The sequence below is a fragment of the Aliiroseovarius sp. F20344 genome, from assembly GCF_023016155.1.
Taxonomy (GTDB): domain Bacteria; phylum Pseudomonadota; class Alphaproteobacteria; order Rhodobacterales; family Rhodobacteraceae; genus Aliiroseovarius.
The window spans coordinates 912980-970650 of record NZ_JALKBG010000008.1 but is presented as its reverse complement, the minus strand read 5'-3'; the positions used below and the strand labels follow the sequence as shown (position 1 = coordinate 970650).

46 protein-coding genes (2 of these 46 running past the window's edge) are annotated in these 57671 nt (G+C 56.5%); 16 read left to right on the top strand and 30 right to left on the bottom strand.

All coding sequences use genetic code 11. The annotated features are described in order from the left end of the window. The 5 genes from lptG to rsmA all read left to right on the top strand — a co-directional run. Positions 1–638: the 3' portion of an LPS export ABC transporter permease LptG gene (gene lptG, locus MWU55_RS13715; protein WP_246936921.1), read on the top strand. The gene continues 460 nt to the left of window position 1, outside the view; only the last 638 of its 1098 coding nucleotides appear in the window; its start codon lies off the left edge, out of view; it ends in the stop codon at positions 636–638. Then, a complete protein-coding gene (gene lptD / locus MWU55_RS13710) occupies positions 635–2788 on the top strand; it encodes an LPS assembly protein LptD (protein ID WP_246936919.1) in 2154 nt (717 codons plus the stop codon). The genes lptG and lptD overlap by 4 nt, the downstream gene beginning before the upstream one ends. A gap of 71 nt (positions 2789–2859) precedes the next feature. Further along, positions 2860–4152 (top strand): peptidylprolyl isomerase, encoded by a 1293-nt coding sequence (locus MWU55_RS13705; protein ID WP_246936916.1) that lies wholly within the window; start codon positions 2860–2862, stop codon positions 4150–4152. Beyond that, a complete protein-coding gene (gene pdxA / locus MWU55_RS13700) occupies positions 4149–5153 on the top strand; it encodes a 4-hydroxythreonine-4-phosphate dehydrogenase PdxA (protein WP_246936915.1) in 1005 nt (334 codons plus the stop codon). The genes MWU55_RS13705 and pdxA overlap by 4 nt, the downstream gene beginning before the upstream one ends. Beyond that, the gene (gene rsmA / locus MWU55_RS13695) at positions 5150–5983 is read left to right on the top strand and encodes a 16S rRNA (adenine(1518)-N(6)/adenine(1519)-N(6))-dimethyltransferase RsmA (protein WP_246936913.1); all 834 of its coding nucleotides are present in this window, start codon (positions 5150–5152) and stop codon (positions 5981–5983) included. The genes pdxA and rsmA overlap by 4 nt, the downstream gene beginning before the upstream one ends. Before the next feature lie 20 nt (positions 5984–6003). Here rsmA and MWU55_RS13690 read toward each other — a convergent pair whose 3' ends face one another. Then, complete coding sequence (locus tag MWU55_RS13690) at positions 6004–7692, bottom strand: chloride channel protein (protein ID WP_246936910.1); 1689 nt, start codon at positions 7690–7692, stop codon at positions 6004–6006. Positions 7693–7768: 76 nt separating this feature from the next. Between MWU55_RS13690 and MWU55_RS13685 the strand changes: the two genes are divergently transcribed. Further along, positions 7769–9142 (top strand): FAD-linked oxidase C-terminal domain-containing protein, encoded by a 1374-nt coding sequence (locus tag MWU55_RS13685; protein ID WP_246936908.1) that lies wholly within the window; start codon positions 7769–7771, stop codon positions 9140–9142. Here MWU55_RS13685 and recN read toward each other — a convergent pair. The 15 genes from recN to MWU55_RS13610 form a co-directional block, all read right to left on the bottom strand. Continuing rightward, a complete protein-coding gene (gene recN, locus MWU55_RS13680; protein WP_246936906.1) occupies positions 9139–10791 on the bottom strand; it encodes a DNA repair protein RecN in 1653 nt (550 codons plus the stop codon). The genes MWU55_RS13685 and recN overlap by 4 nt on opposite strands. 60 nt (positions 10792–10851) lie before the next feature. Then, entirely contained in the window at positions 10852–11772 is a 921-nt protein-coding gene (locus MWU55_RS13675) for an outer membrane protein assembly factor BamD (protein WP_246936903.1), read from the bottom strand. A gap of 209 nt (positions 11773–11981) precedes the next feature. After that, entirely contained in the window at positions 11982–12902 is a 921-nt protein-coding gene (gene lpxC / locus MWU55_RS13670; RefSeq protein WP_246936901.1) for a UDP-3-O-acyl-N-acetylglucosamine deacetylase, read from the bottom strand. Positions 12903–13496: 594 nt separating this feature from the next. After that, positions 13497–15155: a cell division protein FtsZ gene (gene ftsZ, locus MWU55_RS13665; protein ID WP_246936898.1), complete on the bottom strand. Its 1659-nt coding sequence runs from the start codon at positions 15153–15155 to the stop codon at positions 13497–13499. Positions 15156–15386: 231 nt separating this feature from the next. After that, positions 15387–16721: a cell division protein FtsA gene (ftsA, locus tag MWU55_RS13660; protein WP_246936895.1), complete on the bottom strand. Its 1335-nt coding sequence runs from the start codon at positions 16719–16721 to the stop codon at positions 15387–15389. Further along, a complete protein-coding gene (locus MWU55_RS13655) occupies positions 16718–17611 on the bottom strand; it encodes a cell division protein FtsQ/DivIB (protein ID WP_246936892.1) in 894 nt (297 codons plus the stop codon). Before MWU55_RS13655 ends, ftsA begins: the two co-directional genes overlap by 4 nt. Further along, positions 17608–18522 (bottom strand): D-alanine--D-alanine ligase, encoded by a 915-nt coding sequence (locus MWU55_RS13650; RefSeq protein WP_246936889.1) that lies wholly within the window; start codon positions 18520–18522, stop codon positions 17608–17610. The genes MWU55_RS13655 and MWU55_RS13650 overlap by 4 nt, the downstream gene beginning before the upstream one ends. 214 nt (positions 18523–18736) lie before the next feature. Beyond that, positions 18737–19669, bottom strand: a complete 933-nt coding sequence (murB, locus tag MWU55_RS13645; RefSeq protein WP_246936888.1) for a UDP-N-acetylmuramate dehydrogenase — start codon at positions 19667–19669, stop codon at positions 18737–18739. A 4-nt stretch (positions 19670–19673) separates the two neighbouring features. Continuing rightward, entirely contained in the window at positions 19674–19913 is a 240-nt protein-coding gene (locus MWU55_RS13640) for a DUF2484 family protein (RefSeq protein ID WP_246936886.1), read from the bottom strand. Further along, positions 19910–20149 carry a DUF2484 family protein gene (locus MWU55_RS13635; RefSeq protein WP_246936883.1) on the bottom strand — a complete coding sequence of 80 codons (240 nt, stop codon included), beginning with the start codon at positions 20147–20149 and terminating at the stop codon, positions 19910–19912. Before MWU55_RS13635 ends, MWU55_RS13640 begins: the two co-directional genes overlap by 4 nt. Next, positions 20146–21342, bottom strand: coding sequence for an APC family permease (locus tag MWU55_RS13630; RefSeq protein ID WP_246936882.1), 1197 nt, complete (start codon positions 21340–21342; stop codon positions 20146–20148). Before MWU55_RS13630 ends, MWU55_RS13635 begins: the two co-directional genes overlap by 4 nt. Before the next feature lie 89 nt (positions 21343–21431). Then, a complete protein-coding gene (gene murC, locus MWU55_RS13625) occupies positions 21432–22829 on the bottom strand; it encodes a UDP-N-acetylmuramate--L-alanine ligase (RefSeq protein ID WP_246936879.1) in 1398 nt (465 codons plus the stop codon). Positions 22830–22873: 44 nt separating this feature from the next. Then, positions 22874–23971, bottom strand: a complete 1098-nt coding sequence (gene murG, locus MWU55_RS13620) for an undecaprenyldiphospho-muramoylpentapeptide beta-N-acetylglucosaminyltransferase (RefSeq protein WP_246936876.1) — start codon at positions 23969–23971, stop codon at positions 22874–22876. Next, a complete protein-coding gene (gene ftsW / locus MWU55_RS13615; RefSeq protein WP_246936873.1) occupies positions 23968–25137 on the bottom strand; it encodes a putative lipid II flippase FtsW in 1170 nt (389 codons plus the stop codon). Before ftsW ends, murG begins: the two co-directional genes overlap by 4 nt. Before the next feature lie 170 nt (positions 25138–25307). Next, entirely contained in the window at positions 25308–26225 is a 918-nt protein-coding gene (locus tag MWU55_RS13610) for a DMT family transporter (protein WP_246936870.1), read from the bottom strand. Positions 26226–26352: 127 nt separating this feature from the next. Between MWU55_RS13610 and MWU55_RS13605 the strand changes: the two genes are divergently transcribed. From MWU55_RS13605 to MWU55_RS13595, 3 genes are all read left to right on the top strand, one after another. Continuing rightward, positions 26353–26610, top strand: coding sequence for a metal-sensing transcriptional repressor (locus tag MWU55_RS13605; RefSeq protein ID WP_246936868.1), 258 nt, complete (start codon positions 26353–26355; stop codon positions 26608–26610). Between the two features lie 7 nt (positions 26611–26617). Next, the gene (locus tag MWU55_RS13600) at positions 26618–27937 is read left to right on the top strand and encodes an MFS transporter (protein WP_246937921.1); all 1320 of its coding nucleotides are present in this window, start codon (positions 26618–26620) and stop codon (positions 27935–27937) included. Positions 27938–28121: 184 nt separating this feature from the next. Continuing rightward, positions 28122–30125, top strand: coding sequence for a hypothetical protein (locus MWU55_RS13595; protein WP_246936865.1), 2004 nt, complete (start codon positions 28122–28124; stop codon positions 30123–30125). Positions 30126–30198: 73 nt separating this feature from the next. On the opposite strand, the gene MWU55_RS13590 is transcribed toward MWU55_RS13595, so the two are convergent. From MWU55_RS13590 to MWU55_RS13560, 7 genes are all read right to left on the bottom strand, one after another. Continuing rightward, positions 30199–31644 carry an NAD(P)(+) transhydrogenase (Re/Si-specific) subunit beta gene (locus tag MWU55_RS13590; protein WP_246936863.1) on the bottom strand — a complete coding sequence of 482 codons (1446 nt, stop codon included), beginning with the start codon at positions 31642–31644 and terminating at the stop codon, positions 30199–30201. A gap of 13 nt (positions 31645–31657) precedes the next feature. Continuing rightward, positions 31658–33229, bottom strand: coding sequence for a Re/Si-specific NAD(P)(+) transhydrogenase subunit alpha (locus MWU55_RS13585; protein WP_246936861.1), 1572 nt, complete (start codon positions 33227–33229; stop codon positions 31658–31660). A 177-nt stretch (positions 33230–33406) separates the two neighbouring features. After that, positions 33407–33865, bottom strand: a complete 459-nt coding sequence (locus tag MWU55_RS13580) for an isoprenylcysteine carboxylmethyltransferase family protein (RefSeq protein WP_246936860.1) — start codon at positions 33863–33865, stop codon at positions 33407–33409. 96 nt (positions 33866–33961) lie between these two features. Further along, on the bottom strand, positions 33962–34873 hold the full coding sequence (locus MWU55_RS13575) for a pirin family protein (protein ID WP_246936857.1): 912 nt from the start codon (positions 34871–34873) through the stop codon (positions 33962–33964). Positions 34874–35003: 130 nt separating this feature from the next. After that, positions 35004–35693 carry a hypothetical protein gene (locus tag MWU55_RS13570; RefSeq protein ID WP_246936854.1) on the bottom strand — a complete coding sequence of 230 codons (690 nt, stop codon included), beginning with the start codon at positions 35691–35693 and terminating at the stop codon, positions 35004–35006. A 12-nt stretch (positions 35694–35705) separates the two neighbouring features. Further along, positions 35706–36242, bottom strand: coding sequence for a TadE family protein (locus MWU55_RS13565; protein WP_246936852.1), 537 nt, complete (start codon positions 36240–36242; stop codon positions 35706–35708). A 40-nt stretch (positions 36243–36282) separates the two neighbouring features. Beyond that, entirely contained in the window at positions 36283–38304 is a 2022-nt protein-coding gene (locus tag MWU55_RS13560; RefSeq protein WP_246936849.1) for a Tad domain-containing protein, read from the bottom strand. Positions 38305–38666: 362 nt separating this feature from the next. Here MWU55_RS13560 and MWU55_RS13555 point away from each other — a divergent pair, with 362 nt between their 5' ends. After that, entirely contained in the window at positions 38667–40097 is a 1431-nt protein-coding gene (locus MWU55_RS13555) for a Glu/Leu/Phe/Val dehydrogenase (protein ID WP_246936846.1), read from the top strand. 69 nt (positions 40098–40166) lie between these two features. On the opposite strand, the gene MWU55_RS13550 is transcribed toward MWU55_RS13555, so the two are convergent. Together MWU55_RS13550 and MWU55_RS13545 are read right to left on the bottom strand one after the other, a co-directional pair. Beyond that, positions 40167–41576 carry an N-acetylmuramoyl-L-alanine amidase gene (locus tag MWU55_RS13550; protein WP_246936844.1) on the bottom strand — a complete coding sequence of 470 codons (1410 nt, stop codon included), beginning with the start codon at positions 41574–41576 and terminating at the stop codon, positions 40167–40169. A 41-nt stretch (positions 41577–41617) separates the two neighbouring features. Next, positions 41618–42391 carry a DsbA family protein gene (locus MWU55_RS13545; RefSeq protein ID WP_246936841.1) on the bottom strand — a complete coding sequence of 258 codons (774 nt, stop codon included), beginning with the start codon at positions 42389–42391 and terminating at the stop codon, positions 41618–41620. A 275-nt stretch (positions 42392–42666) separates the two neighbouring features. On the opposite strand from MWU55_RS13545, the gene MWU55_RS13540 reads away from it, so the two are divergent. Next, a complete protein-coding gene (locus MWU55_RS13540; protein ID WP_246936839.1) occupies positions 42667–43806 on the top strand; it encodes an aminotransferase class I/II-fold pyridoxal phosphate-dependent enzyme in 1140 nt (379 codons plus the stop codon). 311 nt (positions 43807–44117) lie between these two features. After that, a complete protein-coding gene (locus tag MWU55_RS13535) occupies positions 44118–47333 on the top strand; it encodes a Hint domain-containing protein (protein ID WP_246936836.1) in 3216 nt (1071 codons plus the stop codon). A gap of 54 nt (positions 47334–47387) precedes the next feature. Here the strand turns inward: MWU55_RS13535 and MWU55_RS13530 are convergent, their stop codons facing one another. From MWU55_RS13530 to MWU55_RS13515, 4 genes are all read right to left on the bottom strand, one after another. Next, complete coding sequence (locus MWU55_RS13530; RefSeq protein ID WP_246936833.1) at positions 47388–47828, bottom strand: cytochrome c; 441 nt, start codon at positions 47826–47828, stop codon at positions 47388–47390. A gap of 117 nt (positions 47829–47945) precedes the next feature. Then, complete coding sequence (locus MWU55_RS13525; protein WP_246936831.1) at positions 47946–48692, bottom strand: gamma-glutamyl-gamma-aminobutyrate hydrolase family protein; 747 nt, start codon at positions 48690–48692, stop codon at positions 47946–47948. A 130-nt stretch (positions 48693–48822) separates the two neighbouring features. Next, positions 48823–49251: a heme-binding protein gene (locus tag MWU55_RS13520; protein ID WP_246936828.1), complete on the bottom strand. Its 429-nt coding sequence runs from the start codon at positions 49249–49251 to the stop codon at positions 48823–48825. A gap of 10 nt (positions 49252–49261) precedes the next feature. Continuing rightward, a complete protein-coding gene (locus MWU55_RS13515; RefSeq protein ID WP_246936826.1) occupies positions 49262–51364 on the bottom strand; it encodes a malate synthase G in 2103 nt (700 codons plus the stop codon). Between the two features lie 189 nt (positions 51365–51553). Here MWU55_RS13515 and pepN point away from each other — a divergent pair, with 189 nt between their 5' ends. Both pepN and MWU55_RS13505 read left to right on the top strand, forming a co-directional pair. After that, positions 51554–54106 carry an aminopeptidase N gene (pepN, locus tag MWU55_RS13510; RefSeq protein ID WP_246936822.1) on the top strand — a complete coding sequence of 851 codons (2553 nt, stop codon included), beginning with the start codon at positions 51554–51556 and terminating at the stop codon, positions 54104–54106. A 64-nt stretch (positions 54107–54170) separates the two neighbouring features. Further along, on the top strand, positions 54171–54698 hold the full coding sequence (locus MWU55_RS13505) for a hypothetical protein (protein ID WP_246936820.1): 528 nt from the start codon (positions 54171–54173) through the stop codon (positions 54696–54698). A gap of 60 nt (positions 54699–54758) precedes the next feature. Here the strand turns inward: MWU55_RS13505 and MWU55_RS13500 are convergent, their stop codons facing one another. Continuing rightward, entirely contained in the window at positions 54759–55355 is a 597-nt protein-coding gene (locus MWU55_RS13500) for a transglycosylase SLT domain-containing protein (protein WP_246936817.1), read from the bottom strand. A 313-nt stretch (positions 55356–55668) separates the two neighbouring features. Between MWU55_RS13500 and gatB the strand changes: the two genes are divergently transcribed. Next, on the top strand, positions 55669–57183 hold the full coding sequence (gene gatB, locus MWU55_RS13495; protein WP_246936814.1) for an Asp-tRNA(Asn)/Glu-tRNA(Gln) amidotransferase subunit GatB: 1515 nt from the start codon (positions 55669–55671) through the stop codon (positions 57181–57183). Between the two features lie 89 nt (positions 57184–57272). Continuing rightward, positions 57273–57671: the start of a U32 family peptidase C-terminal domain-containing protein gene (locus MWU55_RS13490; protein WP_246936811.1), read on the top strand. Its footprint extends 1269 nt past the window's final position; the window shows 399 of its 1668 coding nt (coding positions 1–399); its start codon is at positions 57273–57275; its stop codon lies off the right edge, out of view.

Genomic DNA, 57671 nt, shown 5'->3' with positions numbered 1-57671 from the left:
AAGGCAATGAAACGGGCCAAACCGTTATCCGTGCAGATCGGTCCAACCTTGAAGGAACCGAGCTGTTTGACGTCACTTTCTTTTCGTTCGCACCAGAAGGCCCACCCACCTTGCGTATCGAGGCTGCCAGTGCGCGGCTGGAACCGGGTTACTGGGCCATTCGGGGGGCCAAGGTCTGGGATTTGGTCAGTGACGCCAATCCCGAAACCACGGCCATCGAATACCCAATGTTCACGTTGGCATCGAACCTGACACTGGAACAAATCCGCGACAGTTTCGGCAAGCCAAGCGCCATTCCAATTTGGGACCTGCCCAAGTTCATTCGGCAGCTTGAAGCCGCAGGGTTTTCGGCCCGCGCGCATCGCGTCTGGTTGCATATGGAACTGGCGATGCCGTTCTTCTTGGTCGCCATGGTCCTGATCGGGGCTGGATTCACCATGCGTCATACGCGTTTTGGGCGGACCGGTGTAATGGTGCTGTTTGCGTTGATGATGGGCTTCGGCGCGTATTTCATCCGCAACTTCGCGCAAATCCTGGGTGAAAACGGCCAGATCCCGATATTGCTGGCAGCATGGGCCCCCCCGATTGCGGCGATCCTGATGCCCATGGGTATCCTTTTGCATCTGGAGGACGGATGACACGTTTGTCAAAGCACCTGCGCGCAGGACGTTTGGCCCTGGCCTTATTGGCTTGCACGGGTGCGACCCTTGCGTTGCCAGTCAGCTCGGCTACCGCGCAAACCGCCAGCCTGATTGCCGATCACGTGCGCGTGGTTGGAAATGGCGGGCTGGTGGCAGAAGGCAATGTGGTTGTCTTGTTTGGCGGCTCTCGCCTGACTGCGACCCGCGTCAGCTATGACAAAGCAACAGATACGCTGAACATCACCGGCCCAATTACGATCACACGGCCTGATGGCACGATTTTGGTTGCGGAAGAAGCGCAGCTGTCCGCTGACCTGCGCAATGGCATTCTGACCAGCGCGCGGCTGGTTTTAGATGAGCAGCTTCAGATTGCGGCGGCTCAGATCAACCGCGTTCAAGACCGCTATACGCAACTGTCCCGCGTCGTGGCGTCCTCGTGCCATGTCTGCAAGAAAAACCCAGTCCCGCTTTGGCAAATCAGGGCAGATCGTGTTGTCCATGACGAGGCAGAACAGCAGCTTTACTTCCACGGGGCGCAGCTTCGGGTGGCGGATGTTCCGATCTTCTACCTGCCCCGCCTGCGCCTGCCTGATCCAACGCTGAAACGTGCCACAGGTTTCCTGCCACCAAAGATCCGCACAAACTCGACGTTGGGATTTGGCCTGGCCACGCCGTACTTCCTGAAACTGGGGGATCACGCTGACCTAACAGTGTCCCCCTTCGTCGCAGACAAAACCCGCACGCTTGAACTGAAGTATCGACAAGCCTTTCGCAGCGGAGACCTGTTTGTAGAAGGCGCCATCAGTCGCGACAGCATTCTGAAAGACAAAACACGCTTTTATGTGTTTGGCGAAGGCGAGTTTCAGTTGCCGCGGGACTTCGTCTTGTCCTTCCAATTGCAGGAGGTCTCGGACCCCGGATATCTGCTGGACTATGGCTATTCCGATCAGGACCGTTTGCGTAACGCCATCACCGTCATACGGGCGCGCCGTGATGAATTTGCGTTTGCAGGGATCACACGCTATGACACGTTGCGCGCGTCCGAGCTGCCAATCTCGGACCAACTGCCCTTTGCCCAAATTGACGCGTTTTACGAACGCCGCTTTCACCCCGGTGGATTTGTCGGGGGCGAACTGCGCACCAACCTATCGTGGCAAGCGCATTTCCGTGAAAGCGAGCTGGACATTCTGGGCCGTGACGTCGCACGGATGGGGGCTGGATTGGAATGGCGACGCGACTGGATGGGCCCGGCTGGTTTGCTGATCGAAGGACAGGCTGCGTTAGATGCGGATATCTACTGGATCGAACAGGACAGCCGGTATCAAACGGAACAAAGCTTTGCGACGCCCTCGGCCGGTTTGACACTGCGCTGGCCTTTGTCACGCGTTTCTCGCAGCGGGGCCGTGGACATCCTCGAGCCCGTTGCAGCCCTTGCGTGGTCTGAACAAGTGGGGGCAAACATCCCCAATGAAGACAGCCAGTTTGTTGAATTTGATCAGGGCAATCTGTTTGATCTGAACCGGTTCCCCGGCAGCGACCGTCGCGAAGAGGGCCTACGCGCGGCGTTGGGACTTAGTTGGACGCGTAGCTCCCCGTCTGGTTGGGGCTTCACGCTTGCCGCAGGTCGCGTGTTCCGTGACGTGGACATGGGGCAATTCACCGATGCCTCCGGCCTTGCGGGTCAGCAATCGGATTGGCTTTTAGGGGCTTCGGTCAACCTCGGGGGGCAGTTCTCGATCCAAGGACGTGCTTTGTTGGATGATGATTTTGGACTGACCAAATCAGAAACTCGTGCCGCTTGGCTGACGGATAATTTCCAGCTTGGAGCAGCCCATATCTGGGTCATCGAAGATACGGCCGAGCAACGCCCAACACCAACCCACGAGCTGCGTTTGGACAGCGCTTGGAGGGTCGGTGATTTTTGGACGATTTCAGCAGATGGCAGCTTTGACGTCGAGGCGAAACAGGCAACGCGCGCAGGTTTCGGTGTCGAATACCGAAATGAGTGCCTTTCGGTTGATCTTTCCCTCTCGCGTCGCTTCACAACCTCTATTAATGTAGAGCCAACAACGGATTTTGGTCTGCAATTCGAATTGATCGGTTTCGGAAGTGGCCGTGGCGCGACGGTAAATAAATGTCGCAGCTAAAGACAAAGCGAATTGAACGCGATAGACCAAGGTCAGAGGATACGAGCTTAATGCGATACAGGAAAAGACCAATGGGATTTCTTCGCCAATCAAAAGCACTGCGCACGCCGCGCAAATCGACCGCTTCGGCTTGGACCTGCGCTGCAACTGGCGTCATGCTTGGGTTGGTGTCTGTGGCTGGATTGGGCACTGCCCCGGCACAGGCGCAAAATCTGTTCGCCCCGATAAAGAAGGTCAATGAGCGCGTCATCACGGCTTATGAGCTGTCTCAACGCATGGCGTTCTTAACGGTTCTACGTGCCCCCGGAAATTTGCGCGAGTTGGCCGAAAAACAGCTGACCGACGAAGCCCTTCAACGGCAAGCCGCTAAGACCGCTGGTGTCAGTGTGACTGCCGAAGAAGTTTTGGCCGGGATGGAAGAATTTGCAGGGCGCTTCAACCTGAAAGCGGAAGAGTTCAACAAGATCATCGCGCAGGCGGGCATCGCGCCCGAAACCTTCCGCGATTTTGTATCCGGCGGTTTGGCATGGCGCACCGTTGTGCGCGAACGTTGGAAAGGTCGCATCAACGTGACCGAAGATGAAATTGATCGCCAATTGTCGTTGACAGCCCCCGGACAAAACGTGCGCGTTTTGTTGTCGGAAATCATTCTGCCCGCCCAGAATCCTGAAGCCATGCAGATCGCTAACGCCCGCGCTTCTGAGCTGTCCGAAATCACGACGCTGGGGGCTTTTGCCTCTGCTGCGCGTCAATCTTCGGTTGCCCCGTCCCGTGGACGTTCGGGCCGTTTGAACTGGATGGAAATCTCAAATCTACCACCTGCAGTGGCCGCGCAAGTTGTTGCGTTGGAGCCCGGCCACGTAACTGATCCCGTTCCGGTGAAAAACGGCGTGGCGGTTTTCCAACTGCGCGCAATTGAAGAGCTTGATCGCCCAACCCCATCAGATGTTACGGTCGAGTACGCGGCCCTAATAATCCCCGGAGGGCGCAGCGCAGAGGCTTTGACACAAGCCGCCGAAATTCGCTCCAAAGCAGACAGCTGTAACGACCTGTACGGACTTTTCCCCGGCTCGACCGAGGCGCAAATTCAGCGTGAAGCCGTTTCAATAGGAGAGCTTCCGACGCGCTATGCAGTCGAACTTGCACAGCTCGACGAAGGAGAAGCCTCGACCGCACTGACATCGGCCAACGGTCAAAACCTTGTTTTCCTGATGCTCTGCTCACGCAGCCGAGACTTGCCAGAGGAAGTCAGCCGCGATGAACTGCGCGTGCGTTTGCAAAACCAGCGCCTGCAATCTTATTCCTTGGCCTTTCTGGAAGAGCTTCGCGCCGCTGCCTTCATCGAGGAATATGACGCCCAATGACCGGCGATCGCCGCGTGTCTGGCACTGTTCCGCCCGTGGCGCTGACCATGGGCGAACCTGCCGGCATCGGGCCTGAGATCGCGGCTAAGGCTTTCGACCTTCTACGTGGCGAGGTCCCTTTTTTTCTGATCGGCGATCCGCGCCACCTTCCTGACGGCGTGGTTTTCACTCAAATCAGCCACCCGGATCAAGCCCTTGAGGCCACGACCCTTCCTATTCTGGCGCATGATTTCAAAACTCCGCGCGTGCCCGGTGTGGCGCAAGCCGAGCATGCACAGGCTGTGATTGACGTGATCGCGAAAGCCGTGGACATGGCCCAAAACGGGCAGGCTCTGGCGGTTTGCACCAATCCGATCAACAAAAAAGCGCTGAAGGATGGGGCCGGTTTTGCTTTCCCCGGACACACTGAGTATCTGTCACATCTTGCGGACGATGCGGATGTTGTGATGATGCTGGCATGTGATGAACTTCGCGTCGTGCCCGCAACCATTCACATCGCGCTGTCTGAGGTTCCAAAGGCGCTTTCAAAAGGCGGGTTGGAACAAGTGATCCGCACCACTCATGCCGCCTTGATCCGTGACTTCGCCGTTCCCGCGCCGCGCATTGCAGTGGCTGGTCTGAACCCTCATGCGGGGGAAGGCGGTGGGATGGGGATGGACGAGATCGAAATGATTGCGCCCCTTCTGGATGATCTACGTTCTGAAGGGCTGGACCTTCTGGGTCCCCTGCCCGCCGATACGATGTTTCACGCCAGCGCACGCGCAGGCTATGACGCGGCCATCTGCATGTATCACGATCAGGCCCTGATCCCGATCAAGACCATTGATTTCGCGGGAGGCGTCAACGTCACGCTTGGCCTGCCCTTCGTGCGCACATCACCCGATCATGGAACCGCCTACGACATCGCCGGAACCGGCACCGCAGACGCCACATCGCTGGTCAACGCGTTGCGGATGGCCCATCACATGGGCCTGGCCCGCCGACAGGAGAGCCAAACATGAGTCAAATCGACGGGCTTCCCCCGCTTCGCGAGGTGATCAACACACATGGGTTGGTGGCGAAAAAGTCGCTGGGGCAGAACTTTCTTCTGGATCTAAATCTGACCGCCAAGATTGCCCGTCAAGCTGGGGATCTGTCCGGCTGTGATGTGCTTGAGGTTGGCCCCGGCCCCGGCGGTTTGACTCGAGGCTTGCTGGTCGAAGGCGCGCGCAAAGTTCTGGCCGTTGAAAAAGACAGCCGCGCCATGGCGCCATTGGCCGAAATCCAAGCGGCCTATCCGGGGCGGCTTGAAGTTGTGAATGCCGATGCGCTGGAGCTGGATCCGCTTGAACACCTGACACCACCGATCAGGATTGTCGCCAACCTTCCCTACAACGTGGGGACCGAGCTTTTGGTCCGCTGGCTAACACCGCCAAGTTGGCCGCCTGCTTGGTCCAGCTTGACGCTGATGTTTCAAAAGGAAGTGGCTGAACGCATCGTCGCGCAACCCGGGTCAAAGAAATACGGACGCCTGGCCGTTCTGTCCCAATGGCGCACAACACCGCGCGTGGTTATGGAGCTGCCACCCGAAGCCTTCACACCGCCTCCGAAAATCCACTCGGCTGTGGTGCATTTTGAGGCGCTCCCCGCCCCGCGGTTCGAGGCGGACGCGAAAAAGCTTCAGGCCGTTGTCGCCAAGGCCTTTGGACAACGTCGCAAGATGCTCCGGGTGTCTTTGAAAGGGCTGCACCCCCAAATCGAAGATGTGTTGACGTCTGTTGGGATCAAACCCACTTCCCGCGCGGAAGAGATTGATGTCGAAGCCTTTTGCGCCCTGTCACGCGCACTCTGACGTGATCGTTACGTCGTAGGTTACGAGTGCTCCTCGGCGGCGGTATCCGCAAGAGCACGGTTGAAGGCCTTCAACGCATCCACATGGAAGACAGCGCCCCAAAGCTCTGGCGGATCGCCCTCGCCACCCAAAGTGACAACTGGGATAAACCTTTCATTTGTCCGCTCGAAAACAGGCATCAAGGTTTCCAGTGTGGTGTTCCCATCGGCATAAATCCCAGCTTCGATTAGCTCCCAGCAATGCTCTTCTCCAGCTGCACGAGCATGCTCAAGACCACGCATAACCTGCGTCACACGAACGGTGGACAAAAGGTAGGCCTGCGGACCCGCCGCCAAATGGATATTGCGCCGCTCTAGCTGAGTCAGGAAGAAGCTTCGATCCACCATCTGGCTGGCCAGAGCGGTCGAAAGCGACACGGCTGCCATCACTGCAATCCCGGTTTGCCAGTCGCCGGTCAGTTCAAACACGATCAATGTGGTTGAAACGGGTGCTCCCAGAACGGCTGCGGCCACCGCGCCCATACCAGCAAGCGCATATAACGTCTCGGACCCAGAGACGTCAGGAAAGATCGCCGTTGCGATGATCCCGAACGCAAGGCCGGTCAGCGCACCGACCATCAGGGCGGGTGAGAACACACCGCCGCCCATGCGCCCCGCCATGGTGATCGCAACCGCTGCGACCTTTACCGCGACAAAAAGAATGGCTGCCGTTGCCGTCAGGCTGCCTGTCAGGGCGGCGGATGTCGTCTCATACCCAACACCGATGATATGCGGGAACCAGATTGCAATCACGCCCAGCATGAAACCAGACACAGCCGGGCGCAGGACTCGCGGAAGGCGCAGGCGATCCTGCACGCTGTTGCCAAGATCCTCGGCCCAGAAAATCGATTTCATCAAGATCACGGCGACCACGCCAGACACCAATCCCAGGAGCAGGAATGCGGGCAGTTCAACATAGAACGCCAAGCTTCCTTCGGCAGGCAGGATGAACTCGGTCACATCGCCATATTCAAGGCGGTTGATCACCGTGCCCGACACAGCAGCGATGGCGATCGGGGCAAAGGCATGCACCGCGAAATGTCGTAATACGACTTCGAGGGCGAACAGCGCCCCGGCAATGGGGGCGTTAAAGCTTGCCGATACCGCGCCTGCCACCGCGCAGCCAAGAAGGTCTCGCCCTGTGATGCCATTGGCGTTGATCCGCGCTGATATCCAGCTTGAGATCACAGCCGCCAAATGCACAACAGGCCCCTCGCGACCGCTTGATCCACCGGTGCTGAGGGTCACAAGAGAAGCAAGCGCCGAGCCAAGGCCCGCGCGCTTTTCGACCCGCCCTTCCCAAAGGGCCGCCCCTTCGATAACATCGGCCACCGCACGCACGCGCCCGTCATGGGTAAACCAATTCAGAATGACACCGACAATCAATCCACCGACAGTTGGCAGAAGCAAGATCCAATACCACGGCAAGGTGCCCGCAAAACTGTGCAAGCGCGTCAGATCATCAGTGCCGTAAAGCGCGGCCTGCAAGGTTTCGATCCCCTTGCGAAAGCCAAGAGCGGCAGCGCCCGACGCCACCCCAATGATCAAGGCAATCAGCCAAAACTGTATCTGGCTTGGGCCTTTTTCAATCAAAAGCCTCCAAGCATCCCTGGCTTTCCCGCCAAGGTTTTGGACGCGTTCAAGCACTATCAATTTTAACTGTTTTATCATTGCACTGCGCGCTTAGAACCCTTCCCAAGGCCCGTCATTTACCATAAGTTGTTCCGGTTTTTCAGGGGAGAATGGGATGGCCATCGACACCGCGTTTACCGAGCTTTCGTCATTTCTAGGCGATCGGATCAGCCGGTCCAAGCCTGTTCTGGAACAGCATGGCGGTTCAGAGACATATTTTGCCCCCGCGCCCCCCGATATTGTCGTTTGGCCCTTGAATACCAGCGAAGTCAGCCAAATCGTCAGGATCTGCAATCAGGCCAAACTGCCAGTGATCCCATTTGGGGCTGGCACGTCTTTGGAAGGGCACACCAGCGCCACCAGAGGCGGGGTTTGTCTGGATATGACGCGGATGAACAAGATCCTCAGGCAGGATCCCGGTGACATGATTGTCGAAGCACAAGCCGGTTTAACCCGCGAAGAGCTTAACCATGATTTGCGCGATCTTGGCATGTTCTTCCCTGTTGATCCGGGGGCAAATGCGACCTTGGGCGGAATGGCAGCCACGCGGGCCTCTGGTACGACAACCGTGCGTTACGGATCGATGCGGCAGAATGTGCTGGGCATGACCGTCGTATTGGCAGATGGGCGTATCATCCGCACAGGATCACGGGCGGCCAAGTCCTCGTCTGGCTATGATCTGACGGCACTTTTTCTGGGGTCCGAGGGGACGCTTGGTGTCATCACTGAACTGACGCTTCGACTGCATGGCGTGCCCGAAGAAATCCGCGCGGGCATTTGCGCTTTTCCCGACATGGCATCCGCCGTTGGGGCTGTGCAGCAGGTGATTCAGATGGGCATCCCCATGGCCCGGATCGAGTTCGTTGACGACGCCACCGCGTGCGCTTTCAACGGATATGCCGGGACCGAGATGGAAGAGTGCCCACATCTTCTTGTGGAATTCCACGGCAGCCCAACTGTCGTGGACGAAGCCAGCCTTATCTTCGACGAGATCAGCAAGGACTTCGGTGCGACTGGATATGAGCATGCCTCAAACACTGAAGATCGGAACGCGCTTTGGAAGATCCGCCACCACGCCTTTTATGCTGTGCAAAGCCTACGCCCCGGCGCGCATGCTTTGGTGACAGATATTTGTGTCCCGATCTCGCAACTGGCGCGGGCTGTTGAAGACACCCGGGCCGAGATCGAAGCCTCCTCCCTGCCCGGCCCGATTTTGGGTCACGTGGGCGATGGGAATTTTCATGCCATTCTGCTGATTGATCCCGCCGACCCCAATGAGATGGAACAAGCAAAATCTCTTGCCGAAGGGATGAGCCGCCGCGCCTTGGCCCTTGGCGGAACCATCACCGGAGAGCATGGGGTGGGCATGGGAAAACTGCATTTGATGGAAGAAGAACACGGCGACGGCTGGGCCATTATGGGCGATATCAAAGCCACGTTGGATCCCGACAACATCCTGAACCCCGGCAAACTGGTGCCGCAGGCTTAACCGCTCAGCAGCTCTTTCGCCGCTGCACGTGCCGCGTCGGTTATCGTGTCGCCCGAGATCATGCGCGCAATCTCGTCCACGCGTTCCTCTGCATCTAAAGGCGACACCGTTGAAAGCGTCATGCCACCTGTGACCGATTTGCTGACCTGCCAGTGGTGCCCGCCCAAGGCCGCCACCTGTGGGCTGTGGGTCACGACCAAAACTTGGCCCGACGCCGCCAGATCGGCCAGCCTGCGCCCAACCGCGTCAGCAGTTGCCCCGCCCACGCCGCGATCAATCTCGTCAAAGATCATAGTTAACCCTGTGGCATCTCGGGTCAGACAAACCTTTAGAGCCAACAGAAAACGGCTGAGTTCCCCGCCTGATGCGATCTTGTTCAGCGGTCCAGATGGCGCACCGGGGTTGGTGGCCACGGTGAAGGTCACCGCATCAATACCGTTGGGTCCGGGGTCAGATGGCGATAGCTGAGTTGTGAAAACGGCGCGTTCCATTTTCAACGGGGCAAGCTCTGCCCCCATGGCGCTGTCTAGTTTCAGCGCCGCTTTTTGGCGTGCCTTCGACAGATCCGTGGCAGCGCGATCATATTGCGTTCGTGCACTCGCAAGTGCCGCCTCAAGCCCACTGATTTCGTCCGCGCCAGCATCCAAAGCGGTCAATCGCGCCCTAAGATCACCAGCGAAAACACCCAGCTCATCAGGCGTGGTGTGATGTTTACGAGCCATTGCGCGGATTGCAAACAAGCGCTCTTCGACCTGCTCCAGCTCGTGCGGGTTGAAGGAAAGACTGTCCATCGCAGCCTCAACTCCCGACACGGCATTCCCCAATTCATCAAGGGCACGGCCAAGGGCCGCTATGGGGGCATCCAGCGTGTCACCGGCCTGTTCCGCGGCCCCTTCCAGCCAACGCAACGCGTCACCCAACCGTGCCTCGGCCCCGTCGCCCACACCCAAAGCCTGATGCGCGCGCGAGATGTCTTCCCCAATCCGCTCGGATGCTTGCATCAAACGGCGGCGGGCATCCAATTCAGCATCCTCGCCGGGTTGCGGGTCGAGCGTATCCAGTTCCTCAACCGAATGGCGCAGGAACTCTTCTTCTGCCTGCGCGGCTGCCATCCGTTCGCGCGACGCATCCAGATCCTTGCTGGCGGTGGCCACCAACCACCAAGCCGCTTTCACGCCATCTACATCAGAGCCAAGCCCTGCAAATTCGTCCAGCAAACGCCGGTGAACCCGTGGGTTCAACAGTCCTTTGTCATCTTGCTGCCCGTGAAGTTCGACCAGTGTATCGGACAGAGCGCGCAGAACCTCTCCGCTGGCACGGCGATCGTTCACCCAAGCGGTCTTGCGCCCGTCCGAGCGGTTGATGCGGCGCAGTACAAGCTCGTCTTCTACTGGGATGCCCGCCTCGTCCAACGCGACGCGCGCGGGGTGGGATGCGGGCAGGTCAAAAACGGCTACAACCTCGCCTTGCTCAGCGCCAGCACGCACAAGATCAGCACGCCCGCGCCAACCAAGCACAAATCCAAGACTGTCCAGAAGGATCGACTTCCCTGCCCCGGTTTCCCCGGTCAGCACATTTAGACCCGGTTGGAACTCCAGCTCCAACCGGTCAATGATCAACATATCCCGAATGTCGAGAGACCGCAGCATCCTATGCCCCGTCAGCGTTCAGCCTGCAAACCGATGTGCAGGCCATGCGGCCTGACACGATCAGAGCCATTCGCCCTTGATCATCTGGCGGTGTACTTGACGCAGCCAGCTGTTGCCTTTGGCTTCCGGTTTCAGACCACGACTGGTGAGCAGGCGATAGCTGTCTTGATACCATTCGGTCGATTGGAAGTTATGGCCAAGAATAGCACCCGCAGTTTGCGCGTCATTCACCAATCCAAGCGACAGATATGCTTCAACCAAGCGGTGCAGAGCTTCGGCCACGTGGGTGGTGGTCTGGAATTGCTCAACTACGACACGGAAACGATTGATCGAAGCCGAGTAGTGTTTGCGTTTCAGATAGTAGCGACCGATTTCCATTTCCTTGGCCGCAAGGTGGTCAAAGGCCAGATCAAACTTCAGAATTGCCGATTTGGCGTATTCCGTATCAGGATAGCGTTCGATCACCACGCGCAAAGCTTGAAGTGCTTGATAGGTCAGGCCCTGATCGCGACCAATCAGGTCGATCTGGTCATAATAGCTGATCGCCAGAAGATACTGAGCATAGGCTGCGTCTTCGTCACCCGGATAGAAATCCATGTAACGCTGCGCACTTGCGCGCGCCAATTCGTATTCTTTGTCTTTGTGATGCGAGAACGCCTGCATGATCAAAGCGCGCTTGGCCCATTCGGAATAGGGATACAGGCGCTCGACCTCGCCGAACCATTTGGCCGCTTCCGACGGGTCCCCGCGCTCTAGATCATATTCACCGCGCTTGAAGATCTCTTCCGCGCTCCATTGATCAATGGGGCGTTTTTCGACACGACTGCCAAAGATTCCGGGACCGGTCCCATCGCCGCCGAATCCCGAGCTTCCACCCAAGCTTCCGAATCCCAAGCTGCCAGAGCCACCTCCGCAGCCGGTAAGAACCAACCCAGATACCAGTGCAAAGCTGATGGTTTTGCCCAATTTCACGCGGATCATAACCGGTGTTACCCCAACTGTTCTGTGCCGATAAAATAATTTCGGCATCTTCCAGCAATTCCTAGCACAGAATTTTTCAGGGCAAAATGGTTTGCGTACCAAATTTCACCAATGTTCGAAGAGTTTATCCAGAACCCGCCCATTGTAAGGTCCGTTCTTCGGGCCAGCCCGAAGCCTCTGCCCCTTTTGCGCGTCACAATCGATGCAGATCAGGCCGACATGGGCAGGTCTGATGACCGCACACCCACACCCGGCAATTTGCGCGCGGTTGAGCTGTCACATTCAACCAGACGCCACGCATCCGGAGTGTCAAACAGGGTGCGCAACAGGTTGTTCGTCATGGCGTGACCTGCACGGTGACCGGTATATCGCGCCCGCAAAGGCGACCCGGCCAAGGCCAAATCCCCCAATGCGTCCAGCATCTTATGGCGAACAGCCTCGTCAATGCGGCGAAGTCCGCCTGGCGAAAGGACGTCGTCCCCGTCCACAACTACGGCGTTCTCATAGGTACCACCCAAAGCCAATCCCGCCTTGTGCATCGCATCCACATCTGCCTGACGGCAGAAGGTTCGGCAATCCGAAAGCTCGCGCACGAAATTGCCGTTGGACATGTCCAAGCTTAGTTCCTGCGTGCCGATCGCGGCATCTGGAAATGAAATGTGGAAATCAATATAGAACCCATCCGACGGCTCCAAACGCGCCCACGCATCGCCTTCGCGATATTCGACGGGTTTCAGCACTTCAATCACGCGGACAGGTGCGGTCAGCTCGCGTTGCCCCGCGCGGATCAATCCATCCACAAACCGGGACGAGCTTCCGTCCATGATCGGCACTTCGGGGCCATCAATCTCGATCAGAGCGTTGTGAATGCCGCATCCTGCAAGGGCTGCCATGATATGTTCGATGGTCTGTACTTCGACACCGGCTTCATTGCGGATCAAGGTACACAAGGGCGACGGCACACCAGATTCCCAATGCACGGCAATCATGTTGTCGCGATCTTCTACATCGATGCGTTTGAACCAAATGCCATATTCTGCAGAGGCCGGCTGCACTTTCATGCGCACAGGTCGACCAGAATGCAATCCGGTGCCATTGAAACTGACAGTGCTGGCTACAGTGGTTTGCACGTGACGCCTCTTTCTTTGCCTCAGTTCGGTCGCGAAGTCTGGCCTGTGGCCGGCTCCGCGTTATTGTCTTTGCGCCCTGCCCCATTCTAGGGCCTTTTGTGGGTCGTCCGCCCCCGCGTGGAGTATCACGGGGCCGGGCCAACCACGCCATCAGGGGGATCGACTTGTTGTCGTGCGGATAAATCAGGTTATCGGGATCTCGTTGACTCAGGCCAACCCGCTGATTTCGCCGCCCCTTCGGGTGCGCACCAATCGCGTTCGACTGGTGCAATACTGGGTAAGCTTGTCAGGCATTAATCTCAATTCAAACCTCTGTAACGGTTTGTAACATGCGCAGTCAGCTTGGCGGAAAACCGCTTGAGAGGATCACATCGCGACATAAGTCATTGTTATAATACACTTCTACCTAATATCGAGACCTTGGCGATCTGCGCTTCCCTCATTTCAAAAACGGGCAATCCTTCGCTGATATTTCCGAAACGAAGGTTAATGGGGGGATCTGCTCCACAATTCTTCAACAAAACCCGCTATCAAATGAAAAAGACCGCCACACATCTCTGCGCAGCGGTCTGATTTCTTTGAGCTTATTCCGGCTTAGTTTGCCTGACGGCGCAAGAAGGCTGGAATTTCAACTTTCTCCTGCTCAGGGTCAGCCGCGGGGGCTTGATGCTGAACGGGCTGTTCGCTGTGTACTGGCGGTTGCGACCGTGCGGCGCCATCCGCAGCTGCACCCGAACCCGTCATCCGGTTGATCAAAGAGTTGATCCCGAAACGCGGCTTGTCCTGAGCCGCGGGCACTTCGGTCTGCGGTGCAGGTGCTGCGGGCTGAGCAGGCTGGCCAGCGCGGGGCTGGTTTTGCACGGCAGCTTGCAGACGGGCCATGGCTTCTGGCGACGGTGTTCCCGGTGCAGGCGCTTTGGGCGCTACGAACTGTGCAACGGCAGGTTCGCTGTCAAAGCGTGGATCCGCAGCCGGAGCCTGTTCAATCGCTTCTTCTTCACGCGGCTGATAGACCGGCGGAGGAACGTCGCCACCTGCGGTTTCAGCAGGGAAGCTGTTGTCCATTTCAGGCTCAGCTGCAGGTGCAGGCTGTTCCATTTCTGCAAACAGCGAAGGCTCTTGCGGAGCTTCAGCCACTTCTTCAGTCACAGGCATTGCTGCGTCGATTTCGGCAGCGGCTGCAACAGCAGCAGGGGCTTCGGCTTCCATCTTCTGCTCAACGTCATGCGGTGCTTGCAGAGGTTGTGCCAGCGAACGACGCGGCACTGGAACTTCCATCGGAACTTCTGATGCATCGATGCCAGTGGCAACCACAGACACGCGCATACCGCCTTCCATACCTTCGTCGAGGGTCGAACCAACGATGATGTTGGCGTCCGGGTCCACTTCTTCGCGGATACGGTTGGCTGCTTCGTCCAGTTCGAACAAAGTCAGATCGTAGCCACCGGTGATGTTGATCAACACACCGTTTGCGCCACGCAGGCTGATTTCGTCCAGCAGCGGGTTGGCGATGGCTTTCTCGGCCGCTTGTACCGCGCGATCTTCGCCGGTGCTTTCGCCGGTGCCCATCATTGCCTTGCCCATCTCGTCCATAACAGCGCGAACATCCGCGAAGTCGAGGTTGATCAGGCCGGGGCGAACCATCAGGTCGGTCACGCCCTTAACACCTTGATAAAGCACATCATCTGCCATCGAGAACGCTTCGGTGAACGTTGTCTTTTCGTTGGCCAGACGGAACAGGTTCTGGTTGGGAATGATGATCAGTGTGTCGACCATTTTCTGAAGGGCTTCAACGCCCTCTTCAGCCTGACGCATACGCTTGGCGCCTTCGAACTGGAACGGCTTGGTGACAACACCCACCGTCAAAACACCCAGTTCGCGGGCCGCTTGCGCGATGATCGGGGCTGCACCTGTCCCGGTGCCGCCGCCCATACCAGCGGTGATGAAGCACATATGTGCCCCCGCCAGATGATCTACGATTTGTTCAATGCTTTCTTCGGCCGCGGCGGCCCCAACGGTTGCGCGCGCACCTGCGCCCAACCCTTCGGTCACCTTCACACCCATCTGGATGCGATCTTTGGCGCGCGAATGCTGCAAAGCTTGCGCGTCTGTGTTGGCCACTACAAATTCTACGCCCTCGAGTTCCTTCTCGATCATGTTGTTGACAGCGTTGCCACCAGCACCGCCTACGCCGAACACCGTGATACGAGGTTTCAACTCTTCCTGACCGGGCATGGTAAGGTTCAAAGTCATGATTTTTCCGCCTGTTTAGGTCCTCGCCGCTTCGATGTGCCCCGAAGGCGGCTGCTGTGTTTGTTATTCCGACTGAATCGCCGGTAACTGCCTCTTTTTTTCCATGTTAACTCAAAAATGCATGGGTCGTCACGCCCAAAAGGGGCATGAAACCGCAAAATATTGAGGAAATGAGGGTAATTTCAGCAGGATTTCGCCGAAGGTACAGGATATTGCGGTTTGGCGCGAGGCTTACCAATTGTCCTTGAACCACTTGAAGGCCCGGCGGAAGCTGCGCGCCGGATAGCTTTCTGCCGGCATTTCGAAATCCCACCATTCGTCCTGCGGGTGTGCTGCAAACAGGCAAAGCCCGACGGCCGAGGCAAACCCTGCCCCGGTGGCGGCCTGTGGCAAGCCTTGCACCCGAAGCGGGCGACCGATGCGAACGTTCTGACCCAGGATTTTCGGCGCAAGACTGTCCAAGCCGGGGATTTGGCTTCCGCCCCCTGTCAGAACAATGGATTGGCTGGGCAAATGATCAAACCCAGCAGCATCAAGGCGCATACGCACCTCTTCCAGGATCTCTTCCACGCGCGGACGCATGATGCCGATCAGTTCGGCCCGGCTGACGGTACGGCGATCGTGTTCCCAATCGCCGGTGTCTCCGCCGATCTCGATCATCTCGCGGTCATCCATGCCGGTGGCAATGACGCCGCCGTAGAAAGTCTTGATCCGTTCAGCCGTAGACAGTGGAACCTGGAGACCTTTCGAGATGTCCGAGGTCACATGATCCCCACCCAACCGCACGCAGTCGGCATAGATCATGTGTTTTTTCATAAAGATAGACAGCCCAGTTGAACCACCACCTAAATCAATACAGGCCGCGCCAAGCTCTTGCTCGTCTTCGACCAGCGCCGAAATTCCCGAGACATAGGCAGAGCTTGCAAGCCCTGCGACCTCAAGATCGCAGCGTTTGATACAATAAAGCAGGTTCTGAATGACATCGCTGTCGACTGTTAACACATGAAGATCCGCGGCCAACCGGTTTCCGATTTGCCCACGTGGGTCACCCAGACCTGAACGATGATCCAAAGCAAAGTTGACAGGTTGGGCGTGCAATACCTCGCGATCATCGCCGATCTCGGGCATATCGCATGCCGCCAGAACGCGCGCCACATCGTCTTCGGTCACCGCGCGGCCATCGAGTTCGACAACCCCATCCAAACCGTAGCTGCGCGGGTTCGCACCCGAGAAACAGGCGATCACGTGATCCACGCGGATGTTGGCCATCTTTTGCGCGGCTTGCACGGCGGTACGAATGGCGCGCTCGGTCTCGGCCATGGCGTCAATCTCGCCAAACCGCACACCACGCGAGCGGGTGGTGGCCGCACCGATCACACGGAACGCGCTTTGCCCGGCCAGGGATCCGACACCGTCGCTGTCGCGGAACTGCTCTGGACCGTCAAAGCGTAGGATCAGGCACCCGATCTTGGCACTGCCGATATCCAGAATGGCAATGACGCCGCGCTGCATGGCGGCTTCGCGCATTGCACGCATCGCGCGTTGCTGGCTGTAGATATCGGTCATTGGGACACCTCTTCAATCTCGAACCCGTTCATGCGGCGCAGCTCTTTCATGGCGGTGTCACCAAGACGCAGCGTGGGGCGCTGGGGGTTTCTCATATCAATCACACTCAGGTCACGACCAAACAGGTCTTGTGCCTGATGCAAGGCAATAACTTGTTCAAGAGCCGCCACCGGGTCTTCCGTGGGCAGCAAAATGCGCTGATCGCTTTTCAGGACAAGATCCCAGCGACGTTCGCCCACGCGGATCAATCCGCGCAGCTCACCACGCAAAGGCCCGACCGTATCCAGAAGCGCACGCGCTTCAGGCACCGCATCAGACGCTCCTGCCCCTGTAATAAGTGGCAGGTCGGATCGCGCATTGCGATCCAACAGGCTGGCGACGCGATGGCCACCCGCGTCCAACATGTCCAGCACACCATCATGGCGCCAAAGGATCACAGGCTGTCTTTCCGTCAGAGCCACTTCCAAAACGCCGCCCGGACGGATGCGCAGATCCGCATCTTCAATCACATCAAGCTTCATGATCTCAGCCCGCATCCGCTCCAGGTCCAAATCGAAGCTTGAGATGGGGAAATCAATGGGAAGGATCTGGCGCACCGCGTTATCGACAACTGGCGTTGCGCCCTCGACGGCCATCAGCTTGACCAGAAACTCAGGACGTTCCTGCACGGACCGTTTCATATTTGTTAGCTTTTCACCGATCGCATAGCGGTTGGTTGGGTTCGCCAAATACCAACCGGTTGCCATCAGGATTGCAAAAACCGGCAGCCCCACACGCAGGAAGGCGCGAAACACCGGCGTCAGCCATAAACGATGCGCTTTATAAGCCAGACGCGACGGCGCCGGGTCGCGGCGCTGCGCTTCGGATCTATCGTTCTGAGAAGAGGTCATCGGCTGCACGACGCGTCCTCCACCATCCATGCGCAGAACTGGCCAAAGCTATAGCCAAGATGCGCGCCCTGCTCTGGCGCCAATGAGGTTGGCGTCATCCCCGGCTGCGTGTTGGTTTCCAGAATGATCAGACCATCCAGCCCGCGGTCCTCGTCCCAGCGAAAATCGGTGCGGCTTACACCGCGACACCCAAGCGCTTCATGTGCGCGCAGGGCAAAGTCCAGACAGGCGGCTTCGATCTCGGCAGGAATGTCTGCGGGGATCACATGGCGCGAGCCGCCTTCGGCGTATTTCGCATCGTAATCGTACCAGCCATCCGTAATGATATCAGTGACGCCGAGCGCGCGATCGCCCATCACTGTGGTCGTCAACTCGCGCCCTGGGGCATAGGTTTCAACCATCACTGTGTCGGGCATGGTTGCGGCCAGCTTCGGCGGCGTGTTCGCCCCGTCGCTGACAATGTAGATCCCGACCGAGCTGCCTTCGTTATAGGGCTTCACCACGTAAGGTGGCTCCATCACGTGGCGGGCCTGAACCTCGTCCTTTTCCGCCAGAATGCTGGCAACAACCGGAAGTCCGGCGGCACGGAACGTGTCCTTTGCGCGCTCTTTATCCATAGCAAGTGAGGACGCCAGAACGCCAGAATGTGTATAGGGAATTTGCAGCCACTCAAGCAGACCTTGTACGCAGCCATCTTCGCCCCAGCGTCCGTGCAAAGCGTTGAACACAACGTCAGGAGCTTCGGCCTTCAAACGCTCAGCCAGATCACGGCCCGCATCGATCTTCACGACCTCATAGCCCTCGCCCGCCAAAGCCTTGGCGCATTCGTCCCCCGAACTCAGCGAGACTTCACGCTCAGCCGAGGGGCCACCCATCAAAACGACGACTTTGCTGACGGACTGCTCCGACATGCCTGTAATGCCTCATACACGATCGCAACGCGACCAAAATGCCCTGCCGTTTCCGGCGTTAATCCGTGTAACCACGGTTTTATGTCATGAGGCGTACCGCCCCGAACCGATCATCTGCGCAGTTTTCTGCGTCTGGTTTTCGGTTATTAGGGCCTGCCCGACCCCTCAGTCTTCCGGCCTTTTTGGCCGTGTCTTTTGCGATGTTGCGCCCGGCTTATTTCGCCGCCGGTTCGCCTACGCGCTTAATTTCCCATACTAGCTCTATGCCGCTGTGTTCGTAAACCTTTTTTCTGACATCTTCGCCCAGCATTTCGAGGTCCTCAGCGGAGGCTCCGCCGGTGTTGGTCAGAAAGTTGGAATGCATTTCATTCATCTGCGCCCCACCCCGTGTGGCACCGCGCATCCCGGCCTCGTCAATTACCTTCCACGCCTTCAGCTCGTGACTGTCATCCGCTTTACCGGTTGAGCTGAACCCCGCCGGGTTGCGGAAAGTGGAACCTGCGGTGCGGTCTTTAGTCGGCTGAGTCTCGTCACGTTTTGCAAGCTGCGCCTCCATACGCGCCGACAGCGCATCAGGATCGCCTGACGGGCCAATCAGAACGGCACGGGTCAGAACCCAGCCCTCAGGCAGCTCACTTTGACGATACTGAAATTGCAGATCCTCAGCGGTGAGCGTCACACGCTCACCCGATCGCGTGATCGCCGTCGCAGATTGGAAAACATCAGCGATATAAGACCCATAGCAGCCAGCGTTCATGCGAACCGCCCCGCCGATCGCACCCGGAATGGTACGTAGAAAGGTCAAGTCCACGCCTTCGGCAGCGGCTTTTTTGGCCACCTGAGCATCCAACGCGGCAACCCCGGCTGTGACGGTCTGCCCATCGATCTCGACCCCATTGAAACCACGTCCCATGCGGATCACAACGCCCCGGATACCGCCATCCCGCACAATTAGGTTCGATCCAACGCCCATCGGAAAAACTGGAACATCGGCATCAAGTTCGGACAGGAAATGCGCCAGATCATCTTCGTCGGCTGGCATGAACAGCCAGTCCGCCGGCCCACCCACGCGCAGCCATGTTAGCCCGGCCAGCTCTTTATCGGCCATCAGGCTGCCGCGAATGTCTATCTGGTCAGGACGCGCCATGGGTCTACCTCTTCTTCAGCCATCGGGTCAGGTAAATCACGGGCCAACGCAGGATCGACATCGCCCCCAGAAGAACCAAAAGCCCAACCCATGGGCCATTCTCGTAAATCACGTAACCCAATAGCGGAATGCCCACGGCAATCAAGACGTAAGCCACCCGCCAATGGTGATCGCGCGACGGAGTCAACGCGATGATCTGTGCTGTGATGATCCACAGACAGGCTAGAATAAGCGACAGTGTCATACCCGCCCTGCCGCTTTACGTGCCAAGTACCAAAGGGGGCGCCGAAACATCGACAGGAACGCCGCCAATCCCATCGCAGCCCAAAACCAACCGTGGGTGGCCCCGATCCAGATAATCAGAATGGGTGCTGAAATTAGCAGGACGATCCCCGGCGGGAACTGCATCCGCATGGGCAACAATGCAACAATCGTCGCCGCAATGGCCCACAGGGCCGCGACAATCAAAGGCCTGCTCAAGTCATAGCTCCTGTCAGGAACGAGGCTGAAAGCGCCAGAAGTGCCCCGATCAACCCAAGCCACGGAACCCATCCAGCCGTGCGGAAAGGCGCGTCTGGTGATTTGCGCTTCAGTGCGATCAGGGCGATGTTCACCACAGCAAATACGATTAGAAGAACGGTCGAGGTTACAGTGGCAAGTTCTGACACCGGCAACATAAGCGCCGCAGAGATCACCCCGACGCCCAGAAGCACCGTGGCAAGCACCGGAGTGCCGAACCGCGGATGCGCGCGGTAGAAGAAAGACAGGATCTTATCCCTACGCCCAAGGCCAAACAGAACACGCGCGGCCATGACAATCTGCGCCAACACGCCGTTCAGGGCCGCCACGACTGCGATGGCGCCCAGCACCGCAGGGGACGCGGTGAAGCTACTTTCCCAGACGAGCACCAGCGGACGATCCGAACTGGCAAGCGCGTCGACGGAAACAGCACGGACCGCCGCGAAAGACACAAGCGCATAAAGCAGGGTTGTAATGACCAATGCGATCAGAATGGCACGGGGAACCACATGGGTTGGGTTCTTAGCCTCTTCCGCCATATTCACCATGTCCTCGAACCCGATGAAGGCGAAGAATGCCAATGCAGCGGCACCCGCGACACCGGGCCAATAAATCTCAGGCAGGTCCACGAATTGGGCCACCGGATCTGCTGTGAACCCGGCATATGTGACCGCGATCAGGCCGATGACCTCGATCACCGTAAATAGCGCGGCGAGTGAGAGGCTTTCCAGCACGCCGATGATGGCCACCAAAGTAAGAGCGGCCCCAATTCCAAAGATGGCCCATTCACTGGGAACATCGATCAAAGCGGTCAGATACCCGACACCGCCGCGCAGAACCGCAGCAGCTGACACGGTTCCTGCAACCACAATCGCAAGGCCGATCAACACAGCCAAAAGGTGGCTGTTCAGGCCTTTTTCAACATAAGCAGCCTCGCCCGATGCTTCGGGTATGCGCGAGCTGAGTTCCGCATAGCTGAGCGCCGACGGTGCCGCGATCAGCCCTGCCAACAAGAAGGCCAATGGTGCCCAGACACCTGCCTCGGCCGCGACAGCGCCGACAAGGACATAGATCCCAGCCCCAACCATGACGCCGACGCCATACATGGTCAAAAGCCCAAGACCGAGATTTCGTTTAAGAGGGGCCGGTTTCATGATGTCACCTCAAGCCAGTTTGGCGCGCGTTTTCAGCAGATCACCATGGATCACCAAGGCGTTCAAGCGCGCTGTGGCGTGAGGCGTGATTATCCCAATCGTCCTGGCAGGTTATTCGCCCATGCGCTGATCGTACCTGCCCCCAGGCAGACAACCATGTCGCCGGGTTTTGCGTGCTCTTTGACCAGAGCAGTCAGGGCGTCTTCGTCTTCGACGACCATGGCGTGACGGTGGCCGTGACGCACCAGCCCTGCCACCAGATCATCGCGCGAGGCGCCTTCGATCGGGTCTTCCCCAGCGGCGAAGACCTCGGCGATGCCAACCACGTCAGCTTCGTTGAAGCAGGCGCAGAAATCCTCAAACAGATCATGCAGGCGCGAGTAGCGGTGCGGTTGGTGCACCGCGATCACGCGGCCTTCGGTGGCCTGACGCGCGGCTTTCAGGACCGCTGCGATCTCAACCGGGTGGTGGCCATAATCGTCAATGATGGTGACGCCGTTCACTTCGCCCACCTTGGTGAAGCGACGGTTTACGCCGCCGAAACTGGCGAGTGCGGCACGAATTTCGTCACGTTTCATGCCCAGTTGGCGCGACACTGCAACGGCGGACAACGCGTTCGAGACGTTGTGGTCCCCCGGCATCGGAAGCGTGCAGCCATCAATGCGCGTGCCCTCGTGGTTCAGTTCAATATCGAAATGCGCGACACCTGCCTTATAGGTCAGGTTCACGGCGCGCACGTCAGCTTGAGCGTTGAAGCCATAGGTCACGACGCGGCGGTCGGTCACTTTACCCACCAGCGCCTGCACCTCGGGATGGTCGGTGCAGCACACAGCAAGACCGTAAAACGGGATGTTCGAGACGAAATCTAGGAAGCCTTGGCGCAGCGTGTCAAAGTCGCCCCAATGTTCCATATGCTCGGGGTCAATATTGGTGACGATGGCAATCGTGGCGGGCAATCGGTTGAAAGTGCCGTCGCTTTCGTCGGCTTCCACAACCATCCACTCGCCCTGCCCCATACGGGCGTTCGAACCATAAGCGTGGATGATGCCACCGTTGATCACCGTGGGGTCAATACCGCCCTTGACCAGAAGCTCGGCCACCATCGTGGTGGTGGTGGTTTTGCCATGTGTGCCTGCGACTGCAATGTTGGATTTTAGGCGCATAAGCTCAGCCAGCATTTCGGCCCGGCGCACCACGGGAAGACCACGCGCCCGCGCAGCATCCAATTCCGGGTTGCCCGGTTTGATGGCAGAGGAGATCACCACGACTTCGGCATTTTCAAGGTTCTCGGCCCGCTGGCCAACAAAGATCTCAGCCCCCAGCTTTTTCAAGCGATCGGTGATCTTGCTTTCCTTCAGATCCGACCCCTGCACCAGATAGCCATGGTTCAGCAGTACTTCAGCAATGCCCGACATGCCAATTCCGCCAATGCCCACGAAGTGGATTCGACCCATTTCCGTAGGAAGTTTGGTGGCTGCTGCGTTCATCGTAAAACCTTTCAAATTCATCCTCGTGAGAAGCGAGGAAACCATTAACCTTGCGCGGCCAAATCCTCGACCAACGCTACAAGCGCGCCCGTTGCGTCCGGGCGGCCATGTGATAGCGCGGCGCGTGCCATTTGCTCGGCCCCGTCCGAGTTTTCAAAAACCAAGGCTACCTGTTCTGCCAAGCTTTGCGCATTCAACATGCTTTCAGGCAGCAAAATTGCAGCGCCTGCATCCACCAGCCCACGCGCATTGGCGGATTGGTGATCATCGGTTGCGGTGGGTAGCGGGATCAGGATCGACGGACGCCCAATGACCGAGATATCGGCCACAGACGATGCCCCTGCCCGGCTGATCACCAACTGGGCCTCGGACATACGGCGTGGAATGTCGGTGAAGAAGCTTTGCACATCGGCGCGGATGCCATGCTCATGATAGTACGCGCTGACCCGATCCATATCCTCATCCCGCGCCTGATGGCTGACCGAGATATGGCGGCGCAGGTTTTCGGGCAGGCTGGCAAGTGCGGCCGGCACGTGATCAGAAAGTGCGCGCGCGCCCTGCGATCCGCCGATCACAAGGACCGACATGGGATAATCGCCCGGTGCGATATAGCCAGCGCCCTGTCGGGCCATAACTTCACTGCGAACAGGATTGCCCGTGTAGACACCGTCCACACCTTCTGGAAGGTCGGTCGGCCACGTGCCACAGGCCACGCGGTTCACGCGGGTCGAAAATAGGGTGTTCACCCGCCCCAGCACACCGTTTTGTTCATGGATCATACGCGGCAAGCCCAGAAGTTTCGCCGCACCAAGTGCGGGGATCGTCGGGTAACCGCCAAAGCCTACAACCGCTTTCGGACGGTCGCGGCGCATCTTCCAGACAGCGCCCAGAACGCCCGCCCCAATGCGGAACGGCACCAAGACTTTGGCCAAGATCCCACCACGTTGGAAGGTGGCAGAGCTGACCTGCTCGATCTCAACCACATGGGGGAAACCGCCGGTATAGCGTGCGCCGCGCGCGTCGGTGGACAGCTTCACCCGCCACCCCTTGCGCAGCATAGCCTCGGCCAGTGCTTGCGCGGGAAACATGTGGCCGCCGGTCCCACCGGCAGCAATCACAAGAAGCGGTTGTTCTGTTGTCATCTGACTTGCCTATTTGCAAATACGTCCTGCATCCGACCCTGAGGCCGCGTGCGGGTAAAAGCCAAAAGCATGCCAAGTGCAATACCCCCGGCGATCAAAGACGAGCCGCCATAGCTGACGAAGGGCAATGTCATGCCTTTCGCGGGCAACAGGCGTACCGCCACGCCCATATTGATCAACGCCTGCACGCCAAACATTGCTGCCAGACCAGAGCCTGCCAGACGAATGAACGTGTTCCGCTCGCGGATCAGACGCAGGAAGCTGCGCACAACGATGGTTGCGTAAAGTGCGATGATAATCAGGACCAGAAGCAAACCATATTCCTCGGCCGCAACGGCGATGATGAAATCTGTATGCGCATCCGGAAGGGACCATTTTACTTGGCCCTCGCCCACGCCAACGCCGAAGAAGCCGCCTTCGCGGATGGCGTTGGTGGCGTATCCAAGCTGGGTTGTTGGGTCGACCTCGGGGTTCAGGAACCCGTCAATCCGGCGCGCGAAGTGTTGCGAGTTGTGATAGGCGAATGTGCCGCCCAGAACGACCAATCCTGCCGCGCCCACAAGCAAGAGGATCGGCGCACCTGCCAGGAAGTACATGACACCCCAACCAAAGAGGATCAGCGCAGATTGGCCGAAGTCCGGCTGCATCGCCAGAAACATAACAATCACAGTGACAAGCCCTGCAGACATCGCGCGTCCGGGCGGGCCGTTTATTTCCTGACTGGCAGCCATCAGCCACGCCGACACCACGACAAAGCCGGGCTTAAGAAATTCTGAAGGCTGCAGCGAGGCAAAGCCAAGCGAATACCAACGCGTGGCCCCTTTGCCGAAATCCGTGCCCAGCACCGGCAGAAGCATCACGGCCACCATCGCCACGATGAACCCAAGCACGCCCAACCGGCGCACCATCTGCGGGGTCATCATCGTGAAGGCAAACATGGTGATCAGCGCTGCCACACCGAATATCAGCTGACGCTCGACATAGTGGAAATATCCCAGACCGTTTCGTTCCGCCAGCGGTGGTGAGGCCGCAAGCCCCAGCAAAATGCCGATGCCAAAAAGGATCAGGATGCACGAGACCGACCACTTGTCGATTGTGCGCCACCAACGGGGAAGAATGGGATCGCCGCTTTGTGCGGGGATCGCGCCATACACCATCTCAGTCATGAATAACCGCCTGCAATTTTCTGTACCGCTCGTAATTACCGGCCCATCCCTTTGCGGGTTATTGGTGCCAGTGCCTGTGTGCCCGTCTTACGCGAAGCTTTGCGGCAAGGATAGTTGGGTTTTCCCCACATTTCCAGTGATTTTACACCCGTTTTCCAGCTAATCGGCAATCAGCCGCTTGGCGTCTGCACCGAACGCGCCTTTGAGCTGAGCTTGCCCAACCGCCCCTCGCGCCAAATGATCACCATCCCGGCGGTGATAACGATGGCTGCGCCCAGCAAGGTTTGCATCGTCGGCAGATCGCCAAAGAACAAATACCCAAACGCCAGCGCGAAGATCATCGAGGAGTAGTCAAACGGAGCAATCGTTGACGCTTCGGCGTGGGTGTAAGCGGTGGTGAGCATAAGCTGCCCCACTCCGCCGGCCAGTCCAGCGCCTAGAAGCAAAAGGAACTCTGTCCGCGTGGGCATGATCCAGCCAAAGGGAATGGTCAAAAGCGACAGCGTGATCGCGGTCAGTGAAGCGTAAATCACCACGGTCGAGGGCGGGTCTACCCCCACCAGCATGCGCACGAGGATTTTTGCCACAGCTACAAAACACGCCGCACAAAGCGCGAGCATTGCCCCAAAGGCTTTCAGATCATCGCCAGATCCCCAGCCGGACAGCTGCGGCCACATTATGATCATGACCCCCAACAACCCGGCCAGCACGGCCGACACGCGCACCAAACGGACCTGTTCGCCCAAAAATATCGCGGCCAGCACAACGGTGATGATGGGCGAAGCGTAAAAAATCGCGGTGATATCCGGCAGCGCAAGATAGCCAACTGCCGTGAAGTTCAGCCCCATCGCCATCACGCCGACGGTGCCTCGACTGACATGGGCCAAAGGCTGGCGGGTGCGCAGGGCGGAGTGCAATCGGCCCTCGTAAGCAAGCCATGCGAAAATCACGGGAAGTGCGAAGATTGATCGGAAAAAGACGATCTCACCCGGCGGAATGCCAATGGTCACCGCTTTCACCATGGCCTGCATGGACATGAAAAAACAGACCGATCCGAGCTTAAGAAAAATGCCGCGTCTTGGGTTCATAGCTTCGCATACCCCCTTGCCAGAGCAGTATAAAGCGAAACCGACACGCAATCAGGAATTGTCGAAGCATTGGCCCCATCAAAGCAACGCAGTTGATACATCCCCCCCGGGAGGATACCATCCAAATATGGACAAACCACATACACACAGCAGTCACCCCAAAATCGCAGCACGCCTGAAACGCGCATACGGGCATTTGCAATCAGTGATCGAGATGATCGAGCAAGGCCGCCCTTGCGTTGACCTTGCGCAGCAGTTGCAGGCTGTTGAAAGCGCCATTCGCAACACGAAGCAGGCCCTAATTCATGACCATCTGGATCATTGCCTTGGCGACGAAACTGCACCCGCAGTTGCCGAGCTTAAAGCCATCACGCGATATCTGTGAGCCGTTGATGTTGGGTGTTCTTGGAAACCGCGTCTATCGCAATTTGTTTTTGGCGCAGGTCGTGTCGCTTTTGGGCACGGGGCTCTCAACCGTGGCGCTTGGCCTTTTGGCCTTTGATCTTGCGGGTGCCAATGCCGCGATAATTCTTGGCACGATCTTCACGATCAAGATGGTGGCCTATGTTGGCTTGGCCCCGATTGCGGGGGCGCTTGCCGACCGGATGAACCGGCGCAACTTACTGGTGGGTTTGAACCTCGTGCGGGCAGCCGTGGTGCTATGCCTGCCCTTCGTGACCCAGATCTGGCAGGTCTATGTGCTGGTTTTTTTACTTCAGTCCGCCTCAGCCGCGTTCACACCCGCCTTTCAAGCGACCATCCCTGACGTTTTGACGGACGAGGCCGAGTATACCAAAGCCTTGTCGCTGTCCCGGTTGGCCTATGATCTAGAGAACATCATCTCACCGACCCTTGCCGCTTTGATGCTGATGGTCATGAGCTTCAGCAACCTGTTTCTGGGTACGGTGGTGGGCTTTGCCCTCTCTGCGCTTTTGATCGTTCTTGTGCGATTGCCCGATCCGAAGCCAGCCACCTCGCATGGGTTCTTAGATCGCACCACGCGTGGCATCCGCATCTATCTTGCGACCCCTCGCCTGCGTGGGCTTTTGGGTTTGAACCTTGCGGTATCAAGCGCGGGGGCCATGGTGCTGGTCAATTCGGTTGTTCTGGTGCGCGCCCAACTTGGTCTGAATGAGGCCGCCCTTGCCTGGACCATGTTTGCGTTTGGACTGGGCAGTATGACCGCGGCGCTTTTGTTGCCCAAAGCTCTGAACAAATGGGCCGAGCGTCCCCTAATGCTGACAGGCGCAAGCCTGATGGTTCTGGCATTGCTGAGCTTTAGTGCGGTGATCAGTTTCTGGGGACTGAGCTGGCAATCCATGCTGATTGCATGGCTGGTTATTGGTTTGGGCTACTCAACTGTCATGACGCCGTCCGGGCGTCTTTTGGCGCGGTCCTCTCATACCGAGGATCGGCCTGCCATTTTTGCCGCTCAGTTCGCCTTGTCCCACGCCTGCTGGCTGGTCACTTACCCATTGTCGGGGTGGCTCATGACTGGATTGGGGGCGGTGCCGACCCTCTTCATACTGGCGGCTCTGGCGGCGATCGGCATCGCGACAGCACGCAAATTCTGGCCGTCCGATGATCCGGTTGTGGTAACGCATACTCATGACAACCTGCCTTTGAACCACCCGCATCTGAAAGGCCATCGCAGGCACACCCATGCTTTGATCATTGATGACGTTCATCCCCAGTGGGGCGCGCATTTCTAGTAAGAAGCGACGCCTCAGGGCGGTCACACTGATATATGAACACCGATTCCCCGCTGTATCAGCAGAAAGCCCACTGACTCCAACCAGTTGACTTAACGCCAAATATCCCCTCTTTTCGCAATGAGGCAATGTCACCAGCCTTAGCCACGCACGCAAAACTGCACCGACAACTCAAGTAGTACTTATGACCGCGCCCGCCTCTCAATTGTTCAGCGACTCCTGCATCGAAAAACCGGATCGCATTTTGGCGAAGTGCCACCAGCTGGTGGCCTGGCCTCAAAAGCTTACACGATGTTTCGCCACAACAGATGAAGCCGCACAAGCCACCAATGAATTAGGGCCAAGTGAGTTTCTGATCACAGTACAGGATGCGGGCGATACCAAACTTTCCTTTTATCACCGCCATTTTGATGATCCGAATGTGCCTGTTCTGGATGAGGAGCTTGAAGGGTGGTGCCAAATCTTGGAAATCGAAGGCGAGCTTGATCAGGCCAAAAGCATGCGTTCCGCAGCTTTGCTGGTTGCGCATGATGGCAACATCAATCCTCTGCTTGCATCGGTTCCCGCAGATTATGAGCAATGCGCAATCCTTGCATCTTCCGGGCTGACGCTTTTCGCCCGCAATAACGCGGGCAATTTCGAGCGCGCGTTGCAGTTTGCAGGCAGCCTGTTTTCAACAGATGACAGCAGACTGGCGGCCTATTTGGGAACGCTGCATGGCGATCTTGGAGGTCATGCAAATAGGGTGACGGATGAATTGCCACCTCAGGGCAAGTTTATGACGTTGTGGCACTCCAACGCGAAACGTGACGCCCGTCTTGCCGCCAAAGCCGCGATTGAGACGCAGCGCCCGCAAATCCATCGTGACTTCCCCGAAGCCAGTACAGATCGCCAGACAGTTAACGGGCGTAAAGAGTTTCAGATCGATGCAGGCCACGGCAAGGTCCAACGGTGCTACCTGTCGCCAGAAGGATATGTCCGACCGATAACCAATCGTTCGATCCTGCTGATACACACCGGCCAATCAAACGCTGGCGTTCACCCTGCAGGCGGACCCATCCCGGGCATCATCAAAACCCGTCATCACATTCTGACACCAAATGATGGAAACGGATCACGCGGGCTGATGGGGGCCGTTCCAGACGAAGACATCACCGATTTGGTACCTCTGGATGAATTTGCGCGCCTGCCACTTCAGTCAGTTGTTGGGGTGGCGGCAAGTTCGTATCTGTCACAGATCCCTGACGGGCAGGACTGGCCGCAGTTCATCGTCCGGTCCGAAGCGATCGGAGGGCAGGCGTTTATTGGGAACACCCAAACCTCAAGACGTCCAGGACTTCATAAGAACGAACTGAATGAGCCCGCTCAGTGCTTTAAAAACCTTGTCTCGACGACTGCAAAACTGGTTGAGATTGCGGCGCAGCAAGGGGCTCCGACAGACGTCATTTACATCGCCCTGACGCATCAGGAATCCGATCGTGCCACAACGCGCCGGGACTATGCAGACATGGCGAATGCGTTCTTTGCGGATCTTGAAGACGGGGTGGCACATCTGGAAACCCCGGTTGTCTGGCTTCTTGATCAATCGCCCGGAACCTACCGCGATTCAAACTGGCAAGTAAGGCTTGCCCTTCAGGATCTGGCAGACGAGTTTGAGAACGTTCATCTGGTCCAGCCTCGGCACCCTTACCCGCTATTCGACCAAACACATTGGAGCAATCGCGCCAAGGCGCTCTATGGCGAATATCTGGGCCGCGCGATTTGGAAGCTGGAACAGGGGCAGCCCTTTTGCAGTCCCAAACTCGTATCAGCAAAGCTTACAGGCCGCGAGATTGTGATCCGCTTCGACAACACCTCGCCCTTGACGCTCGACAGCGACCACTTCCCTGCCCCGCCTGATAATTATGGGTTTCAGATTATTGGCCCCAGACACCCGCTGGCCATTCAGCAGGTTCAGGTCACGTCGGATACCGAAGTTACGATCACCCTGACCCACGACCCCGGCGATTACATGCAAGGGGCGATAGCGGTCCGGTACGCGATGAAAGACCTGCCCAAAGAAGATCGCGTTGACGGGTGGGCGGCAGGTCTGGGTTGCCTACGAGAAGAGGAAGGCTTTGCCAGCCATTGCTTCGAAGGCGTGACCCATTACACTTGGATCCCTGCCTTTGAGGTCACAGGGCTTTAATCCGCTCTTCCTATCCAAACGAAAAACGCCCCCGAAACCGGGGGCGTTTTCCTTTTCACAATTCGCTCTGCGCTTAGTTGATCAGCGTCAGCAGCGTATCCAGCGACTGTTTGGCGTCGCCATAGAACATGCGCGTGTTCTCTTTGAAGAACAGCGGGTTCTCGATGCCTGAATATCCAGCACCCTGACCACGTTTCGACACGAAAACCTGCTTGGCCTTCCAGCATTCCAGAACCGGCATGCCGGCGATGGGGCTGTTGGGGTCGTCTTGGGCTGCCGGATTCACGATGTCGTTCGAGCCGATGACGATGGCGACATCCGTTTCCGGGAAGTCGTCGTTGATTTCGTCCATTTCCAGCACGATGTCGTAAGGCACTTTGGCTTCCGCCAGAAGCACGTTCATGTGACCGGGCAGACGTCCTGCAACCGGGTGGATCGCGAAGCGGACATTCTTGCCCTTGGCGCGCAGACGACGGGTCAGCTCGGCCACGTTCTGCTGGGCTTGTGCCACAGCCATACCATAACCGGGGATGATGACCACGCTGTCGGCCTCTTCCAGCGAAGCAGCCACACCTTCGGCGTCGATGGCGATCTGTTCGCCTTCGATTTCCATGGCCGGACCATCAGACCCGCCACCAAAGCCGCCCAAAATAACGCTGATGAACGACCGGTTCATCGCCTTACACATGATGTAGGACAGGATCGCACCCGACGAGCCAACCAGCGCGCCCACAACGATCAGAAGGTCGTTGCCCAGCGAGAAGCCGATGGCCGCAGCCGCCCAACCTGAGTAGCTGTTCAGCATCGACACAACCACCGGCATGTCGGCACCGCCGATGCCCATGATCAAGTGATATCCGATGAACAGCGCCGCGATGGTCAGGATGATCAGCGGCAGGAAGGCTGCCGTGTTCAGGTACCAAATCAGACAGATGACCGAAAGCGCAGCCGCGCCCGCGTTCAGCATGTGACCGCCGGGCAGCTTTTCAGCCGACGAGGTCACTTTGCCCGACAGTTTGCCGTAGGCGATAACCGAACCGGTAAAGGTCACGGCACCGATCCAGACACCCAGCGACAGTTCAACCAACAGGATGCTGATCTCAACGGCGGATTTCTTGGCGATGAGCTTCCCGAAGGCGCCCAGCTCTTTGACAGCATCGCCGCCAGCAGCCAGTGCTTCAGCGGCATTGCCGATCTCGAAATGCGCGTTGAAGCCAACGAACACAGCGGCCAGACCGACCAGCGCGTGCATGCCGGCGACCAGTTCGGGCATCTGGGTCATCTCGACCTTAGAGGCCAGCTGATACCCGATGACGCCGCCCGCTGCGATCAGCGGGATCGACAGCCACCAAAGACCCGAACCGGGGCCGATCAGCGTTGCGACAACTGCCAGTCCCATGCCGACAATGCCGTACCATACCGCGCGTTTCGCGCTTTCCTGTCCCGACAGACCGCCAAGGGAGAGAATGAACAGAACTGCTGCAACAACATATGCAGCCGTGGTGAAACCAAATTCCATGATCCCTACCCCCTTAAGATTTCTGGAACATGGCGAGCATGCGCCGTGTCACGAGGAAGCCGCCGAAAATGTTGATCCCGGCCATGAAGACCGAGGCTGCGGCCAGCAGGATCACGAGGAAGGACCCCGATCCGATCTGCATCAGCGCACCCAGAATGATGATCGACGAAATGGCGTTTGTGACAGCCATGAGCGGTGTGTGCAGCGAATGCGAGACGTTCCAGATCACCTGGAAGCCCACAAACACGGCCAGAACGAACACGATGAAGTGCTGCATGAAGCTGGCAGGCGCATAAAGACCCAACAGCAGCAGCAGCGCGCCGCCAACCGCCAGCAGAGTTACCTGCTGCTTGGTCTGCGCTTTAAACGCAGCGGCTTCTTGTGCCTTGATTTCCTCGGGCGTCAGTTGCTTGACCTCGGCCTTCGGCTGGGCCGCGATGGCCTGCACTTTCGGCGGGGGCGGCGGGAAGGTGATTTCGCCTTCATGGGTCACGGTCGCGCCACGGATCACGTCGTCTTCCATGTCGTGATTGACCTTGCCGTCCTTCTCGGGCGTCAGGTCAGTCATCATGTGACGGATGTTGTTGGCATACAGGCTCGAGGATTGCGATGCCATGCGCGACGGGAAGTCAGTGTAGCCGATGATGGTCACGCCATTGTCAGTCACGACCTTCTCGTCCATCACGGTGCCTTCGGCGTTGCCGCCTTTTTCAGCCGCAAGGTCAACGATGACCGAGCCCGGCTTCATCGCGTCGATCATATCCTTAAGCCAAAGCTTAGGAGCTTCGCGGTTCGGGATCAGCGCGGTGGTGATGACGATGTCAACTTCAGGAGCCAGCTCGCGGAACTTCGCCAATTGGGCCTCGCGGAATTCGGGCGAAGACACAGCAGCGTAACCACCGGTGGCAGCGCCGTCTTGCTGTTCTTCTTCGAAGTCCAGATAGACGAACTCGGCGCCCATCGATTCAACCTGTTCGGCCACTTCGGGTCGCACGTCGAACGCATAGGTGATCGCACCCAGCGAGGTTGAAGTACCGATGGCAGCCAGACCGGCCACACCAGCGCCGACCACCAGAACCTTGGCAGGCGGAACCTTACCAGCAGCGGTCACCTGACCGGTGAAGAAACGGCCAAAGTTGTTACCCGCTTCGATCACAGCACGGTAACCTGCGATGTTCGCCATCGAGGACAGCGCATCCATCTTCTGCGCACGCGAAATACGCGGCACCATTTCCATCGCAATCACGCTGGCACCGGACTTCTTGGCCTTCTCAAGCCCGTCCTCGTTGCCGCCCGGATTGAAGAAGCTGATCAGCGTCTTGTCAGCGGTCAGGCGTTTCAGCTCTGTATCATTGGGCTGACGCACTTTCGCGATGATGTCAGCAGCTTTCCAAAGCGCAGCGGCGGTCTTTACGACCTCGACACCTGCTTCTTTATATACCGCATCCGAGAAGCCGGCATTTGCGCCCGCCTTAGTCTCGATCACGCAGTCATAGCCCAGCTTTTGCAACATCTTGGCGCTTTCAGGCGTCATCGCAACGCGATTTTCGCCCTCGAACACTTCCTTGGGTACACCGATTTTCACAGTCTCTTCCTTCTCCCGTCGTGTGCCGAACGAGGGGTCTCCCCCCCGGCCCCGGCGGCTTCATGGCGCATTCTATACGCATCCACTGCGCAAGAAGCTATCGTTTCGACGCTTGCTGCGACAATTTTATTTCAATACGCGACAGCAGGTCGCGGTTCAATGCCGCTTTGCAGCAAATTACAGCCAACGACGTACCGTCGCGGCCCAGTTTTGGAACTCATCACCGAATAACTCGGCCAGTCCCGCCTCTTCACCAATGATGAAGCGGCTTGTGATGATTCTCATAAAGACCGGCACCAAGATCAGCGCCGGTAAGACGTCCCAGCGAAAGACCAGTCCGCCCAGAACCAGCGCATCGCCCAGATAGATCGGATTGCGGGTCAGCCGGTAGATGCCTGACTGCAAGAACGTTGAAGGGGTCTGACGAGGGATAAGCGTCGTGCGTGCGCGCAGGAATTCCCACACTGCAAGAACCATCACGCCGATCCCTGCCCCAAACAGTCCATTTCCCAACCAATAGGACCAATTCCAACCAAATCCGAGGCCTGGCAGCCAACGATCCAGCCCGAATGCGATCGCGGTCATGGCGAGAAGCCAAACCGGAGGCAGATCAATAATTCGGAGCAGTTTGGCCATGGTTTCCCAAGCGAAAAGGCAGCATTGCTGCCCTTGTAACAATTCGTCAGGTTTATGCAATGACCGACATCACCAAAACCAAATGTGACATTTCCTTTAATGTGCGGGTTTGATGAAGGTTCCATTGCGCAGATCGCTCATGGCTTGGCGCAGTTCGTCTTTGGTGTTCATAACGATCGGCCCGTGCCACGCCACAGGTTCGCGGATTGGCGCACCTGCCACCAAAAGAAAGCGCAGCCCCTCTGGTCCGGCTTGTACGCGCACATCATCCCCCTCGCCAAAGCGGATCACCGTCCGGTTGCCCGAGAGGTCGCGTATGTTAACCTCGTGCCCAGCAACTTCTTTTTCCAACAGCACTCCTTGCGGGACCGCCGCGTCAGCAAATGCCCCTGCCCCTTCGAAAACATAGGCAAAGGCCTGTCGACGGGTGTTGACCTGGAAGGTTTTGGTCACACCTGCAGGCACGCTGATATCCAGATAAAGCGGATCTGCAGCGATCCCATCGACTGGGCCAGCGCGGCCCCAGAAGTTGCCAACAATCACGCGGACCTTGGTGCCGTCATCCTCTTCAATCACAGGGATCTCGACCGCTGGCACATCCTGATAGTTCGGGGAGGTCATCTTAAGATCACGCGGCAGGTTGGCCCAAAGCTGAAACCCGTGCATCTGACCGCGTTGGTTCGCGATTGGCATCTCTTGATGCATGATGCCAGAACCTGCGGTCATCCACTGGATGTCACCGGCGCCAAGAACACCTTTATTGCCTAAGCTGTCCTCATGCTCGACCTCACCGGCCAACACGTAGGTGATGGTTTCAATCCCGCGATGTGGGTGCCAAGGAAAGCCCTTCGCCGATAAGCGCGGATCATCATTGCGGAAGTCATCAAACAGCAAGAAGGGATCGTACGCCTCGGGTTCCTGAAACCCAAACGCGCGGTGCAAATGCACCCCAGCCCCCTCTAAAGTTGGTTGAGACGGATTGGCGGATAGAACGGGCCGAATGGACATAAGATCCTCGCTTCCTTTGTCATCATGTATGAAAGGAAGCTAGTTACCCGCGCACAAACGCGCAACTTGCACAGATGAACACTGGTACGTTCAGATATGCACAGACGCTAATAGCGAGCAGCGACCGGCATTACCCTGAAGTAGATCCAGCAAAAGTGACATTCGGATCTACACAAGTCTTACCTTCCCCCTCGAAGCACAAGAATTGGAATTCACGAGACTTGGTCACAACACTTTGCTTGAAGTCAGTCGAGTATATTCCGGTCCAGCTTCCAGGAAAAATGGGCCTATAACTGGCGCTCGTTTCCAGAACGAAAAGGTATTCGCCTTCGTACATATTGGGTATCTTCGCGCCAAGAGCATTGATCATCTGGGCTTCATCAGTGTATTTTGCACTGCCTTCACCCGGACTAGCCGCTGAGTCAGTGCTCATGTACTTTAGCTTGCGATCAAGTGGATTGTTGCACTGGGTATCTACGACATCACACTTAACAACGGTGATCCTTATCCAGCTTTTTTCGCTTGTTTTCGACAAGTAGCTGAACAGGTTGTCCAACCCCGTAACGGTTGTATTGTCGTATTTGTAAACACGAGACAAAAAGTCCGAGATCGCATAGTTCGCGCGCAATGAAAGCGACTGCTTTCGGTAGGCATCATAATACGTGAACAGTGCCATCAATGCAGAAAACAGAAGGGGCAGGATAATAAGGCTCTCAATGGTGATCGAACCGCGTTCTTCCTGTTGAAACGCCTTCATGCGTCGCGAAACCGAACCAAATCGGCTTTTCCGCGCACTTCTGTTAGAAAAGATCTCTGACATACCAGCGTCCCCTTAAGGCTCGTTCACATATGTGGTGACGGCAACCAAGGCGATACCGCCAGATGCGTCACGCGGAAGGCCCAAAATCCATGGCGTCGTCGAAAACAATGGATCGGTTACAAAACAGGCGCGAAGCAGCAAAAAGTCCCCTGCGCCGCCGGGACCGAATTCAACATCCTCCGGCTCTTTAAAGTCATCAGCGCGATCCACACACGGCAGAGGACCTTCAGGAACATTCCAAGTGGATGTACTGATGTCGCGAATATCGACGGTCAATTCCCGCTCGCAATCCCCGAATACGATCAACGTCTTTTCACAAATCTCTTCCTTAAGCTCGTCAAGATCCGCAGGACGTTGCCCCAGTCTGAGCTCACGCACCTGCATATCCACTGCACGCTCTAAAAACACAGAACGAAAACCATAATAGGTCAGCTCGAAAGAGGTTAAGAAAAGTGTCATATAGAGCGGAAACCAAATGACAAATTCTATAGTTGTCGACCCGTCTGCCGACATTATGAAACGGCGCATTTTGGACATTAGTGTTGTCATCTGCAGTTTCTTTCCACTCAAGCTTCTACGCGTTCACGTTTTACTTCGTTAGACGTAGCTTGTTGATGTCGTTTGCAAGCTTCCTAAAGGTTTCAGCAATGTCAGTCGTTGACACGGGATAATACTGTTTTTTCGCTATAGCACTGCCATCCAGAGACGCTGTCGAAGCACAGGATTCCATCGTGCTATTGCCCGAGGACATGTCGATTGTGACCACGATAATTCCGGACGATTCCGCAGCACTACACTGTGCAAGAAGCCGAGTGTTCTTAGCGGTTGATCCCACCTTCAGACTTACGTCGTTCTCAATCCAAGGAAACTGGTTCTCTAGGAACTTCGGATAATAGTTCTCTTCCCCCCAAAACTGCTCATATGTGAGTTTTCTGGGTTCGGCCGGATCCGTGGGATCGGGATAGTTTGCACAGATTTCCCGCCAGTATCTTCTAGTCTTGTCCGAATTAAAACAATCCGTAGGAAGTGTCCCGAAGGGGTGATCTTTAGTAAAGGGATTACTTGACGTTCCGGTTTTTATGACCTGCCTAATGTCCCCATAACTGTCTTCGCGAACAAAATGCCATTGATACTTTTCTGTATCCGAATCATAGACTGACAGCACATTGCCGCCGCGCTGTTGCCTAACGTCTCCGCTATCACGATGTATTCTCTTGATTTTTGAGGGTTTGGTTACCCAAAACGGTGAATCCCCTGCGCGCACTTCTGGTGACATCTCAATCGCGGAGGTATTGAACCCATCGGTCATAAGAACGACAATTTTTCGCGAACTCGTGCTGTTGGGGTTATATGGACGGCCTCTAAAGGTCTCGTGGATCAGCGGCGTTGTCATGACCGGCGCACCAGTGCCATCAAGTACTGGATCGCCATCGGCATCTAGTACAGGCTGGCCAGTGGTAAGCTCGTCAACAACTGGCTCAGCGCCAGGATGCAGAAGGGTTGTGCCCCATTTCAGCCCAACATCGATAGAGGTGTTTCCCGAAGCCTGCAGCAAATTCACAGCAGTTTTCAAAGTGGCTGCGGAATGCTGGAACGGTCTGACATTCCGCCATGTATCTGACGCCCGATAGCAAGGCGTACGATCAAGTAGGTATGTGCTCTCTCTGTAGACTTCGCCTGTTTCTGACGTAGAACCGATGCTTCTAGCCATCATCGCTGCCGATGATTGATGCATCAGAAAATCGCGTTTATCCTCATTGGACATTGCCGCCAAACCGAGCGCATCTGGTGTCGGTATAACACCAATCTTTCCATAGGATTGTTCTGAAAACGTTGCGCAGTTGTTGCGGGCATGTGCGCCAACCGGATCAAATGCTTGCAACAGCTCGTCGCCCGCATTCACATAGGCTGCATAGGGTATCAAAGAGATCGAAGTCTTCGTAAACACCCCGTTTGCAACATCAGGTTCTGGGATAGTACAATCCGTGGATTTTGAAGCGTCTGCCGGATCACACAGCAATAGGTTGCTAAATTCGATCGCCGCCTTCTTCAATTCCGTCAGCTTGTCCCCTCGCATCGAACCCGAAACGTCAAGGACAAGTGAAATTTCAGTAAGCGCCACGCCCTTCTCCGCGCGTCCCGCTGCAGGAGCAGAAAGCTCGGACACACCCGACCAGTTCAGGAACGGTGTCGTAATATTCAAAGATGCAGAGGCGTCAACAATGCTCTGCCCTTGGCTCATCTCAACCGTTACAGAATTTGCATCGATGGTATCTTCCAGACCAGCCCGCTTGAAATAATCAAGCACAACGGCCTTACGCGCCGCTTCTTGGCCAACCTCAGCGGCAATAATGCGATCGGGATTGGCCGCAGCCAAGATTGCACGATCCAAAGTTGCTTGAAGGCGCGTCCGGTGCAGCTCATACCGCATAAAATCAATTGCGAGCCCTGAAAAAATCAGCATTACAACAAACAAGAACATGGCTAAAATGTACATCGCGCCATCTTCGTCAGATGTAAAAGTCTTAACACGCGAAAACGGCCGGCGAAGCGCCAGCCTGATTTTAGAAGCCGATTCAAACATACTCTTATGCTCCGAAATATGAGCCATTTTTTCCCTTCCCGGTCGCATTCTTGCGATCCACAGGACACTCGCACCCGCTTTTCAGCAAGGCTAAGCAACAAATTCCCTGTGTCAAAAATAAGGCGACCCTGTGATCATTGAAACCTAAATCATCACAATGGTCACTAAAGGCCCATTTTTGTTCACGAATCAACCACAAATTGTGACTGAAAAGTTAACTCGTTTCTGGTATGGAAACACTTCGCCGTATTCCATGACCGCCCGGTCGGTAGTGTTATGGGGTGGTACTTTGCTCAATTCCTCCTAACCTCTGTGCTGTATTGTCGCAGTTCAAAGCGATTCTGCGGCATTGCAGCAATTAGAATGCACAACCTGTACAGAGGTACAAAATGTCCCTTACGAATGAGCCGAGTTTTCGAGAATCTGTTGAACTGATGTTCAATCGCGCAGCCTCCCTTATGGACCTGCCTTCAGGCTTGGAAGAGAAGATCCGAGTTTGCAATGCTACCTATACCGTGCGCTTTGGCGTGCGATTGCGAGGCGAGATTCAGACATTTACCGGCTATCGCTCCGTACATTCGGAGCACATGGAACCCGTCAAAGGCGGTATTCGCTATGCCATCGCTGTTGATCAGGACGAGGTTGAAGCCCTCGCCTCCTTGATGACTTTCAAATGCGCGCTGGTCGAAACGCCCTTTGGGGGATCGAAAGGCGGTCTTTGCATTGATCCACGTCAGTATGAAGAGCACGAGCTGGAGCTGATCACCCGTCGCTTCGCCTATGAGCTTGCGAAACGTGACCTGATCAACCCATCACAAAACGTCCCTGCCCCAGATATGGGCACCGGCGAGCGTGAGATGGCCTGGATTGCAGACCAATATGCGCGGATGAACACAACCGACATCAACGCACGGGCCTGTGTCACCGGCAAACCGCCCCATGCGGGCGGGATCGCTGGGCGTGTTGAAGCAACCGGGCGTGGCGTTCAATATGCATTGCGTGAGTTCTTCCGGCACCCGGAAGATATCAAGAAAGCCAAACTGACCGGCAAGTTAAAAGACAAGCGTATCGTGGTGCAGGGCCTTGGGAATGTTGGATATCACGCGGCCAAGTTCTTGGCTCATGAGGACGGCGCTAAGATCATTGGCATCATCGAGCGTGACGGCGCCCTATTCGACAAAAATGGCTTGGATGTCGAAGCCGTCCATCACTGGATCGCGGGACATGGCGGCGTTAAGGGCTTTGCGGACGCTGAGTATATCGAAAATGGTCCAGAGCTGCTGGAAGCAGAGTGCGACATTCTGATCCCTGCTGCGCTTGAAGGCGTCATCAACCTGACCAATGCCGAGCGCGTTAAAGCGCCTTTGATCATCGAGGCTGCAAACGGTCCGATCACGTCTGGCGCGGACAAAGTGCTGCGTGACAAAGGCACGGTGATCATCCCGGATCTTTACGCAAATGCTGGCGGTGTGACCGTGTCCTATTTCGAATGGGTCAAGAACTTGAGCCACATTCGCTTTGGACGCATGCAGCGTCGTCAGGAAGAAGCGCGTCACCAGCTGGTTGTGGACGAGCTGGAGCGCCTTGATCGCTATCTGGGCGATGCATGGTCCATGACGCCAGAGTTCAAAGACAAGTACCTGCGCGGCGCGGACGAGCTGGAGCTGGTGCGCTCGGGTCTGGATGACACGATGCGTATTGCTTATCAGGCGATGCGCGAGGTATGGCATGCGCGTGACGACGTGGATGACCTGCGGATGGCGGCGTATATCGTGTCGATTGACCGTATCGCAGCCAGCTATCGGGCCAAGGGCCTCTGATCTGATCGACCACACCTGAAACGGATGCGGCCACCCAATGCGGTGGCCGTACTCTTTTGAGGACAAGGCTTACTGGCGAAGAAGGTCGGCTTTGCCTGCATCCTGCAGCACCCAATACTGCAACGCTTCGCGTATCCCGCGTGCGGCATCGGCCCGCCATTCCCGCGATGTTAGACGTTCCCGGTCACGCTCGGACGACAGAAAGCCTAGCTCGATCAGAACGGATGGGATATCGGCCGCTTTCAGGACCGAGAACCCTGCTTGCAGCCGCGGCGTCTTATAGGTCGACCCCGTGGCGCTGTGAATGCCTTCAACCAGACTGTCTGCCAAGGCCTCGGAACGCGGGGCGGTATCGGTTCGGGCAAGGTCCATCAACACCAGCGCAACCGCATCATCTTGCTGGGACAGATCGACCCCCGCCAGAATGTCGCTTCTGTCATGACGTTCGGCCAGCTTGCGCGATGCTTCGTCAGAGGCATCTTGTGACAACGTATACACGCTGGCCCCGGTCGCCCTGCCTTGTGCAAGCGCATCAGCATGGAGCGACAAAAACACGTCGGCCCCTGCCCGCCGTGCGATGGTCACACGCTCCTCAAGCGGTACAAATTCATCTGCATCGCGTGTCAGCACGACGTTGAACCCACCTGCCCGCAAAAGCTCTTCTTTCAGTTCGCGTGCGAAGCTCATCATCAGATGCGCCTCAACAGCGCCGCCCCTTTCAGCACCAGGATCAATGCCCCCGTGGCCGGGATCCAGAACCACTGTGATATCACCAAAACCCCGTTGGCGCGTCTTAGGCGACGGCATCGGGCGGGCTGGACGGTCAAACAGAGCATCTTTGGGCGCACCTGCAGCGGCGGCGAAATCTGCATCTGAACCGGTGGTCAATTCGATGCGCAACCGTGCAGCCTCAACCCGTTGCGCAGAGCTTCCCGCGGTTTGATCCTGTGTTTGAAGACCCGCGGACACGACCTGATACGGAGCAGACAAGCCAAAGACGATCCTGGTCCAGCCGGGACGATAAAGCCCCGCCCGGATGTCTGAGAACCAATCCCCTTGAGACAACAGAGTCGGAATATCGATCCCCTGCCAATCCAATTCCGAGAAGTCGATAACCAGCCGTTTGGGGTTGTCCAATGTGAACACCCGCCACGGAACGGCTTGTGTCATCGGCACCTCAATCGCGACACCGCGCCACCGATCCGTAAGCGCGACGCCTTCGCCAGCCAAATAGGCCAGTCCACTTAGCCCCGCGGGTGTCTTGGTTGTATCCGGCAAGGAGGCGTTGTCTGTGACAGCGCCCTTCCCCGTTTCAGGGCTTTGGTCCGTTTGAACAGTCACCGCTGGTCGTGGTTTTGGCAGAATTGAGGTTTCGGGTGCCAGATCGCTGTCAGCCCATGCCGACACAGGAAATAGCCCTGCAAACACACACGCCGCAAGCCAGCGACCACCCCAGCCCCAAGAATTTGATCCTGCCATCAATCCCAACTTACCGTTGATTGTCCCTGTCTGTGATCAGCTTACTGTGCAGCGCGGCCTTGCGATACCATATATTCCATCTGCTCCAGTTCCATGTAGCCACGCGCCAAAGTGTTCTGCATGACAAAGGCCGGTGTCCCAGTGATCTGCAAGCGCTTGCCCAAATCACGGTTCGCTTTAAGCACTTTATCAACCTCAGGCGACGACATGCCGGCAACGATTGCTGAACCGTCCAAGCCAAGCTCATTTGCAATCTCGATCAAGCGCTCTTCGGTCACAGTACCGCGCACAGCAATCAGCTCATCGTGCAGCTTAGCATAGGCCTCTTCACCAAAGTTCTGCTGAGCGGAAATTGCAAATCTCGCCGAGATCAGGCTGGCCTCACTGAGAATGGGAAATTCTTTCAAAATCAACCGGATATTGCCATCTTCTTCAAGTAGATCTTGAAGCACCTCATAGGCCTTCCGACAGTAGCCACATTGGTAGTCCACAAACTCGACAATCGTGTAATCCCCGTCCGGGTTTCCAGCCACGTGGGAAAAGCCGTCATTGAAGATGTCGTCAGCATTTACAGTGACCAGATCTTTGTCTTGCTGAACCTGAGCTTCCGCCTGCCGTTGCTCAAGAATGGCGAAGGCTTCCATCAGCACTTCGGGGTTGTCCAGCAGATACGCCCGCACCTCATCGCGGAAGGCGTTGCGTTCATCTTCAGACAAGGCGCCAAGATCCAGAGCTGAAGCCGGAAGGGCTGTGGCCAAGCCGAGAACAGCAGTCAAAGTGGCAAGGCGCAGGGTGCGTGGCAAAGCAATTTTCATTGGCGGTCATTCCTGTCTGGGCACCCGGATCGGGCAAGGTAAAACTGTGTTGCCATCGATGTAAGCCAAACACGCGACACTGCCAACCATTGCCTGCAACCCGTCGCGACGATCGGTGCATTCTGGCGCATTGACTTCCGCATACAGGACGGGCACCCCTCAGCCAAATCAATTAGCTTGATCCAAGCTACGCGCTTGTAAAACTCTGCAAGGCAGGACGCATCGATTAAACGACCAGATCGTCACACAGCCTGAGTGGGAAGAAAGGGCAAAATATGAAAAGTTCCAACCGTGGAAACGTCGATGCTTTTATCGTGATGGATGTGATGGAAGCTGCCCGCGCCGCCGAGGCTTCGGGGCGTCACATCATCCACATGGAAGTCGGTCAACCGTCGACCCCGGCACCGCTGAAATCACGTCAGGCACTGACACAGGCGATGGACGAAAACGCGCTGGGTTACACCGTTGCCCTTGGCCTTCCGGAACTTCGTGAAGGCATCGCAAGCCTATATAAAGATTGGTATAATCTTGACCTCAATCCAGAACGCGTGGTGGTGACACCGGGCAGTTCGGGCGCTTTCATTCTTGCGTTCACCGCGCTATTCGAAGCAGGTGATAAAGTCGGACTTGGGGAACCCGGATATCCCTCCTATCGCCAAATTCTGAAAGCCCTGAACTTGCAGCCGGTTGGCCTTCAGACCCGTCCTGAGAACAGGTTGCAACCCGTGCCCGCAGACATCCCCGATGGGCTGGCCGGTCTGATCACCGCCTCCCCTGCCAACCCGTCCGGCACGATGCTGGATCACGCCGCACTGGAGGGGTTGATCGACACCTGCCGCGCCAAGGATACCAGCTTTATTGCGGACGAAATCTATCACGGCCTTCAGTACGAAGATCGGGCTGTGTCGGCGCTGGAAGTGTCGGATGACATCTACGTGATCAACAGTTTTTCAAAGTATTTCTCGATGACTGGTTGGCGGGTCGGTTGGATGGTTGTCCCCGAGGATCATATCCGCACCATCGAGCGTCTGGCTCAGAACATGTTCATCTGCCCGCCCCATGCCAGCCAAATCGCCGCGCTGGCAGCCTTAGAAGCCCGCGACGAGTTGGACGACAATCTGGCTACTTACCGCACCAATCGTCAGCTGATGCTGGAAGAGCTGCCCAAAGCCGGGTTTGACAAAATCGCCCCACCTGACGGCGCGTTTTACATCTATGCAGATGTGAGTGAGCACACAAATGACAGCCGGGCTTTCGCCGCTGAGATCCTTGAAAAAGCCGATGTGGCCGTCACGCCCGGCATGGATTTCGACCCGATCCGCGGTCACCAAACCCTTCGATTTTCCTATGCCCGTTCAACCGAGGATATACGCGAAGGGTTGACCCGCCTGAAGCGCTTCATGAAACGCAGCTGATTCAAGTTATCACGTCAAGATCGTAGGATCTCACCGCCACCTCTACCTTCGGTTTACGGTTGGTAAACAATGGGTTACGTTTGCCCCTATTTTCCCCTTATTTACATGAAATTTTCCGCTTCTTCGCCTTGAATTTGTCGCATTTAGGCGGGCATAAGTAGCCAAATGTTAGACCCAGTGGTTTATTAGCCATTGGGATAGGAAGAGAGCAGTAGTTATTGGTCGGGTGGATGACCATTAATTTTGTCATGTTCGGCAACACTCAGTCGGACAACGGCAAGCGTAGCGATTGAACGAGACTGGGGAAAGACATGGCCACTCTAGACAATGCAATTTGGCTCACCGGCGCGAGCGGTGAGGCACAAAATGGTAGCACCGTAATCACAGACGGTGCGAACTCTACCACCGTAACAGGGACGTTCACTGGCAATTGGGATGATAGTCAGAGTGGCTACAATGTGTCGGAGTTCGGCGCGTTTGGCGTCACCTCAAACATAACTGCCAATTACGAGTTTTCTGAGCCTGTCGAAAATCTCTCCTTCGATTTCGAGCATGTGAATGGCGATGAAGTCAATTATGACGACTCTTGGACGATCTACGCCTACGATGAAAATGGCGATCTGATCGACAGTGCGGACATTATCGCCTCGATCAGCGGGTTGGATCAGGATGTTGTATATGCCAACCCCGACGGTTCGGTTACAATTGAATCTGAAGGCGGCAATGCAAACAATGTATCCTTCAATTACAGCGGGCAGATTTCTGAGATCAACCTGACCTTTGCGCCAGGACCAGATGCACCTTCCACCGGCGGATCGGGCATTACAGATTTCTCATTCGATATTCCTGACACGACCGACACCGATGGTGATGGAGTGCCAGACTCTTCCGATGTTGATACCGATGGTGATGGTATCTTGGACGTGGATGAGGGCGCTGGGACCCAGACATTCACAGTCACCGTCGACGGCGATTTCTATTCTAACACTGAAGAAGGTGAAGAGAACTCGTGGGAAATCCTTGATAGCAACGGTAATGTCGTTGCCTCGGGTACGGTCACAGACTCTGGTGTCCAGACATGGGACGTCGATCTTCCAGTTGGACCTGATTACACGTTCCGCATGCTGGATTCCTACGGCGATGGTCTGTCTTGGACGGATGATGATTCCAACTCGGATGCAGGTTTCTCACTTTCCATTGATGGAACAACTGTTCTCGACAGCAGTGGCAACCCAATCAGCAGCACCGGCTATGAAGACTTCGGCTTCGAGGCCAGCTACACATTTGATGTAGATGCGCTCGATTCAGACGGGGACGGCATCGCTGACTACCTCGATTTGGACAGCGACAATGACGGCATCACCGACAACGTCGAGGCGCAGACCTCGGCTGGTTATGTCGCCCCGACTGGCGTCGATACAGACGGTGACGGACTTGACGATGCCTATGAAACAGGCGGTCTGACACCCGTTGATACCGACGGAGACGGCATCGCCGACTATCTGGACACTGACAGTGACAATGACGGCATCTTGGATGTCGACGAGGCCGGTCACGGCGTGGACCAAGCGACCATCGACGCATCTGGCGACAGTGATGGCGACGGTATTATGGATGCTGTGGACGACGTCGTTGGCTGGGACGTTAATGACGACGACGTTGACGGCTCCGGCAACCTGACGCTGGACGATACGGATGGTGACGCTGCCGTTGGCGGAGATTACGATTTCCGTGACGACACCAACAATAACTACATTGTCGAAGGCACCGCTGGCGATGATCTGATCGATGCGTCGTACACCGGCGATCCGGATGGCGACTTCGTTGACAACAATGATGCGCTTGATGGCTCGAATGACGATGTGATTGTGGCAGGTGCAGGCAATGATACTGTCATCGCTGGATCCGGAAACGACGATATCGATGGCGGTACCGGCAACGACACGATCTATGGTGACGAAGGTCCCTCGCCTGTCACTTCGGCATCGGAATCCCTGAACTGGAGTTCGGAAGGCGCGGACGAAACAGATCTTTCAGCAGGGTTTACTCAGACCACCGGGCAGATGGATGTTTCGGTTTCCTTCTCAAATGATGGCGGCGGTAACGACTTCAGCGTCGAAACTTCTGACACCGCCTATACCGAGGCTGGTGAGCCGTTTGATCCAAATTCGAACCTCTCCCTTGGTGGGACAGGTTCTACGCCGACTAGCACAACCACAATTGACTTTTCGTCTAATACCACAGGTGTTCAGGACGAAGTTGAAAATGTGACGTTCCGCATAAGCGAGTTGGACTCTGACGGCTGGCAAGACATCGTCACAATCAACGCCTATGACGCTGATGGAAATCTGGTCACCGTAACGATTGATCCGAACGGTACAGATACCGTTTCGGGCAACACGATTACTTCGGGAATTGGCAGTGAAGGTTGGGGCGATCAAGACGCATCTGCGCTTGTCACCATTGCTGGCCCACTTTCCAAAATTGAGATCATCTATGAGAATGGTGGTACTTCTGGCCAGCTGATCGGCATCTCGGACATCCACTATGACACTGTCGTAGATACGATTGTTCCCGGGGACGACGTCATCGACGGTGGCGAAGGTGATGACATCATCTATGGCCAAGGCGGCGATGACACCCTGACAGGTGGCGAAGGCGCGGACGAACTTTACGGTGGCGAGGGCGACGATACGATTAACTTCGGCGTCAATGATACTGCCGAAGGTGGTCTTGGCGACGACACGTTCATTTTGGACCCGACCGAGGCAACCGGTGGCCCGGGCGTTGTCATCAACATCGATGGCAACGAAGACCCAGACGATTCGGATGTCGACACGCTGTATCTAAGCGGCTTGGCTACGCATGATGACATTGTCTATGACCCGAATGATCCGGAAAGCGGAACAGTTACGCTGTCGGACGGCACGGTCATCAACTTCACCAACATCGAAAATGTCATCATCTGCTTCACAACGGGCAGCATGATTTTGACGGATCGTGGTGAACGTCCGGTCGAAGACCTTAAGACCGGTGATATGGTTGTCACCCGCGATCACGGGCTTCAGCCCATCCGTTGGATCGGCCAGAAAGCCACTGAAGGGCATGGCAAGCTTGCCCCCATTCTCATCCAAAAAGGTGCCTTTGGCAATCACAGCGACCTGATCGTATCCCCGCAACACCGCATGGTGTACGAGGGTCCGCAGGCCAACCTGTTGTTTGCTCAGCCCGAAGTTATGATCCCAGCTGTTCACCTGCTGCAAAGCGGCTGTGCAACTCAAACTGAAGTGGATCAGGTAACCTATTTCCACATCATGTTTGATCAGCACGAGGTGATCTTTGCCAACGGCGCTGCGACGGAAAGCTTCCACCCCGGCCACCAAGGCTTGGGTGCCATTGACGACGCGTCCCGTGCAGAGCTGTTCACGCTGTTCCCGGAACTGCGCAGTGAACCACGCCAATACGGTGACACCGCACGTATGGTTCTGAAAGGCTATGAAGCGCGCGTGTTGGATCTGACGCGCTAAGTTTCAAGCAAGCTTATCATTAGAAGGGCCCCACAAAGTTGGGGCCCTTTTCTATCAGAGGATCCCGTTCGCCCGTTGAACCACACGCAGGTATTTCACGATCTCTGCAATCTCTGCGCGGGTAATGCCATCGACCGGGGGCATGTCTCCGAACGGCCAATGATGCGCTCGCACACCCAACTCAGCCGCGCGGAAGAACGCATTGTCCCCATGATGGGATGGTTCATAGATCTTGTGAATAAGCGGCGGGCCCGATCCCTCAAGCCCCCCTGCAGACGGTCCATGACATGCCGCGCATTTCGCCGTGAACGCTCGCGCTCCAATCGCAAGGTCGTTGCCAATCTCAGGCAATGTCACTTGAACCATTTCAGTGGGTGCCGCCGTTGCATCACCAACGCTTACGTCTTGCACATCGGGGTGAGAGCCAAGCCCAATCCAAGCGAACAATGCCGCCCCAGTTAGCCCGGCGATCCCTAAAACATATACTGGTTTCATTGCGCCCTGTTTCCCTGACCAATCACTATCAAGATTGGCCATACGGGTTCCAGCAAGGGGAAGGTCAATGCGGATCTGACCCCATCGGGCCCAAGTCACAGGGTTGTGACCATTGGCTTAAGTAGCAGCCCACGCCCGCACCGCGTCCCCAAACGCCGTGAACAAAACGCGCGACACCGGATCCTCAGTCGCCATGTATTCGGGATGCCACTGCACGGAAAGTGTGAAGCCGGGTGCGTCTTTGATGACGATCGCCTCGGGTGTGCCATCGTCGGCATGGCCTTCAATGATCACGCGCGGGCCAGAGGTCTTGATCCCCTGCCCGTGCAGCGTGTTGGTGCGAACGGTTTTGCCCAACATATCATGAAACACGCCACCCTCGTCGAAATGGACGTCATGGCGGATGGCGAACTTCTCGTCCAGCGTGCCATCTGGTGGCATGCGGTGATTCATACGTCCGGGCAGCTCTCGGATTTCGGGATAGAGCGTGCCGCCCATGGCCACATTCACCTCTTGAAACCCGCGGCAAATGCCGAAGAAAGGTTGGCCCCGGTCCACGCAAGCGCGGATCAAAGGCAAAGTGATCGCATCGCGGCAGCGATCAAATTCACCATGTGCTTCGGTTTCATCCTCGCCATATTCTTCCGGGTGCACATTCGGGCGACCGCCGGTGAAAAGAAATCCGTCGCAGGTCTCTAACAGCTCGTCAACGGTCACAAAGCGCGGATCGGTTGGAACGATCAAGGGAAGACATCCCGACACCTGCGACACGGCTTCGGAGTTCATCGTGCCGCCCGCATGGGTCGGGTAGTGATCGTTCAACAGATAGGAATTACCGATAATACCGACGATGGGTCGCGTCATGTCTGCTCCGACGATTGTTGTGCCTCAAGACAGATGTCTTTGCGCAAATGTGCCTTTCAATGACGTAATGCAGCTTTTGTCGAAGTTCAAACCCTCACGCACCAGATCAATGCACCGTGATGCGGCGCGATCACCCCTCGGCGGTTAAACCGACGGAATTGATTCCCGCGCTTCCTGCGTCCAGATCGTTTTCTGAGGTATCGCCGGTGACACCAACGGCGCCGATCACTTCCCCAGATCCATTGCGCACAAGAATGCCACCCGGAACCGGGATCATCTTGCCATCATAGGCCGCGCCAACGGCAGTGATGAAGTAGGATTGTGCCTCGGCCCGCTCGCGCTGTGCTGTGCCGCCAATGCCCAGCATGACCGCACCATAGGCCTTACCGCGCGCGATATCGAACCGGCCCGGAGGCGCCCCATCTTCGCGTTCAAAGGCCAGCACATGCCCACCGGCATCGACCACAACAACCGACAGCGGTTTCATTCCTTTGTCGCGCCCATAAGCCATCGTATCATGAATGATGACACGGGCTGCGTCCAACGTAATCCGGTTCATTTCCAGCACCTTAACCTTCTGATTTTTTCTCTAGTCGCCGCGCGTGCAACACTGGTTCAGTATAGCCGGATGGCTGCGCCCGTCCCTTGAACACAAGGTCGCAGGCCGCTTTGAAGGCAACGCCATCGAATCCCGGTGCCATGGCTTGATACGACGGATCATCCGCGTTCTGGCCATCCACTTTGGCGGCCATCTTTTGCATTGCGGCCATGACCTCATCCTCGGAAACCACACCGTGGTGCAGCCAATTGGCAAGGGCCTGGCTTGAAATCCGGCAGGTCGCGCGGTCTTCCATCAGACCAATGTCATGGATATCTGGCACTTTCGAGCAGCCTACCCCTGCATCGACCCAACGCACCACATAGCCAAGGATGCCTTGGGCGTTGTTCTCGATCTCTTCACGGATTTCATCTGACGACCAGTTCACGCCTGCAGCCACAGGGATCGTCAGAAGATCTTCCAATGCGCCGCGCGCGCCACCTTCTGCAAGTTCGTCCTGACGCGCCATGACATCAACCTGATGGTAATGTGTCGCGTGCAGCGTGGCGGCGGTTGGGCTTGGCACCCAGGCACAGGTCGCCCCGGCCAGAGGATGGCCAATTTTCTGATCCAGCATGTCGGCCATGCGATCAGGGGCCGCCCACATGCCCTTGCCGATCTGCGCCCTGCCCTTCAGACCGCAAGCCAGCCCGATATCCACATTGCGATCTTCATATGACGAAATCCATGGCGCGTTTTTCATGTCGCCCTTGCGGATCATGGGGCCCGCTTCCATCGAAGTATGAATCTCGTCGCCTGTCCTGTCGAGGAAGCCAGTGTTAATGAATGCAACGCGGGATTTTGCGGCGCGAATGCATTCCTTAAGGTTCACAGATGTGCGCCGCTCCTCATCCATAATGCCAAGCTTCACGGTGTTTGCAGGCAGGCCAAGCAGGTCTTCGACGCGAGTGAAAATTTCATCTGCAAAAGCAACCTCTTCCGGCCCGTGCATTTTGGGTTTCACCACGTAAACCGAGCCATGCAGCGAGTTGCCGCCCTCGCGCATCAAGTCATGCATGGCGCAAAGGGTGGTGATCACCGCATCCATCAGACCTTCAGGCACTTCACTGCCATCAGGCAGCAAAATGGCCGGATTGGTCATCAGGTGGCCCACATTACGTACCAGCATCAACGCGCGGCCTTTCAGGGTCACTTCCCCATCCGGCCCGTCAAAAACAAGATCGTCATTCAGCTTACGCTCGAAGGTTTTACCGCCCTTCGTGACCTCTTCGGTCAGTGAGCCGTCCATCAAGCCAAGCCAATTGGAATAGGCCAGAACCTTATCTTCCGCATCCACAGCGGCCACGCTGTCTTCGCAATCCATGATTGCCGACATGGCGCTTTCAAGCTTCACATCAGACAAGCCAAGGGGATCAGACGCGCCAATTTGGCTGGTTTCATCGAATTCAAGAACGATCTTTAGCCCATTGTTTTCGTAGTAGTAATTTCCATCACGCCCACCCAAAAACTGCGACGGGTTGGCCAGCGCAGGCGGGGTTTTCCCGCTCATCACAGCCTCGGACCAGCTGCCATCAGCCAAGGGCAATGCCGCATCCAGGAACCCTTTCGCAGCGGCAATGACGCGCGCGCCACGCACCTGGTCATAGCCTTTGCCTGCCGGAAGATCACCCAAGGCGTCCGTCCCATAAAGCGCGTCATAGAGGCTACCCCAGCGGGCATTGGCCGCGTTCAGCGCATAGCGCGCGTTCATGATCGGCACAACCAGCTGCGGGCCGGGGATCATTGCGATCTCGGGGTCGACATTTTCGGTTTCGATCGTGAAATCGGGACCTTCAGGTACGAGGTATCCGATCTCTTCCAAGAAGCGACGGTATTCCTCCGCAACATGAGGCTTCCCTGCCCGCGCTTTGTGCCAAGCATCGATCTGCGCCTGCAAACTCGCGCGCTTTTCCAAAAGCGCTTGGTTCTTTGGCGCCAGATCGGTCAGGATCGCGGCAAAGCCCGCCCAGAAATCATCATAGCGCAACGCCGTACGGGCCAGCGCGCGTGTTTCCAAAAAGCGGCCCAGTTCACGATGGACCTGAAGCCCTGCCCGTTCAATGTAGTCACTCATGCCGATCCCCTTTTAAACTCTGTGTCGAACGACAGAGTTTCCTATGCGAAACAAAACCGCAAGTCCGTTTATTTTGACGCCACTTAAACTAAGCTTGCCCGAACTCCACCGGCACCGCTTGCCAGCACTTGCAGCTCTCGTCTTACCCGCATAGGTTTCGGGTCTGGCCCCATTTATGAAGGACATCACATGAAAGACGCCGCCCCCCAACCGATCTATCTGGCAGACTACACGCCGCCCGCCTTTTTGATCGACACGGTCGAGCTGACATTCCTGTTGAATCCAACGGCCACACGCGTGATCTCGAAAATCAGGTTCACACCGAACCCAAACGCCACGTCGAAAGAATTTTTCCTTCATGGCGAAGAGCTTACATTGATCCGCGCGACAATTGACGGAAAGGAGATCACGCCGGAATTCGTCGAAGATGGCCTAACGGCGGACGTGCCGGATGCGCCCTTTACATGGGAAACCGAGGTCGAGATTGCCCCCGAAGACAACACCGCCTTGTCCGGCCTCTACATGTCGAACGGCATGTATTGTACCCAATGCGAGGCCGAGGGCTTTCGCCGCATTACCTACTATCCCGACCGCCCGGACGTGATGGCTCCGTTTAAGGTGCGCATCGAAGGAACTGATCCGGTTCTTCTGTCAAACGGCAACCCAACAGCTTCAGGGGACGGCTGGGCCGAATGGCATGATCCGTGGCCCAAACCGGCTTATCTATTTGCGCTGGTCGCAGGCGATCTGGTGGCGCGCGATGACAGCTTCACCACCATGTCCGGTAAAGAAGTCGATCTGAAACTGTGGGTGCGCCCCGGCGACGAAGGCAAGACCGCCTTTGGCATGCAGGCTTTGAAAGACAGCATGAAATGGGATGAAGAGGTTTACGGGCGCGAATATGACCTTGATATCTTCCAGATTGTCGCCGTGTCCGACTTCAATATGGGCGCGATGGAGAACAAAGGGCTGAACATTTTCAACACCTCTGCCGTGTTGGCATCGCCCGAAACCTCCACAGATGCGAATTTCGAACGGATCGAGGCGATCATTGCCCATGAGTACTTCCACAATTGGACCGGGAACCGGATCACCTGCCGGGATTGGTTCCAGCTGAGCCTGAAAGAGGGGCTGACCGTTTTCCGCGATCAACAATTCTCGGGCGATATGCGGTCCAAGGCTGTGTGCCGGATCAATGATGTTTCGGCCTTGCGCGGACGTCAGTTCCGCGAGGATAACGGCCCGCTGGCGCACCAAGTCCAGCCCGATAGCTTTGTCGAGATCAACAACTTCTATACCGCAACAATCTATGAAAAAGGTGCCGAGCTGATCGGCATGATGAAGACGCTGGTGGGCGATGACGCCTATGCCAAAGCGCTTGATCTGTATTTCGAACGCCATGATGGAGAGGCCGCCACGATCGAAGACTGGGTGAAGGTTTTTGAGGACAGCACCGGGCGCGATCTGACCCATTTCCGTCGTTGGTACAAGCAGGCCGGCACACCGCGTGTTGCGGTCTCGGACGACTGGAAGGATGGGACGTATACGCTGACCCTGCGCCAGTCGACGCCCCCCACACCGGGGCAGGATGAAAAACTGCCGCAGCACATTCCCTTTGCCGTGGGCCTTCTGAACCCCAATGGAGACGAAGTTGTTTCAACGCAGATCCTTGAGCTGACCGAAGCCGAACAAAGCTTTACCTTTGAAGGTCTTGCCGCCAAGCCCGTGCCGTCGCTGCTGCGCCATTTCTCGGCCCCTGTGATCTTGGAACGTGATAGCTCGCCGGAAGAACGCGCGTTCCTGCTGGCCCATGACACCGACCCCTTCAACAAGTGGGAGGCCGGTCGCACGTTGGCCAAAGACGTGTTGGTGGCATTGGTGACTGGAGAGGATGCTCCGTTAGAGGCTTACCTAGATGCGATCACCGTTATGTTGCGTGACGAAAGCTTGGATCCAGCCTTCCGTGCCCTGACGCTTGGATTGCCAAGCCAAGACGATCTGGCCCAAACCCTGTTTGATGCGGGCATCACACCCGACCCACAAAAGATCTACCGCGCCCAGCAAACGTTGTGGCAGGCAATGGCAGAACATCTGCAAGATCACCTACCCCGCATGATGGCGGAAATGGACGTGACCGAGCCGTTTGCACCCAATGCCGAACAGGCAGGCAAACGCGCCCTTGGTCTTGGTCTGTTGAACTTGCTAAACCGTTTGGACGGTGGGGCAGCGGCACAAACGCTTTACGACAAGGCCGACAACATGACCCTGCGTCTTGGCGCTTTGGGGTATCTGCTGCAAGCCCAGAAAGGCGACGCAGCCCTTGCCGATTTCCGCAAACAGTTCGAAGACGACGATCTGGTGATGGACAAGTGGTTTTCGCTGCAGGTGTATCATGCTGTGCCGGATGAAGCGGCGGACGTGGTTGAAAAGCTAAGTAAGGACCCGGCGTTCAACTGGAAAAACCCCAACCGTTTCCGTGCGCTTTTTGGGGCATTGGCTATGAATCCTGCGGGCTTCCATCATAGCTCGGGTAAAGCCTATGAGCTTGGGGCGGACTGGCTGATCAAGCTGGATCCAGTGAACCCGCAAATCGCAGCCCGAATGACATCGGCTTTTGAGACTTGGCGCCGTTACGATGCGGATCGCCAAGCGATGATGAAAGCGCAAATCGAGCGCATGTTGAATGCCGAGGGCATCAGCCGCGACAGTCAAGAAATGCTCGGGCGTATTCTGAACGGATAAGCTTGACCTTCTCACCCTTCACTGGTCATTCTGCCCCAGAATTGATCAGTGAAGGTTTTCTTTTATGCCCATTCTTGGATTGCTCGGCACGCTTATCGTTGCCGGAATTTTCTTCTACATTCGTAACCGTGGGGCGGTTGGTACGATTGAAGATGTTGTTGAGATTGCAGGGGAAGCACGTCGTGCGCCTCGTCGTATGAAATTCAAACGGCAAGCCAACGTCCATCCGGTTCAACAATGTGAACATCCCGAAGAACTTGTTGCGGGTTTTGCGGCTGCGTTTGTCGAACTGGATGGTCTGCCGCGTTCCGAAACTCAAAACGCCAGCATTTCGGCTTTGGGACGCGAATATCAGCTTACGACCGGCGACGCGGAAGAGTTATTGACCTATGGACGCTGGCTGATGAACGAGTGCGGATCACCAGATCAGGCGATCACACGGATCGGCAGACGCATCTATCAGCTGGATGGCGCTGGGTCGTTTCAGCCTTTGATGTCCGTTCTCAACGAAGCCGCTGTTGCAGCCGGAGGTCTATCTGACCGTCAATCGGATGCGTTGATCGATTTGAAGAAGGCTTTCCGAATTTCATAACAGCAAAGTCGCGCTCCCTTCTCCGAAGGTGGGAAGGAAGGGGCGCTTGATTGCAAAGCCTTAGCTGGCTTTGCAATAGTTCTGTTCACGCACCCATTTGCGCATGCCTTCGCGTTTGCGCTTGGAATGGAACGGGCCCCAATCGGCAGCAACGCCCTTCATGCCGCGGGACACCACGTTGTCCCGGGGGACGGTGACCGACATGATGCGCACGGCGCAGCTCAGGTTCATTTCGCCGTTTTTCAATGCTTCGCCGGACCGTGCTTCACAGCCATAGCCGCGTGCTGTGGCCGGTAGAATTTGGACAAGTCCGTACCATTTGCCGCCACCGCCAACAGCGGTTTGGCGCCATGTGCTTTCATAAAAAGACAGCGCCGACAGAAGCCCGGCCCAAAAGGCGTTGCGCCCTGCTGCATCCTGATTTTCATAATCAGGGCACCAGTCGGCAATATCTGCAGGCACAGTTTGCGACAAAACCGTGCCGTGGTTTTGAAGTGCTACAATGGTGGCCTCCGTCCATGCTTTCGCATGTGGCTTTTCATCCCACTGCATTGTCAGCACCGGCTGGCGTGCAGCGCTGGTACCAAAAAAGTCTTCAGCTTGTGCGGCATTTGACAGCAATGTCGCTGCCACCAAGCCCATAATGATCCGTTTCATCTTCCCACCTACGTCGGTTACAAACGTTCCCACTCGTTCGATCGGGGTGAAATAGGGTTGTTGCTTGCACTTCGCAACCCCGCAATTGCGGCATCGCAGCAATAAGCTGAAAATTGCTGATATGCCTTATTTGCAAAGCTGCTATGCGTTGCCGCAGGTTTCCCAAGGGTCACTCAACCCACGATTTAGCCGAGAGATTGCCGCATCGCAGCATTTCCATCTGGAACCCAAAGATCTCCTGCGCCTGCCCTCTTGCCCCTTTTCGTCAGCTCCACTAGAACCCGGAGAGGTTTTGACACTTGGGAAAACACACATGCTTGATCATCTCGCCTATGAAAGCCCTCAGCCGAAAGTGATTGCAGGGGCCAAGGACGATTGGGAACTGGTTATCGGGATGGAAATCCACGCCCAGGTCAGCTCGAACGCAAAGCTGTTTTCCGGGGCCTCGACCAAGTTTGGCGCCGAGCCGAATTCAAACGTGTCCTTCGTGGACGCAGCCATGCCCGGCATGTTGCCCGTGATCAACGAGTTCTGCGTAGAGCAAGCCGTGCGCACTGGACTGGGCCTGAAGGCCGAGATCAACCTATTTTCCGCCTTTGACCGCAAGAACTATTTCTATCCTGACCTGCCGCAGGGCTATCAGATATCGCAGCTTTATCACCCGATCGTGGGCGAAGGTGAAGTGATCGTCGATATGGCCCCCGGTGTGGCGCGCAAAGTGCGGATCGAACGCATCCACCTTGAACAGGACGCTGGTAAGTCGGTGCACGACATGGACCCGAACATGTCCTTCGTGGACCTGAACCGGACCGGCGTCGCTTTGATGGAAATCGTATCGCGCCCCGACATTCGTGGCCCCGAGGAAGCGGCGGCTTATGTCACCAAGATGCGCCAATTGCTGCGCTATCTGGGCACCTGTGATGGCAACATGCAGAACGGCAACATGCGCGCGGACGTAAACGTGTCCGTCTGCCGCCCCGGCCAGTACGAGAAATACATGGAAACGCAGGATTTCGGCCATCTTGGCACACGTTGCGAGATCAAGAACATGAACTCCATGCGCTTCATTCAGGCCGCGATCGACTTTGAGGCCCGTCGCCAGATTGCCATTCTGGAAGATGGTGGTGAGGTTGTACAAGAAACGCGTCTTTACGATGCGGATAAGAACGAGACACGTTCGATGCGCTCTAAGGAAGAGGCGCATGACTATCGCTATTTCCCCTGCCCTGACCTTCTGCCGCTGGAGATCGAACAGGATTGGGTCGACGGGATTGCTGAAACGCTGCCCGAGTTGCCGGACGAGAAGAAAGCGCGTTTTGTAACGGACTTTGGCCTGTCCGAATATGATGCGGGCGTGCTGACGGCTGAGGCTGAAAATGCCGCCTTCTTTGAACAGGTCGCGGATGGTCGTGACGGCAAACTGGCCGCCAATTGGGTGATCAACGAATTGTTTGGTCGTTTGAAGAAAGAAGACCACTCGATCAAAGAAAGCCCGGTCAGCCCCGAGCAGTTGGGTGGCATCATCGAACTGATCACAAAGGGCGATATTTCGGGGAAGATCGCCAAGGACCTCTTTGAAATCGTCTATACCGAGGGCGGCAATCCGGCCGATATCGTGGAAGCCCGCGGCATGAAACAGGTCACTGATACCGGCGCGATCGAAGCTGCCGTGGACGAGGTGATTGCAGCAAACCCTGCACAGGTCGAAAAGGCCAAGGAAAACCCGAAGCTGGTGGGTTTCTTTGTCGGACAGGTGATGAAAGCCACCGGCGGCAAGGCCAATCCGAAAGCGGTGAACGAGATCGTGACGGCCAAGCTGGGCCTCTGATTTCAAACAATAATTCGAGACGAAGGCCCCATATCGGGGCCTTTGCCATTTCTTCAAATCAACCGACTGCGCGAACAACGGGTGATGATATGACTGAACGACGCTCTGAACTTCTGATGCCTGCGGGCAACCTGCGAAAGCTGAAAATGGCTGTGCTTTACGGCGCGGATGCGGTCTATCTGGGCACGCCCGATATGTCGCTGCGCACGAAATCGCAATTCTCGCTTGAGGATGTGATTGAGGGGGTGGAGTTCTGCCACGCCCATGGTCGCCGCGCCTATTTGACGTTGAACCTGTTCAGCCACAATAAAGACATTCCGAAGCTGGATGAATACATTCAGACCGTTCGCAAGGTGAAACCCGATGGGTTGATCATCGCCGACCCGGGAGTGTTCCAATATGTGCGCACCCACGCGCCCGAGCTGCCTTTGCACATCTCGACACAGGCCAATGTATGCTCGTGGTTGTCGGTGAAATTCTGGGAAGAT

Coding starts and splice junctions, on each gene's coding strand:
- lptD (WP_246936919.1), top strand. CDS start 635: ATGACACGTTTGTCAAAGCACCTGCGCGCAGGACGTTTGGCCCTGGCC.
- MWU55_RS13705 (WP_246936916.1), top strand. CDS start 2,860: ATGGGATTTCTTCGCCAATCAAAAGCACTGCGCACGCCGCGCAAATCG.
- pdxA (WP_246936915.1), top strand. CDS start 4,149: ATGACCGGCGATCGCCGCGTGTCTGGCACTGTTCCGCCCGTGGCGCTG.
- rsmA (WP_246936913.1), top strand. CDS start 5,150: ATGAGTCAAATCGACGGGCTTCCCCCGCTTCGCGAGGTGATCAACACA.
- MWU55_RS13690 (WP_246936910.1), bottom strand. CDS start 7,692: ATGATAAAACAGTTAAAATTGATAGTGCTTGAACGCGTCCAAAACCTT.
- MWU55_RS13685 (WP_246936908.1), top strand. CDS start 7,769: ATGGCCATCGACACCGCGTTTACCGAGCTTTCGTCATTTCTAGGCGAT.
- recN (WP_246936906.1), bottom strand. CDS start 10,791: ATGCTGCGGTCTCTCGACATTCGGGATATGTTGATCATTGACCGGTTG.
- MWU55_RS13675 (WP_246936903.1), bottom strand. CDS start 11,772: ATGATCCGCGTGAAATTGGGCAAAACCATCAGCTTTGCACTGGTATCT.
- ftsZ (WP_246936898.1), bottom strand. CDS start 15,155: ATGACTTTGAACCTTACCATGCCCGGTCAGGAAGAGTTGAAACCTCGT.
- ftsA (WP_246936895.1), bottom strand. CDS start 16,721: ATGACCGATATCTACAGCCAGCAACGCGCGATGCGTGCAATGCGCGAA.
- MWU55_RS13655 (WP_246936892.1), bottom strand. CDS start 17,611: ATGACCTCTTCTCAGAACGATAGATCCGAAGCGCAGCGCCGCGACCCG.
- MWU55_RS13650 (WP_246936889.1), bottom strand. CDS start 18,522: ATGTCGGAGCAGTCCGTCAGCAAAGTCGTCGTTTTGATGGGTGGCCCC.
- murB (WP_246936888.1), bottom strand. CDS start 19,669: ATGGCGCGTCCTGACCAGATAGACATTCGCGGCAGCCTGATGGCCGAT.
- MWU55_RS13640 (WP_246936886.1), bottom strand. CDS start 19,913: ATGACACTGTCGCTTATTCTAGCCTGTCTGTGGATCATCACAGCACAG.
- MWU55_RS13630 (WP_246936882.1), bottom strand. CDS start 21,342: ATGAAACCGGCCCCTCTTAAACGAAATCTCGGTCTTGGGCTTTTGACC.
- murC (WP_246936879.1), bottom strand. CDS start 22,829: ATGAACGCAGCAGCCACCAAACTTCCTACGGAAATGGGTCGAATCCAC.
- murG (WP_246936876.1), bottom strand. CDS start 23,971: ATGACAACAGAACAACCGCTTCTTGTGATTGCTGCCGGTGGGACCGGC.
- ftsW (WP_246936873.1), bottom strand. CDS start 25,137: ATGACTGAGATGGTGTATGGCGCGATCCCCGCACAAAGCGGCGATCCC.
- MWU55_RS13610 (WP_246936870.1), bottom strand. CDS start 26,225: ATGAACCCAAGACGCGGCATTTTTCTTAAGCTCGGATCGGTCTGTTTT.
- MWU55_RS13605 (WP_246936868.1), top strand. CDS start 26,353: ATGGACAAACCACATACACACAGCAGTCACCCCAAAATCGCAGCACGC.
- MWU55_RS13600 (WP_246937921.1), top strand. CDS start 26,618: ATGTTGGGTGTTCTTGGAAACCGCGTCTATCGCAATTTGTTTTTGGCG.
- MWU55_RS13595 (WP_246936865.1), top strand. CDS start 28,122: ATGACCGCGCCCGCCTCTCAATTGTTCAGCGACTCCTGCATCGAAAAA.
- MWU55_RS13590 (WP_246936863.1), bottom strand. CDS start 31,644: ATGGAATTTGGTTTCACCACGGCTGCATATGTTGTTGCAGCAGTTCTG.
- MWU55_RS13580 (WP_246936860.1), bottom strand. CDS start 33,865: ATGGCCAAACTGCTCCGAATTATTGATCTGCCTCCGGTTTGGCTTCTC.
- MWU55_RS13575 (WP_246936857.1), bottom strand. CDS start 34,873: ATGTCCATTCGGCCCGTTCTATCCGCCAATCCGTCTCAACCAACTTTA.
- MWU55_RS13570 (WP_246936854.1), bottom strand. CDS start 35,693: ATGTCAGAGATCTTTTCTAACAGAAGTGCGCGGAAAAGCCGATTTGGT.
- MWU55_RS13565 (WP_246936852.1), bottom strand. CDS start 36,242: ATGACAACACTAATGTCCAAAATGCGCCGTTTCATAATGTCGGCAGAC.
- MWU55_RS13560 (WP_246936849.1), bottom strand. CDS start 38,304: ATGGCTCATATTTCGGAGCATAAGAGTATGTTTGAATCGGCTTCTAAA.
- MWU55_RS13555 (WP_246936846.1), top strand. CDS start 38,667: ATGTCCCTTACGAATGAGCCGAGTTTTCGAGAATCTGTTGAACTGATG.
- MWU55_RS13550 (WP_246936844.1), bottom strand. CDS start 41,576: ATGGCAGGATCAAATTCTTGGGGCTGGGGTGGTCGCTGGCTTGCGGCG.
- MWU55_RS13545 (WP_246936841.1), bottom strand. CDS start 42,391: ATGAAAATTGCTTTGCCACGCACCCTGCGCCTTGCCACTTTGACTGCT.
- MWU55_RS13540 (WP_246936839.1), top strand. CDS start 42,667: ATGAAAAGTTCCAACCGTGGAAACGTCGATGCTTTTATCGTGATGGAT.
- MWU55_RS13535 (WP_246936836.1), top strand. CDS start 44,118: ATGGCCACTCTAGACAATGCAATTTGGCTCACCGGCGCGAGCGGTGAG.
- MWU55_RS13530 (WP_246936833.1), bottom strand. CDS start 47,828: ATGAAACCAGTATATGTTTTAGGGATCGCCGGGCTAACTGGGGCGGCA.
- MWU55_RS13525 (WP_246936831.1), bottom strand. CDS start 48,692: ATGACGCGACCCATCGTCGGTATTATCGGTAATTCCTATCTGTTGAAC.
- MWU55_RS13520 (WP_246936828.1), bottom strand. CDS start 49,251: ATGAACCGGATTACGTTGGACGCAGCCCGTGTCATCATTCATGATACG.
- MWU55_RS13515 (WP_246936826.1), bottom strand. CDS start 51,364: ATGAGTGACTACATTGAACGGGCAGGGCTTCAGGTCCATCGTGAACTG.
- pepN (WP_246936822.1), top strand. CDS start 51,554: ATGAAAGACGCCGCCCCCCAACCGATCTATCTGGCAGACTACACGCCG.
- MWU55_RS13505 (WP_246936820.1), top strand. CDS start 54,171: ATGCCCATTCTTGGATTGCTCGGCACGCTTATCGTTGCCGGAATTTTC.
- MWU55_RS13500 (WP_246936817.1), bottom strand. CDS start 55,355: ATGAAACGGATCATTATGGGCTTGGTGGCAGCGACATTGCTGTCAAAT.
- gatB (WP_246936814.1), top strand. CDS start 55,669: ATGCTTGATCATCTCGCCTATGAAAGCCCTCAGCCGAAAGTGATTGCA.